The sequence below is a fragment of the Celerinatantimonas yamalensis genome (assembly GCF_046054155.1).
Classification (GTDB): domain Bacteria; phylum Pseudomonadota; class Gammaproteobacteria; order Enterobacterales; family Celerinatantimonadaceae; genus Celerinatantimonas; species Celerinatantimonas yamalensis.
Map to the genome: position 1 here is coordinate 346029 of NZ_JBEQCT010000002.1, position 57671 is coordinate 403699.

Annotated in this window: 51 protein-coding genes, 1 tRNA gene and 4 pseudogenes (2 of these 56 cut by a window edge); 32 read left to right on the forward strand and 24 right to left on the reverse strand. The window is 45.9% G+C overall.

Going from position 1 to position 57671, the window contains the following annotated elements; all coding sequences use genetic code 11:
• Together ABUE30_RS06110 and ABUE30_RS06115 are read left to right on the forward strand one after the other, a co-directional pair.
• Positions 1-13, forward strand: partial view of an efflux RND transporter permease subunit gene (locus ABUE30_RS06110; RefSeq protein WP_408622828.1) — the 3' portion only. The gene continues 3134 nt to the left of window position 1, outside the view; the window shows 13 of its 3147 coding nt (coding positions 3135-3147); its start codon lies beyond the left edge, outside the window; the stop codon is at positions 11-13.
• 4 nt (positions 14-17) lie between these two features.
• A complete protein-coding gene (locus ABUE30_RS06115; protein WP_408622829.1) occupies positions 18-1406 on the forward strand; it encodes an efflux transporter outer membrane subunit in 1389 nt (462 codons plus the stop codon).
• Positions 1407-1500: 94 nt separating this feature from the next.
• Here ABUE30_RS06115 and ABUE30_RS18540 read toward each other — a convergent pair.
• Positions 1501-1770: pseudogene (locus ABUE30_RS18540) on the reverse strand (transposase); the annotation flags it as partial.
• Between the two features lie 152 nt (positions 1771-1922).
• Here ABUE30_RS18540 and ABUE30_RS18545 point away from each other — a divergent pair.
• Positions 1923-2319: pseudogene (locus ABUE30_RS18545) on the forward strand (transposase); the annotation flags it as partial.
• A gap of 459 nt (positions 2320-2778) precedes the next feature.
• Here the strand turns inward: ABUE30_RS18545 and ABUE30_RS06125 are convergent.
• From ABUE30_RS06125 to ABUE30_RS06150, 6 genes are all read right to left on the reverse strand, one after another.
• On the reverse strand, positions 2779-4074 hold the full coding sequence (locus ABUE30_RS06125; protein ID WP_408622830.1) for a 6-phospho-beta-glucosidase: 1296 nt from the start codon (positions 4072-4074) through the stop codon (positions 2779-2781).
• A complete protein-coding gene (locus tag ABUE30_RS06130; RefSeq protein WP_408622831.1) occupies positions 4067-4402 on the reverse strand; it encodes a PTS lactose/cellobiose transporter subunit IIA in 336 nt (111 codons plus the stop codon). Before ABUE30_RS06130 ends, ABUE30_RS06125 begins: the two co-directional genes overlap by 8 nt.
• 35 nt (positions 4403-4437) lie before the next feature.
• Positions 4438-5727: a PTS sugar transporter subunit IIC gene (locus tag ABUE30_RS06135; protein ID WP_408622832.1), complete on the reverse strand. Its 1290-nt coding sequence runs from the start codon at positions 5725-5727 to the stop codon at positions 4438-4440.
• A gap of 14 nt (positions 5728-5741) precedes the next feature.
• Positions 5742-6041 (reverse strand): PTS sugar transporter subunit IIB, encoded by a 300-nt coding sequence (locus ABUE30_RS06140; protein WP_408623190.1) that lies wholly within the window; start codon positions 6039-6041, stop codon positions 5742-5744.
• A gap of 47 nt (positions 6042-6088) precedes the next feature.
• Positions 6089-6790 carry a GntR family transcriptional regulator gene (locus ABUE30_RS06145; protein WP_408622833.1) on the reverse strand — a complete coding sequence of 234 codons (702 nt, stop codon included), beginning with the start codon at positions 6788-6790 and terminating at the stop codon, positions 6089-6091.
• A 914-nt stretch (positions 6791-7704) separates the two neighbouring features.
• Positions 7705-8328: a TetR/AcrR family transcriptional regulator gene (locus ABUE30_RS06150; RefSeq protein WP_408622834.1), complete on the reverse strand. Its 624-nt coding sequence runs from the start codon at positions 8326-8328 to the stop codon at positions 7705-7707.
• A gap of 236 nt (positions 8329-8564) precedes the next feature.
• On the opposite strand from ABUE30_RS06150, the gene ABUE30_RS06155 reads away from it, so the two are divergent.
• The 4 genes from ABUE30_RS06155 to ABUE30_RS06170 all read left to right on the forward strand — a co-directional run bounded on the left by ABUE30_RS06155 (position 8565) and on the right by ABUE30_RS06170 (position 14751).
• Positions 8565-10265: an FUSC family protein gene (locus tag ABUE30_RS06155; RefSeq protein WP_408622835.1), complete on the forward strand. Its 1701-nt coding sequence runs from the start codon at positions 8565-8567 to the stop codon at positions 10263-10265.
• A complete protein-coding gene (locus tag ABUE30_RS06160) occupies positions 10262-11737 on the forward strand; it encodes an aldehyde dehydrogenase family protein (RefSeq protein ID WP_408622836.1) in 1476 nt (491 codons plus the stop codon). Before ABUE30_RS06155 ends, ABUE30_RS06160 begins: the two co-directional genes overlap by 4 nt.
• 47 nt (positions 11738-11784) lie before the next feature.
• Positions 11785-13275 (forward strand): carotenoid oxygenase family protein, encoded by a 1491-nt coding sequence (locus ABUE30_RS06165; RefSeq protein WP_408622837.1) that lies wholly within the window; start codon positions 11785-11787, stop codon positions 13273-13275.
• 459 nt (positions 13276-13734) lie between these two features.
• Positions 13735-14751: a GGDEF domain-containing protein gene (locus tag ABUE30_RS06170; protein ID WP_408622838.1), complete on the forward strand. Its 1017-nt coding sequence runs from the start codon at positions 13735-13737 to the stop codon at positions 14749-14751.
• A gap of 827 nt (positions 14752-15578) precedes the next feature.
• Here ABUE30_RS06170 and ABUE30_RS06175 read toward each other — a convergent pair.
• Positions 15579-16970 (reverse strand): aminotransferase-like domain-containing protein, encoded by a 1392-nt coding sequence (locus ABUE30_RS06175; RefSeq protein WP_408622840.1) that lies wholly within the window; start codon positions 16968-16970, stop codon positions 15579-15581.
• Positions 16971-17086: 116 nt separating this feature from the next.
• Between ABUE30_RS06175 and ABUE30_RS06180 the strand changes: the two genes are divergently transcribed.
• Positions 17087-18082, forward strand: coding sequence for a threonine ammonia-lyase (locus ABUE30_RS06180; protein ID WP_408622841.1), 996 nt, complete (start codon positions 17087-17089; stop codon positions 18080-18082).
• 176 nt (positions 18083-18258) lie between these two features.
• On the opposite strand, the gene ABUE30_RS06185 is transcribed toward ABUE30_RS06180, so the two are convergent.
• Positions 18259-18852 (reverse strand): malonic semialdehyde reductase, encoded by a 594-nt coding sequence (locus tag ABUE30_RS06185; RefSeq protein ID WP_408622843.1) that lies wholly within the window; start codon positions 18850-18852, stop codon positions 18259-18261.
• Between the two features lie 70 nt (positions 18853-18922).
• A complete protein-coding gene (locus ABUE30_RS06190; protein ID WP_408622844.1) occupies positions 18923-19393 on the reverse strand; it encodes a hypothetical protein in 471 nt (156 codons plus the stop codon).
• 857 nt (positions 19394-20250) lie between these two features.
• Between ABUE30_RS06190 and ABUE30_RS06195 the strand changes: the two genes are divergently transcribed.
• Entirely contained in the window at positions 20251-21603 is a 1353-nt protein-coding gene (locus ABUE30_RS06195; protein WP_408622845.1) for an MATE family efflux transporter, read from the forward strand.
• 619 nt (positions 21604-22222) lie between these two features.
• Here ABUE30_RS06195 and gcvP read toward each other — a convergent pair.
• The 6 genes from gcvP to folB form a co-directional block, all read right to left on the reverse strand.
• On the reverse strand, positions 22223-25096 hold the full coding sequence (gene gcvP, locus ABUE30_RS06200) for an aminomethyl-transferring glycine dehydrogenase (protein ID WP_408622846.1): 2874 nt from the start codon (positions 25094-25096) through the stop codon (positions 22223-22225).
• A gap of 81 nt (positions 25097-25177) precedes the next feature.
• Positions 25178-25567, reverse strand: coding sequence for a glycine cleavage system protein GcvH (gcvH, locus tag ABUE30_RS06205; protein ID WP_408622847.1), 390 nt, complete (start codon positions 25565-25567; stop codon positions 25178-25180).
• Between the two features lie 21 nt (positions 25568-25588).
• Positions 25589-26677 carry a glycine cleavage system aminomethyltransferase GcvT gene (gcvT, locus tag ABUE30_RS06210; RefSeq protein WP_408622848.1) on the reverse strand — a complete coding sequence of 363 codons (1089 nt, stop codon included), beginning with the start codon at positions 26675-26677 and terminating at the stop codon, positions 25589-25591.
• Positions 26678-27338: 661 nt separating this feature from the next.
• Positions 27339-28136, reverse strand: a complete 798-nt coding sequence (locus ABUE30_RS06215) for an undecaprenyl-diphosphate phosphatase (protein ID WP_408622849.1) — start codon at positions 28134-28136, stop codon at positions 27339-27341.
• Positions 28087-28644: a 2-amino-4-hydroxy-6-hydroxymethyldihydropteridine diphosphokinase gene (gene folK / locus ABUE30_RS06220; protein ID WP_408622850.1), complete on the reverse strand. Its 558-nt coding sequence runs from the start codon at positions 28642-28644 to the stop codon at positions 28087-28089. The genes ABUE30_RS06215 and folK overlap by 50 nt, the downstream gene beginning before the upstream one ends.
• Positions 28644-29003 carry a dihydroneopterin aldolase gene (gene folB, locus ABUE30_RS06225; protein ID WP_408622851.1) on the reverse strand — a complete coding sequence of 120 codons (360 nt, stop codon included), beginning with the start codon at positions 29001-29003 and terminating at the stop codon, positions 28644-28646. The genes folK and folB overlap by 1 nt, the downstream gene beginning before the upstream one ends.
• Positions 29004-29159: 156 nt before the next feature.
• Here folB and plsY point away from each other — a divergent pair, with 156 nt between their 5' ends.
• A complete protein-coding gene (gene plsY, locus ABUE30_RS06230) occupies positions 29160-29759 on the forward strand; it encodes a glycerol-3-phosphate 1-O-acyltransferase PlsY (RefSeq protein WP_408622852.1) in 600 nt (199 codons plus the stop codon).
• A 204-nt stretch (positions 29760-29963) separates the two neighbouring features.
• Here plsY and tsaD read toward each other — a convergent pair whose 3' ends face one another.
• On the reverse strand, positions 29964-30980 hold the full coding sequence (tsaD, locus tag ABUE30_RS06235) for a tRNA (adenosine(37)-N6)-threonylcarbamoyltransferase complex transferase subunit TsaD (protein ID WP_408622853.1): 1017 nt from the start codon (positions 30978-30980) through the stop codon (positions 29964-29966).
• Positions 30981-31162: 182 nt separating this feature from the next.
• Here tsaD and rpsU point away from each other — a divergent pair, with 182 nt between their 5' ends.
• From rpsU to ABUE30_RS06275, 8 genes are all read left to right on the forward strand, one after another.
• Positions 31163-31378, forward strand: a complete 216-nt coding sequence (rpsU, locus tag ABUE30_RS06240) for a 30S ribosomal protein S21 (protein WP_408622854.1) — start codon at positions 31163-31165, stop codon at positions 31376-31378.
• Positions 31379-31435: 57 nt separating this feature from the next.
• Complete coding sequence (locus ABUE30_RS06245) at positions 31436-31879, forward strand: GatB/YqeY domain-containing protein (RefSeq protein WP_408622855.1); 444 nt, start codon at positions 31436-31438, stop codon at positions 31877-31879.
• Between the two features lie 107 nt (positions 31880-31986).
• Positions 31987-33753, forward strand: coding sequence for a DNA primase (dnaG, locus tag ABUE30_RS06250; protein WP_408622856.1), 1767 nt, complete (start codon positions 31987-31989; stop codon positions 33751-33753).
• 153 nt (positions 33754-33906) lie between these two features.
• Positions 33907-35745 carry an RNA polymerase sigma factor RpoD gene (rpoD, locus tag ABUE30_RS06255; protein WP_408622857.1) on the forward strand — a complete coding sequence of 613 codons (1839 nt, stop codon included), beginning with the start codon at positions 33907-33909 and terminating at the stop codon, positions 35743-35745.
• 103 nt (positions 35746-35848) lie between these two features.
• Positions 35849-35925 (forward strand) — tRNA-Ile (locus ABUE30_RS06260).
• 608 nt (positions 35926-36533) lie between these two features.
• Positions 36534-37052, forward strand: a complete 519-nt coding sequence (locus tag ABUE30_RS06265) for an Hcp family type VI secretion system effector (RefSeq protein ID WP_408622858.1) — start codon at positions 36534-36536, stop codon at positions 37050-37052.
• A gap of 35 nt (positions 37053-37087) precedes the next feature.
• The gene (locus ABUE30_RS06270; RefSeq protein WP_408622859.1) at positions 37088-37384 is read left to right on the forward strand and encodes a hypothetical protein; all 297 of its coding nucleotides are present in this window, start codon (positions 37088-37090) and stop codon (positions 37382-37384) included.
• Entirely contained in the window at positions 37381-37767 is a 387-nt protein-coding gene (locus ABUE30_RS06275) for a hypothetical protein (RefSeq protein WP_408622860.1), read from the forward strand. The genes ABUE30_RS06270 and ABUE30_RS06275 overlap by 4 nt, the downstream gene beginning before the upstream one ends.
• A gap of 72 nt (positions 37768-37839) precedes the next feature.
• Here ABUE30_RS06275 and ABUE30_RS06280 read toward each other — a convergent pair.
• Positions 37840-38943, reverse strand: a pseudogene (locus tag ABUE30_RS06280) (ISAs1 family transposase).
• A 68-nt stretch (positions 38944-39011) separates the two neighbouring features.
• On the opposite strand from ABUE30_RS06280, the pseudogene ABUE30_RS06285 reads away from it, so the two are divergent.
• From ABUE30_RS06285 to ABUE30_RS06295, 3 genes and pseudogenes are all read left to right on the forward strand, one after another.
• Positions 39012-39506: pseudogene (locus ABUE30_RS06285) on the forward strand (IS3 family transposase); the annotation flags it as partial.
• A 510-nt stretch (positions 39507-40016) separates the two neighbouring features.
• The gene (locus ABUE30_RS06290) at positions 40017-41189 is read left to right on the forward strand and encodes an MFS transporter (RefSeq protein ID WP_408622861.1); all 1173 of its coding nucleotides are present in this window, start codon (positions 40017-40019) and stop codon (positions 41187-41189) included.
• 44 nt (positions 41190-41233) lie between these two features.
• On the forward strand, positions 41234-41638 hold the full coding sequence (locus ABUE30_RS06295) for a GFA family protein (protein ID WP_408622862.1): 405 nt from the start codon (positions 41234-41236) through the stop codon (positions 41636-41638).
• A 225-nt stretch (positions 41639-41863) separates the two neighbouring features.
• Here ABUE30_RS06295 and ABUE30_RS06300 read toward each other — a convergent pair whose 3' ends face one another.
• Positions 41864-42061, reverse strand: a complete 198-nt coding sequence (locus ABUE30_RS06300) for a hypothetical protein (RefSeq protein WP_408622863.1) — start codon at positions 42059-42061, stop codon at positions 41864-41866.
• Positions 42042-42326 carry a hypothetical protein gene (locus tag ABUE30_RS06305; protein ID WP_408622864.1) on the reverse strand — a complete coding sequence of 95 codons (285 nt, stop codon included), beginning with the start codon at positions 42324-42326 and terminating at the stop codon, positions 42042-42044. The genes ABUE30_RS06300 and ABUE30_RS06305 overlap by 20 nt, the downstream gene beginning before the upstream one ends.
• 722 nt (positions 42327-43048) lie before the next feature.
• On the opposite strand from ABUE30_RS06305, the gene ABUE30_RS06310 reads away from it, so the two are divergent.
• The 11 genes from ABUE30_RS06310 (at position 43049) to ABUE30_RS06360 (ending at position 54046) form a co-directional block, all read left to right on the forward strand.
• Positions 43049-44431 carry a glutamate decarboxylase gene (locus ABUE30_RS06310; RefSeq protein ID WP_408622865.1) on the forward strand — a complete coding sequence of 461 codons (1383 nt, stop codon included), beginning with the start codon at positions 43049-43051 and terminating at the stop codon, positions 44429-44431.
• Positions 44424-46322: an aspartate:alanine exchanger family transporter gene (locus ABUE30_RS06315; RefSeq protein ID WP_408622866.1), complete on the forward strand. Its 1899-nt coding sequence runs from the start codon at positions 44424-44426 to the stop codon at positions 46320-46322. The genes ABUE30_RS06310 and ABUE30_RS06315 overlap by 8 nt, the downstream gene beginning before the upstream one ends.
• 867 nt (positions 46323-47189) lie before the next feature.
• Positions 47190-48596, forward strand: a complete 1407-nt coding sequence (gene atpD / locus ABUE30_RS06320; RefSeq protein ID WP_408623191.1) for a F0F1 ATP synthase subunit beta — start codon at positions 47190-47192, stop codon at positions 48594-48596.
• Positions 48577-48981: a F0F1 ATP synthase subunit epsilon gene (locus tag ABUE30_RS06325; RefSeq protein ID WP_408622867.1), complete on the forward strand. Its 405-nt coding sequence runs from the start codon at positions 48577-48579 to the stop codon at positions 48979-48981. Before atpD ends, ABUE30_RS06325 begins: the two co-directional genes overlap by 20 nt.
• Complete coding sequence (locus ABUE30_RS06330) at positions 48978-49343, forward strand: AtpZ/AtpI family protein (RefSeq protein ID WP_408622868.1); 366 nt, start codon at positions 48978-48980, stop codon at positions 49341-49343. Before ABUE30_RS06325 ends, ABUE30_RS06330 begins: the two co-directional genes overlap by 4 nt.
• A complete protein-coding gene (locus ABUE30_RS06335) occupies positions 49330-49665 on the forward strand; it encodes an N-ATPase subunit AtpR (protein WP_408622869.1) in 336 nt (111 codons plus the stop codon). The genes ABUE30_RS06330 and ABUE30_RS06335 overlap by 14 nt, the downstream gene beginning before the upstream one ends.
• Complete coding sequence (locus ABUE30_RS06340; RefSeq protein ID WP_408622870.1) at positions 49656-50363, forward strand: F0F1 ATP synthase subunit A; 708 nt, start codon at positions 49656-49658, stop codon at positions 50361-50363. The genes ABUE30_RS06335 and ABUE30_RS06340 overlap by 10 nt, the downstream gene beginning before the upstream one ends.
• A gap of 50 nt (positions 50364-50413) precedes the next feature.
• The gene (locus ABUE30_RS06345) at positions 50414-50704 is read left to right on the forward strand and encodes a F0F1 ATP synthase subunit C (RefSeq protein WP_408622871.1); all 291 of its coding nucleotides are present in this window, start codon (positions 50414-50416) and stop codon (positions 50702-50704) included.
• A 3-nt stretch (positions 50705-50707) separates the two neighbouring features.
• Complete coding sequence (locus tag ABUE30_RS06350; RefSeq protein WP_408622872.1) at positions 50708-51490, forward strand: F0F1 ATP synthase subunit delta; 783 nt, start codon at positions 50708-50710, stop codon at positions 51488-51490.
• Positions 51487-53103, forward strand: a complete 1617-nt coding sequence (locus tag ABUE30_RS06355) for an alternate F1F0 ATPase, F1 subunit alpha (RefSeq protein ID WP_408622873.1) — start codon at positions 51487-51489, stop codon at positions 53101-53103. The genes ABUE30_RS06350 and ABUE30_RS06355 overlap by 4 nt, the downstream gene beginning before the upstream one ends.
• 40 nt (positions 53104-53143) lie before the next feature.
• Entirely contained in the window at positions 53144-54046 is a 903-nt protein-coding gene (locus ABUE30_RS06360; protein WP_408622874.1) for a F0F1 ATP synthase subunit gamma, read from the forward strand.
• Between the two features lie 250 nt (positions 54047-54296).
• Here ABUE30_RS06360 and ABUE30_RS06365 read toward each other — a convergent pair whose 3' ends face one another.
• The 4 genes from ABUE30_RS06365 to ABUE30_RS06380 all read right to left on the reverse strand — a co-directional run.
• Positions 54297-55016: a Crp/Fnr family transcriptional regulator gene (locus ABUE30_RS06365; protein WP_408622875.1), complete on the reverse strand. Its 720-nt coding sequence runs from the start codon at positions 55014-55016 to the stop codon at positions 54297-54299.
• A gap of 931 nt (positions 55017-55947) precedes the next feature.
• On the reverse strand, positions 55948-57216 hold the full coding sequence (locus tag ABUE30_RS06370) for a PTS ascorbate transporter subunit IIC (RefSeq protein WP_408622876.1): 1269 nt from the start codon (positions 57214-57216) through the stop codon (positions 55948-55950).
• Between the two features lie 12 nt (positions 57217-57228).
• Complete coding sequence (locus ABUE30_RS06375) at positions 57229-57507, reverse strand: PTS sugar transporter subunit IIB (protein WP_408622877.1); 279 nt, start codon at positions 57505-57507, stop codon at positions 57229-57231.
• 13 nt (positions 57508-57520) lie between these two features.
• A protein-coding gene (locus ABUE30_RS06380; RefSeq protein ID WP_408622878.1) for a PTS sugar transporter subunit IIA crosses the window boundary here: on the reverse strand, positions 57521-57671 show its end. 293 nt of this gene lie beyond the right edge of the window; the window shows 151 of its 444 coding nt (coding positions 294-444); its start codon lies off the right edge, out of view — the gene reads right to left on this strand; its stop codon occupies positions 57521-57523.

Here is a 57671-nt window from a genome sequence, read left to right on the forward strand (position 1 = left end):
AGATAAGGAGTAATCGGATGAAAATAACCCCCACGCTATTCGTGCTAATACTGACCATGCTGTTAGCTGGTTGCTCGTTTGAACCGGCTTTTCATAAGCCTGTGGCCCAGATGCCGAAGCAGTATCCTGCCGACAGCCCTTCGGCCGGGGCAACTGCTTCGCAAGGTACGCTGCTGGACTGGCAAGGCTTTTTTGTTGACCATGATCTGAAGACATTGATCACATTGGCACTGAAACATAATAAGGATCTGCAGACAGCGGCTCTGGATGTGGCAAAATATCAGGCGGAGTACCGGATCTCCAGAGCGAATCTAGCTCCGCAAATTGATCTGTCGGCCAGTTCAACTAATAAGCACAGTACAGGAGCCACCAGCCACAGCGATTCATTGACTGTTGGAACCTCATCATGGGAGCTCGATTTTTTCGGTCGTTTGCGTAGTCTTAAACATCAGGCTTTGCAGCAATACCTAGCCACTCAGGCATCTGAGCAGAGTACCCGTATTTCGCTGATTGCCAGTGTTGCCACCGATTATCTGCAGTTGCTGGCTGACCAGCAATCATTGCGCTTAGCGCAGCAGGCGGTTGATGATTACCGACAGGGCTATCATTTAGCCGAGCAAACGCTGACTGTTGGCAGTTATACATTAACTGATGTGAATACGGCGAAAGCAAACTTGGCCAGCGCTCAGGCGGATGTTGCGGCCTATCAACAGGCGGTCGCAGAAGATTGGCATAACCTTGCACAGGTGATGGGAACATCTATTCCGGATGGGATCCGTCAACGTGCACCTGTTGATCTGTTGACTAATCGTTTCACCACTCCGATTCAGGCGAAATTACCCTCATCGCTGCTGACCAACCGACCCGATATTATTGCAGCGGAACACAATCTGAAGGCAGCAAATGCGAATATTGGTGCTGCCAGAGCGGCATTTTTCCCGAGCATTTCGCTGACTTCATCAGCAGGGTTTGCTAGCTCATCACTGGGTAATCTGTTTCATTCGGGAAGCTGGACTTTTACACCATCAATTTCGTTGCCAATTTTCGATTTTGGTACTAACCAGGCTGACCTAGATGTCGCCAAAATTGAGAAGAATCTTGAAATTGTTAACTATCAGCAGACCATTCAGACTGCCTTTAAAGAGGTAGCCAATGCACTTAGTGACCGCAAAGGGTATGCACAGCAATTTAAATCGAACCAGAATTACTTGGATGCACTGTCCAGTCAGTATCAGCTTACTCAAACCACTTACCATGTGGGGACAGATAGTCTCTATGATCTGCTTAGTGCAGCGGAGTCTTACCACAGTGCACAGGTCCAACTGGTCAGTGTACGCTTAGAGCAATTATCTAATCAGATCACGCTCTACAAAGTATTAGGTGGTGGCTGGAAGCCTCGCTCCTGAGTCTCTCTTAAGCGGGCGTTCAGCCCGCTATTTTGTAGCAATATGCAAGATCGTATTGATATAATCAGTTGGCGATAATTCACCTTAGATCGGGTTAAACCAGCATAAGATTAGTGCTTTCTAACAACTCAAACTCGTGAGCTGTTAGATCTAAACTTGGCTTCGTATCTTTAAAGCAATAGCCTATCAGCTCACCCAACAGATCCAACATAAACCGTGCAGGCTTCGACGGCGTGAGTGCTCGATGTAAGAGATATTCTTGAGTTAATCATTCACTGTATCAATAATAAAATACTTTTTGTAGTAAAGCCCTAACCCATAATGCGATGAACTTTTCCTTCATATTTTTACGGATAGTTGTGATGAATTCACGCCTTTATCTAGCGATCCCCCAGTCAAATGTTGACTAATTTAACCGGAAATTTGGATAACACATTGAAGTAAAAGAGGAACTAATTACTCTCACCTTGATCCGATCATTTGACCAAGACTGATAAGACCAACTAAGCAACGAGCATGGATAAACTCATCGAAGCCTGCGGTGATGTCGATGACTTTTGCCAGCTATTCATCGAAAAGTGGCAACTCATCGAAAGTAGAACAGTTAAGCGACGTCGAGCGTATCGGCTTTCTCTTGCCGAGATCATGACAATTATCATCGACTTCCATCAGCCCCACTATCGCGATTTCAAAAACTATTATCCGCACTACGTTTGCCACAACTTGGAAGGTCACAAAGAGCGACTAAGCGTGACTATCCGAAAATGAAGAGGCAAAGTTCCGGCTAAATGCGCTGACCGAACTGCAACATCACGGGGTTAAAAACACCCCTGCTTGCACGGATAGCCTAAAAGGTTTCCCATATGCCATTAATACCGTTTTTCCTGAGGCAAAGGTACAGCATTGCATTGTGCAAAGATCTGCTACTCAGAGTGCATATCCCTTGGAAAGACTGAAATCAACCTCTCATCCACCGAAGAAAAAGCGTTACTGACGCTCGAACACTTCGAATGAAACATCTCCCTCAAATCAGCCACTCATAGCGTGCTCACTGGAACAATTTGAATCAACGACCCAAGTAACATCGGTAAAGCGATTTACATGACGAACACCATCGAGGCGGTGTACACCGTCAGAGCGAGAACAGCTTGCTTAAGCTGCAGTATGCTAGGATATAAATGCATCTAAGAAATAGACAATGCCAATCCAGAATTGGAATATGGCATTGTCTCAGGTGATTCACTTCGATGACGTCTTAGATATCTAGCCAAAATTAGCTGGCACAGAATTCTGAACGTACTCATTCGAATAACCGTTTAATGGATTACATGTAAACTGAGGTAGTTACACAAAGTTATTCACAGATTCAAATTTATTTAAATTGAGGAAGATATTCCTTATTTATCTCTATCATTTCATCTAGAATTGTTTTAGTAATACTTCCCTTCCTGACCAGTGGATTAATTGTTAATGCTTGGAGCGCGGCACCATAGTCTCCCTCTACCCCTGCTTTTACAGTTAATTCTTCAAAGGCTTTTTGTAACTGTAATGTCCCTCGAATCGCTGGATTCTCAATCGGAGCGACATTTAATGGATGTGCACCTGAGGATGTAATTAACGATGTGACCTCAACAGCACAATCAAATGGAAGTTCTGAGATAGTACCATTGTTACGTGTATTTACATGCATAAGTATGCCTTTGTTATTGTAAATACCGTTAATCAGTTCACATGCAGCATCAGAATAATAAGCACCACCGCGTTCTTCTAGCTGTTTTGGTTTGACATCAAGATTAATATCTTCATATAAATTGAATAATTCTTTCTCAATTTCTTGAACTTCTTCACCTCGAGTAACAAAGTTTTCGGAATCCATTTCTTTGTGCTCAGAATCATCCTGCAAATAATAGTACTGATGATAACCACAAGGTATTGCGCCAAGTTGTTTGAGTTGCTCTGGAACCCATACAACTTTACCAAGGTTTTTGGGTAGTTCGAAATCATCTCCTTCACACATTCGATTGATGACTTCTTTAATATGATCTTTTCCTTTGCTATCCCAAATATGGAATGCATGAATAAAATGGTTTATGCCAGCAAACTGCACTTGAACTTTTTCCCCAAGTAATTCCTCGATGCCGTATTGAGTGATAACAGGGACATTACACAAACCAATAACTTTAACGTTGGTATGCTTTAATACAGTTTCAGTAATAATACCCGATGGATTAGTAAAGTTAATAAGCCATGCGTCTGGACAAATTTTTTCAATATCGCGGCAAAGATCCAGTGTGACTGGAATAGTTCGCATTGCTTTTGCAAACCCACCGATACCATTTGTCTCCTGGCCAATCATCCCATATTTATGTCCAAGACGTTCGTCTTTAATTCGAGCAGGGATCATGCCTATTCTCATTTGAGAACACACAAATGATGCACCTTCTAATGCCTCAGTGCGGTTGAAGGTAACAGTCAGATTAATTGGCAAACCCGATTTTTGAATCATCCGTTTAGCAAACGCACCAACGGTTTCAACTTTATAGCGGCCGTCTTCAATATCAAATAGGAAGATATCTGTAATAGGCAATTCATGATATCGGTTAATAAATCCTTCAACAATTTCGGGCGTATAGCTGGAGCCGCCACCAATAATAGCAATTTTAAGCATCTTTATTCTCCTTACTTAAACGATATAATTCAACCAGTTCAGTTGCAATTTCCTTACATAACATGCCATTCATAATGTGATCTTGGATGTGTGTTAGAATCAGTGTCATAGGGACTTTCCCTTTACCTTCATCCATACCTATTAACTCTGTCTGGCATTTATGGACTTCTTTGAATATTTCATCTGAAATCTTTAACTGATTAATTGCTTCCGAAAAAGAACCTTCACGAGCTTTAAAAATAGCTTCCATAGCCGCGCTTTTAGCAGCACCTGCTTGGCAAAGCAAATTCATTAAATATTCTTCATCAAGGATAGAGCTAGTTTCCATAATTAAACCTATAGCTATAGTTTATATTAGATTGTTTAGTTCGAAAGTTGTTGTTCCGCCTCTTCTTTTAGCAATGACTCTTCATATATCTTAAAGAATGGGAAATATATAATGGTCGCAATAGTAAAGTTAATCGCAATAACTAGCAGAGCTTGAACTGACCAGTTTGTTGCCCACATGGCACCAATCGGTGATGGGGTAGTCCATGGCGGGTAAATAACAATTCGAGAGAGTAGTTCAAATTTAAATGCAAACCATGCTACTGTACCACAAACTAGAGGTGCCAAGACCCATGGAATAAAGAATATAGGGTTAAGAACGATAGGAGCACCAAATATAACCGGCTCATTTATATTAAAACAACCTGGAATTAATGATAATTTCCCAATTGATTTTAAATGCATTGAGCGTGACCGCAAGAATAGTAAAACTAACCCAAAGGTAGCGCCTGATCCCCCAATCTGAATAAAGAAATCAATTAATGGTTGAGCAAAAATTGTTGGTAGTTCTGTTCCTGGAGTACCTGCGGCAAGAGCTTGCTGGTTAACAGCTAAATTTGATAAAACAAACGGCGCTATCACCCCACTAACAATCGTTGCTCCATGGACACCTGCCCACCATAGAATTTGAGCAATGAGTGTAATCATCAAAACAGCTCCTAGAGTATCAGAAGCAGAAACAAGTGGTTTGAACACGTGCATTATTAATACAGGAATAATCATCCCAGTTTCATTGTAAACAGCCAAACTCAATGGATATACAACGATCATTACTAAAGCTATTGGAATCAGTAAGTCAAAAGATTGCCTAATTTTATCAGGAACTTGCTCCGGCAATTTTAACCCAATGTTATTTTTTATTAAGAAATGCATCATCTCAGGAATAAAAATCCCGATGATCATTGCGGTAAAAATTCCTGTCCCCCCCATATTGGCTACAGGTAGTGCTCCATTAGACATAGGGGCTGAAAGCATTAAAAATGTTACTAGTGACAAGAGACCCGCTAGAAATGGGTTAAGTTTTGGATAGTTTTTAGCTAAATTATAACCGAGCCCAGTTACTACCCATAATGCCATTATCCCCATAGTATAATTAAATGGAGCCATAATTTCATTATGGTGTTTCGCCGCAAAAACAGTCCAAAAATTCACTGTTTGTTTTGAAAACGGAGGGTACGCAATAATAAGTGCAAACGAGCCAACAATAATAAATGGGATAGCGCCAATAAAGGCATCCCTAACTGCCATGACGTGTCGTTGGCCCCCAATTTTACCTGCAAAAGGCGCAAGATGTTCTTCTAAAAAATAGAATATTTTGTTTTTCATAAGACACCCAATAATTAGATTGTTGACAAGGCTTGATTCAGAATTGATTCGCCATTAAGCATTCCATAAGCTTTCATTTCAATTTTGTAGCATTTTTTCCCTAATTCCTCGCATCGTTTGTTAAAGTCTTTAAATTTATAACTGACTTGCGGAGCGACCATACAAATATCATTGAGTGGTAACATATCTTCAAATTCAGAGATTGAATAGGCTTCAATAACAACATCAATGTTTTTTTCAGCTGCCACTTTTCTCATATTGTTAACAACCATCGATGTTGACATTCCTGCTGCACAACATAAAAAAATATTAATACTCATAATAAGTCCTCTTTAAGTATGGTTTATAAAATAATAGTTTTCTAACGTGCATAAAATTCATAACTGTACTGGTTTAATCGGAAATAGTTAATGCTGTACTCAAATATATCTTTCTGAGCATATTCTCCAATTGAAATAACTTTAAGAAGCGGATGATTAATTCTGACATTAAGAATTTTACTTAACCTCTTATCTGCTAATTCAGGTGATATAATCTGTTTATTACCATTTATATTTATCCCTTTAGAACGAATATAATTATATTTTGAACCTGACATGACGCTAACTGTCAAGTCAGGGAATAAATTTAATGGAAGATAAGTTCGTTCAAAAATTTCAGCTTCATCATTAATATATCTGACACGCTCAATATGATAAACTTGTTCCCTTGGTTGCAAACGAAGTCGCTCAGCAACCATTGCATCAGGATGAATTATTTCGAATAACTCTACATGTGTAGTCAGTTCTTTTCCTTGGGATTGAATCTCTTCCTGAAAGCCTTTTAATTCTGAAACACCATGAATGGCTGATTTGTTTTTCTTGATATATGTCCCAGAACCTTTGATACGCACAAGCAAATCCTGCTCTGTCAACAAAGCTAGCGCCTTACGTAAGGTCATTCTACTTACATCGTAAATTGCACCAAGCTCCACTTCGGTAGGAAGCATATCGCCTTCTGAATAGATTCCTTCGTTAATTTTTTGAATTAAATCATTCGCAATTCTTATATAAATAGGTTTCATATGCTTTTTATCAATCTCAATAACTATACATATAATATACATACCATCTTGAGTATGTATAGCATTAGTACACATTTACGTGTAAATTTTGCGACATTAATCGCATAATATAATATCGATTTATTCTATCTATATGATAATAAATGATTTTATATTTTAAGAGCATGATCGATTAGATCGTTATTGTGTTAAATGAAGATTCTTACGGTATAGCGAATCCGCTGCTCTTTGATGAGAAACTCTAGGATGGGTGACACGAACTGGTTGCATGGGGTCGTAGCCCAAATGCGAATGATGCTGGTGATGGAGAGAGAGGTAGCCCAGATAGCTCTGGATATGTTCGCAATCATCTGAAACAACAAGTATTCTCGGATCAGTAAAAGCTAGTGAGTCCACTGGAAAAAGCTCAATACATTCTTGGTTACTCGCCCGATATCCGCAAGGTCATTTCTACCACAAGCATCATCGAATCGTTAAATAGCGAGACATGCAAGACGATCAAAAACGTAAAATATTTACGTATGATCAATCAACTAAAGTAATTTATCTGGTGGTAGAGGATGCTTCGGAGAAATTGGCCTTCCGCTGATGATAAAGCTGCATTGAAACTCACCGGCCAACGCTATCGCGTTTGGTCTCGCTTCGCTCGACTTCGAACTTGAACGCAAGCCGTCACCCGCACGACACATACAACATACTGTTTTAGTGGGATAATGATAACCAGAGTCACTTGAAATTGGCGGATCATACCCGATAAAGATGAGCACTACGAAATTGTCATCATCCTCTGATAGTTAATAGCGTTTTTCTATCTGTGTAGTTATCGACGTCGATTGCGTGACAAACAGCAACTATATTTGATGATTGGCAGCGCATCTCGCATTCGACACACTGCCACGAGGCTGCCGGGTCGTTTATTTTGTCAGTGGCAGCGTTTCGTGTGCCGCAAAGGCACTAAGATAGACATGAGTCGCATCTTCAACCGCAGTCCTGCGAATTGCTACATCGGGAACTTGGTTGAGTCCCCACAGCTGGCGCTCGACGAGGCCTGCTTCGCAGAGTGCCTTGAAATATAAGCCTGCTTGCCGGATGTTAGTACAACGCAGCTCACCACGGTCCATCAACAGTTCGATCGATTCGCAGATAACGATCAGGGTTTTTCGGGGACCGTTCTCATAAAAGATGCGACTCAGTTGAGGATGTCGCCCAGCTTCTCCCATGATCAACCGGTTAACCTCAATCACGTCCGAACGCGTGACAAGGTTCAGATATGCCATACCAAGGCGATGAAGAATCTCTCTCACCGACCCATACTGCTTCGCCGCTTCGAGTTCTTCCAAGCCGCCCTTGCCAGCTTCATGCACAAACGTTTCGAACAGGGCTTCCTTGTTCGGGAAATAGCTATACAGCGTAGCTTTGGAGGCACCAGCCCGTAATGCGATAGCCTCCATCGTAACAGCACCGAATCCCTGCTCGACAAACAGCGCTCCGGCAGCTTTAACAAAACTCAATCGACGATCCTCTGTTTTCTTTCTCACCAATGATTACTCCTTAGAAACGCTCACCTGCACAACGGTGATTCTGCTTAAATCTTAATTGAACGATATCGTATAGAAAACTTGACTTTTATGAAAGAATAAATGATAACTAAACGATGTCGTATAGTAATGATTCACCTATGGCTCACACATTGATACAAATCCGGTCCAACGAGAGAGCTTTTCCATCTCACCAATTCCATCGTGAGATCGACTGTGCTCGGAAGGTGCCCCACATGAATGTCCCCCGTCCGGAATTGCCTCCGATTTTCGCACTGCGGACAACAACGGCTGCACTTTTCGCTTTCGCTACTGCCTGGAACTTCGGCATCCACCACCCTTGGTGGGCGGCCATGACGGTGTGGCTCGTCGCACAGCCGACACGGGGACTTCTGCTCGAGCGTAGCCTCGCACGCCTTATCGGGACGATCTGCGGCGCGCTGGTTGGGGCATTGATCCTTAACCTGTTGGCGGAAAATCGGCTAGATGCGTTGTTCGCTGTCGCCGCTTGGCTGGCGCTGTGTGCTGGGTTAGGTAGCATTTTTCGGCATTTTCGCAATTACGGTTTCGTATTGGCTGGCTACACAACGTCTATCATTGTCCTGTTCGGAATTGGCGCAGGAGTGTCCGATCCCAGTCTCACGCTCGACCGAGTCATCTGTACAATGATCGGCATCATCTGCTCAGCGGTTTTTTCATTCCGCGCATTGCCGGGCCGAAGCGAAGAACTGACGTATCGAAGAGCAGATATAGTAGATCACTGCCTCTCTCATGTGGAAGAGTGCCTCCGCAAGGGAGCGATTAACAGGCCCTGCGTTACTCTTTATTCCGAAATCACAGAGCTCGATCGCTGCGTCGATGAATATGCCGCTGGTTCGCTTCATCGCCAGCGCGAAGCCCGTCGCACACGATGCATCTCGGGATTGCTCCTGGAATTGATTGCCCTGAGCGCCACCTCGCACGAGGGCAACCTGCCGCCGGAGACCAATGTCCCCACCGAAAAACGTTTGGCGATGCTAATCGCGGCAGCCAACGATTCCGATCAGCCAGCCATAGCGGACACGCTCGCCGAATTGCAGCAGCTCTTAGCGAATGAGAGAACCTCGCCTGAGCCCTTCCGGTTTGATATCGATCTATCGTCCGTCTGGCGCGCGGCGTCACGTCCCGTTGTTGCCCTAACGATTGCCGCAATCATCTGGTGGGTGTCGGGCTGGGAGAATGGTGCCATGATGGTGATGACGGCAGCACTTTTCACGTCGTTGTTCTCTAGCCACGACCAAGGCAATCACATGGTAATCCAAGTGCTACTCGGCACTCTGGCCGGTGCTATCAGCGGGGTTCTGGCTCGACTCTTTCTGCTACCCCATGCTGATGGGCTTGCAACAACCTTGCTGTGTATCGCGCCTTTCCTGCTTGCTGGGGCTTGGTTAATGCAGCGTCCCGCAACCTCGAAGATGGCAATTGACCTTACCATGACCTTCCTACTGACGTCACAACCCTCATCGCAGCCAGCGGGGGTTGCTCTCGTACTCAACGAAGCAGCCGCGCTGATTGTTGGCGTGATGATCGCCGTGGCGACGTTCTGGACCATCCTTCCTGCCACACCATCTGTTCGCAGCAGTCTGCTAGCAAGGCGGATTGTCCGACTTACCCTGCAACTTTCGAAAAATCAGGGCACTGCGTCTGCCAAGGCTATGCGGCAAAATCTGCGCAGCGCTTTGGCCAGACTGCTCTATTTTACCCAGCCGCAGAGTACGATTTTTTTGGCAGCTCAAAAATGCCTCGCAGCCGCCAGCCAGATACTGGCAACGAAGAGTGATGATCACCCCCCATCAAACTCATCGCCGAATACACCAGCTTACGACTCTGCCGCAAGGCAAACTGCCGCCATACTGGCCAACACACTGACAAAAATCCAAAAGGGAGAGACCTTATGAGTGCTATCAATCAAGTCCAAAATAACTACACGGGCCAATATATCGCAGGCCAATGGCGGCCTGGTCGTGCCAGAACTACGCTTCAGGACCATAATCCCTATAATCAGAAGCTGCTGACCGAGATTGTCTGTGCCTCACACGACGATCTCGATGACGCTTACCGCTCCGCTGCCGCCGTCCAGCCCAACTGGGAACGGCTGATGCCAAGCGAGCGGGCCGCCGTTATGTACCGTGCCGTCGAGATCATTGACCGACGTCATAGCGAGATCGTCGACTGGCTGATCGCTGAGTCCGGAAGCACTCGACTGAAAGCAGAGATGGAATGGAATGGGGTTCGCGCCGGTACGCTGGCAGCTGCTACCATGCCGGCCCGTATCGCTGGCTGCATTCTGCCGATTGACGTTCCTCACAAGGAAAGCCGCGTTTATCGCCGTCCTCTCGGCGTCATTGGCGTCATCAGCCCCTGGAACTTCCCTATGCATCTGTCCAACCGCACGATCGCGCCTGCACTCGCTATCGGCAACAGCGTAGTGGTCAAGCCGGCGGATGACACACCGATCACCGGAGGCCTGCTGCTCGCGAGCATCTACGAAGAAGCGGGTCTGCCTCCCGGCCTGCTGAATGTGGTGGTTGGCGAAGTCAGCGAGATTGGTGATGCCTTTACACTCCACCCCATCCCGAAACTCATTTCCTTCACCGGGTCCACTCGCGTCGGCCGCCATATCGGTGAACTGGCAATGACGGGCCCGATGTTAAAGCGAGTTGCACTCGAACTCGGCGGCAATGCACCCTGCGTGGTACTGAATGATGCTGATCTCGACCGCGCGGTTAGTGGAGCGATAGTCGGTCGTTTCCTGCATCAGGGTCAGATCTGCATGAGCAGCAACCGAATCATCATTGAAAGTGGTCTTTACGACCGTTTTGTCGAAGCTTTCGTCGAGCGGGCGCGCAAACTCAAAGTCGGCGATCCCAACGAAGCTGATACAGTAATCGGGCCGTTGATCAATGAGAAACAGTTCAAGGCCGCACTGAACCATATTGAAAAGGCCCGTGCCAGCGGTACTCGTCAACTTCTCGGGGAAGAACCGTCGGGACTAGTACTACCGCCGCAGGTCTTCGCCGATGTTGCCAATGACTCGGACCTCGCACAGACCGAATTGTTCAGCCCTATCGCTCCGCTCATCCGAGCAAGGGACGAAGCCGATGCCCTGCGCATAGCTAACCAAACAGAATTTGGACTGTCGAGCTCGGTGTTCACTGAGGACACAGCGAAAGGCCTTCGTTTCGCCCAAGGCATCGAGGCGGGCATGACCCACATCAACGATATTTCTCCCAACGATGATCCCAACACAATGTTCGGTGGTGAGAAAAACAGCGGTCTCGGTCGCTTCAACAGCGACTGGATCATCCAAGAATTAACCACCGACCACTGGATTAGCGTGCAGCATGAACCACGCGCCTATCCCTTTTGAGCACCACCTAGTCAGTAATTCAACGCAAAAACTGAGGAGCATAGATCATGAGTTTGAAATTTCCTGAAACGCCGGAGTTCACCGGCCTATATAAACCAAGCCGTGTCGAAACGCAGGTCTTCGATCTGGAGATCGAAGGCGAGGTTCCGTCTCAGATTAAAGGCACTTTCTTTCAAGTCTCGCCGGATTCCTACTATCCGCCGATGCGGGGCAAGGACATTTTCTTCAACGGTGACGGGCTTGTATCAGCCTTCAAATTCGAGAACGGGCACGTCAGCCTGAACCGCCGTTACGTCCAGACTGACAGGTTGAAGGCACAATTGAAGGAGCGGCGCTCCCTCAACGGTGTCTACCGCAACATCTACACTAACGATCCGTTGGCAGCCAAAAACAACACGACGGCCAATACTACAGTGCTGTTCCATGCTGGCGTCTTGCTGGCAATGAAGGAGGACGCACTGCCTTACGCGCTCGATCCTAATACATTAGAAACGCTCGGCGTCTGGGACTTCAACGGACAGGTCAAATCGGCCTCTTTCACCGCGCATCCCAAAATCGATCCCGACAATGGCGACCTTTTGTGCTTTGCCTATGAAGCCAAGGGCGACGGTACATCGGACATTGCCTATTTCGAGATCGATGCCAGCGGCAAGCTGAAAAAAGAAATCTGGTTCAAGGGCCCCTATGCTGCGATGATCCATGATTTCGCTGTCACTGCTCATCATGTCATCTTCCCACTCATCCCGCTGACCGTCGATGTCGACCGGATGAAAGCGGGCGGTCAACATTTCGAATGGCAGCCAGACCTGTCACAACTCTTTGGTGTCCTACCGCGTGATGGCAACGGTGAGGATGTTATGTGGTTCCACGGACCGAAGAATGGCTTTCAGGGGCATACCCTCAACTCGTACGAGGAGGAGGGTTTGCTGCAGGTCGATATGCCGGTGACGAGCGGCAACGTCTTTTATTTCTTCCCGCAAGCTGACGGTTCTGTTCCCTTGCCAGAGACTCTAAGTTCACAGCTCATGCGATGGACGTTCAATCTCAATGGTCTGGAAAAATCAGAGGCTAGCAAACAGACTATCCAGCCACGCCCTCTCACTGCGTTCCCTTGCGAGTTTCCCCGCTGTGACGAACGCTTCACCGGCAAGCCATATGAACACGGCTTTGTCCTTGCCTTCGACCCGACCCTACCCTTCGACGAAACACTGGGCGAACGGCCATTCCAGTTCTTCAACCAACTTGCCCATGTCAACGTAAGGACAGGCAAGACAGATGCTTGGTATCCCGGTGATGCGCAGTGCTTTCAGGAACCGATTTTCGTTCCCCGTTCATCAGATGCACCCGAAGGCGACGGCTATGTAGTCGCGTTGCTGAATCATCTTCATGGCAACGATACCGAATTAGTGGTACTGGACTCGCTGAAGATGGCTGCTGGCCCTATCGCCCGCATCAAGGTTCCGTTCCGTCTACGCATGTCGCTGCATGGCAACTGGACTCCAGCGGAGATATTGGAAGGTACTCAATCCGGTCGGTAATTTGAAAATCAGACACAGTCAGAGGTGATATCACGTATAGCTGGCATCGACACAGACTCTCTTTGCAAGATTGTTGTGAGCGGTGCCAGCTTTGCGGGATTGCAATTCGGGCGCAGTCACCACCATCGTGGCGTTTTCATCATTCCGTAGATGTATTCAATGCTCACCTATAAGGCTCATTGGGTAGTCAGCAAACGACAATGCATTCCTATATTTTCTAACATAACATCAGCTCAAGTATTGTGAATTAGTATTAGCAGTTCATTAATGAGTTTCAACTCTAACTGAAAAGGAGCAAATTGGACTATGTGCTAATGGCAGTCGCCTTTGTCGAAAGAAAAAAAGATTACGGGTTAACATATGGGAGAGAAATATCACGTTAAATGCATTAATTCTGGTATACATACTTATAGAGCAATTATTAATAAAAATGGATCCGTTTTTCTCTGGAGTGAGAGCATGCAATCTGAACGTCAGCAACTTTTTCGTTCATTATGTGATGAATACATTGAAATGTATGCCTCACGGGATAATCGATTATTCTCTTATTTTAGTGACAATTTCAGTGGCTATGCGGGAAGTAGTGATGTTCTCATCACAGACAAAAATGAATGGATAAAAATAATAAAAAAGGACTTCGCACAAGTACCCGATAGGCTTCATTTAGACATGTTGGATCTGTCGTTACAAGATCTTGACGAAGATGTCTTCGTCGTTACCGCTTTTTTTCATATCCATCTTCCCTTTGCCGATGACATACTGTCAAAAGAGACGGCAAGATTGGTGTTAATATTTCGGCGAGAGAACAACCTTTGGAAAATTGTACATAGTGGGATCTCAATTCCGTATGACTTAGCCAATTCTAATGAAGTCTATCCCTTGAAGCGACTTGAAGAACGAAATATTAAACTGAAGCAACTCGTTGAAGATAGAACTCACGAACTGGCTGAAGCTAACAAACAATTGGAAATACTGAGCAACACCGACACGTTAACCAACTTAGGTAATCGACGCCTGTTTAATTGTATGCTCACGAATGAGTGGAACCGAAGTCATCGCAACAAAAATCCTTTATCTCTTATCCTGTTAGATATTGACTACTTCAAACAATTCAACGATCACTATGGTCACTTGGCCGGAGACGCCTGTCTTCACACATTAGCACATTGCCTATTGCAAGTAGGTCGTCGACAAGGCGAGCTTGTCGCGCGCTATGGAGGTGATGAGTTTGTGATTCTGTTACCTAACACAGATAAAACTACTGCCTTTGAAACGGCTCAAAAAATCCAACAAACCATTATTTCACTAGCTATACCCCACGAGAAAAGCCCTGTAGGTATTGTCACTACCAGTATTGGCATCGCGAGCCTTCTACAGACAGAAGATCACCCGCCTGAATACTTGCTACAACAGGCTGACGCAGCACTCTATCGCTCCAAGATAGCTGGACGAAATCAGATAGCAGAGGCCAATTGACACAATCGCTTGCCAGAAAAACATTCTGGCCCAACGCCTTGGATCGATTGCGATAACTGACTAGCTGTTAAAATAAACCAAACAGACAAACCCTGGGTATCGAATAGAGCGTTTTATCCAGGTGCGAACCAGAGACTGGCCTATTTAGGACCCTGTTAGCTGGCGAAACGATCACCATTGGCTAGCGAAGCCTATGTGTACAAGGGGCTAGATAAAAGACGAAAGGCTAAACGTCACAGTAGAACCTGTCAGCCACTCACCTAGACCAACGCAGTGCAAAAGAGCCTTGGTTACTCGTCACTAATACTCCTCTTTCGATTTTAAATCAGGTTCAAATAACCAAGATTTACGCGAAACGAATGCAGATCGATGAGTCATTCCGCGATTTGAAAAGCACCGCTTATGGCATTGCACTTCGACACAATCGAACCCGCTGTACAAAACGTCTAGACATAGAGCTATTAATTGCCTTATTGGCTGAGATCTTGATGGGGTGAACGGTTTAATTGCCATTCAGGCAAAGTGGCATTTTGACTTTCAAGCCAACCGAATCAAACACCGAAAAGTTCTCTCTATACCTCGACTAGGACGAGAAGTTAGACGCCATCGGCGATATCAAATCAATGAGTCCCAATATCAATAGGCAATAATTGAGTATCAACGGCTCACTCACAACGCAGAGCTTGGAAAATCATGAGGTGATCCGTCAGCGTTTTGTCATAGTATCACCTGTTAACTTATGAGGTGATGATATCGCCTCTAACTAAGTCACAAAATTAATAGCAAAACTACAAATACCAGTATTGCAAAGTGGTGAAGCAAATGACTTATAAGTCAAAATCACATGTTGTTTTTGATTCTAACAGCCCTTTTAAAATGCTGAGCCCTCGCATCATCTGTTCTCTATTACGAGGACACCCAATAGATATTCTGACCGCAGGAGTTACTTTGCCTGCTGGTAATGTAAAGTTTTCCGCTGACTTAACAATAACGCCTCTTTGCTTTGCTTCATTAATAAAATCACTTAGGCGCCAAGTATCGGGTAAAGCAAGCCATAAATGGAATCCACCTTCCTGGTATTTTGGTATAAATGGTCGTAATACATTTAACGCCATCTGTGACCTTTGGGTTATTTCACATCTTATTTTTCCTAAAATATGATCTAAACTTTTTGAACACATTAACTCGCATATAAGACCTGACAATAATGGGCTTAGCATCCAACTATGGTCTTTTAAAGCCATCTTTAAACGCGAATATAGTGCCTTAGGTGATTGTATATAACCAACTCTGAGTCCAGGTGCAAAACACTTCGAAAAAGAACCTAAATGTATGACACGTTCCGAATCTAAGTTCACTAAAGGTTGTGGTGAATGATCAGGTAATAAACCATTAACATCATCTTCAATAATAAGAACATTATGCTTTTCACATATGGAAATCACTTCTTTTCGACGAAGTTCTGACATAACAGATGTAGTTGGGTTTTGCAGAGTTGGCATTACATATAGAAAGCGAGGTTGATAGTGCTGACACGCTGCATCAAGTGATTCTGGAATAATACCGTCTTCATCAATTTCAACACCTCTTAGATTCAGTTTTTTATGTCTAGACAGACTAAATAGCCCAGGATAGGTCAATTTTTCGGTCAAAATAGTATCTCCTACATTTGTAAAAGCATCAAAAACCATTTGTATTCCGTGTTGCACCCCAGAGGTAAACAAGAGTCTATCTTTATCTATATTCCTGCCATGCTTCTGTAACCATTGAGCGAAAATTTTACGATGTGATTCAATGCCTTCAGGTTGTTGATATGCTAAAAATTCATTTAAAGATAATGAAGATTCCGACAAAACTTGCATTGCTTTTTTTATCTTGTCATTTTGTCCAACGGACGGCGGCATATTGTATCCAAAACTGCATAATTTAGGTTGCTCATCAATACTGTACTGAAATTCCCAATACTCTTTCTTTTTATCGACGATATACGTTCCAGCGCCAACTCTTGCTTCAACTAAACCACGATGTTCCGCCTCAGCGTAGGCTCGGGTGATTGTCCCGACAGTCACTTTTAACTGATCAGCTAAGGCTCTGTGTGTTGGTAATTTTTCATTTGGCTTTAATAATCCGTCATCAATCTGGGCAGATAACTGATCAGCAATCTGTTTATAAATTGCTCTTGAATCGTTCTTTGATATTTTCATTTCTAAAATTGTCATGGTGACAATAAACCTTTTGTGCAGATATCGATCTATTGATACCATACAAAACAGATTAATTAAACAAAAGTCGATGAATAGTTAATATTGTATCGGTACAATTTAGGAGTTTTACTATGGAAAGTTTAAAACACTACCCAATATCATTATTTGAAGTACTAAAATCAAAATCGACGATATCCCAATATCTTTCACCATCTCCGCTAATTCGATATGACAATCTCAGTCGGTATCTAAATTGTAATGTGTACATTAAGCATGAGAATTATAACCCTACGGGCAGTTTTAAAATTCGTGGGGGAATTAATATAATGTCCCATATAAAACATAGACAAATCAAAGGGGTTGTTACTTTTTCCACGGGAAGTCATGGGCTATCAGTTGGTACATCCGCAAAGCTATTCAATATTCCATCAATTATTGTCGTACCTAACAACACTAGCCCAGCCAAAATACAATTGATTAAAGATACGGGAGCCGATGTAATCGAAGCTGGAAACAATTTTGATGAAGCAGCTCAAGTCGTAGCAACGCTAAATAAAGAGAAAGGATATTATTACGTTCATCCAGCCAATGAACCATTGCTTATCAATGGGGTGGGAACCGAATTCCTTGAGATAATTGAAAAGCTCCCTGATATTGATGCAATAATTCTTCCCCTTGGTGGAGGTAGTGAAGTGGCTGCAGCCATCACGACATTGAAAGCCTTAAAACCAGAAATTGAAATCTATGCAGTCCAAGCCAGAGCGTCCAGTGCAGCTTATTTTTCATGGAAAACAAAAGAAATTTGTACACGTGAAAACAAAACCTTTGCAGGCGGATTTGCAACAGGTTCTGCTTACGAAACCACATTTAATATTTATAAAGACATCTTAACCGATTTCATTTTACTGGAGGAAGACGAAATACTTCGTGGAATTGCTTTGGCTGCGCATTATACACACAACATGGTCGAGGGTGCGGGGAGTTCGACTCTTATAGCCGCCTGGAAATTAAAAAAACGTTTAGCCGGAAAAAACGTGGTATTACAATTTAGTGGAGCTAACGCTTCTAGTGCTGAAATCAAAGAGGCATACCGTCTATCAGCTCTAGAAACAGGTGAATTTATGTAAGCGTCTAGATAAAAAGTGAGTCTATTGTTGCATGCCTGATTTCAAGCCAATAAAGATTCGATCATGTACGGCTGAATCGAAAATAGTCATTAGGAACATTATGGAGAATAAGCTTTGAAAATTGTAAAATGAACACGCCATCGCTCCATTTACCGATGGCGGTTTTCCGAGAAAAACTAAAGAATTTCGACTACGTCATCAAATGCTAGACGAGGTCCTCTTGGGTAGTTTTTGGATGCATCACCATAACCAATATTGATGATGAAGTTAGATTGATAACGACCATCAGCAAAGAATGTCTCATCAACTATTTTATTGTCAAAACCACTCATTGGGCCACAATCCAATCCAAGGCTTCGCGCTGCCATGATGAAATAAGCGCCTTGCAAGCTTGAGTTTCTAAATGCCGTCGTATCACGAAAACTCTCATTGCTTTCAAACATCTCTTTAGCCGTTGGATAAGCTGGAAATTGCTCAGGTAAATGATTATAAAATTGCGTATCAGAAGCAATGATGACCGTTGCTGCCGCAGTCATACTCTTTTGCTGATTCCCGGGTGCCAACGCTTTATTCAATTTTTCTTTCGCATCAACGCTTTTCACAACAACATAATAACCTGGCTGGCAGTTCATTGAGGTGGGCGCCCATTTCATTAACTCATAAAGTTCTTTAATTAATTCATCAGGGATATCTTTATCTAAAAACTCATTAAATGTGCGTGCTTCGGTGAACAACTGGTTTAGTGCGTTAGTGTCTAATTTGGTATTCATCTAATTCTCCACGTTTTGTTGTTTAATACTTTTATTATCAACCAATAGAGTTATAGCTATCATAATGATTTTAATTAATTTTTTTCGTTAAATGTTTGATATAAGCTAACCACAACTCAGGCTGGCCGTAATAGCTACTGTGATCGAGTTTAGTATATGCGCCATCAGAATGTTCAAATGCAAGCGTAGGAAATCCATTACCTCCAACTAATTCCAACATATGTCGTGCTTGAACAATATGTTGAGTCGTCTTATCACCATTAAAAATACTAAAGGCGTTTAAGAAATTGTTAGTATTAACACCAAACTCACTAGCGATATTTGTAAGATTTGAGATATCGGACTGAGACCGCCCTTCAATAAATTGTGCAATTTGCATCTTGTGCAACATAGCAACTGAGTGAATGCCCAGTGACTCAGCGGTAAGTATCGCTGTAATTGGCGTATCAGAATCAAGGATTCTCTGTTTATCGTCTAATAAAGTCGAATAGTAGATTTGACTCAACACTTGCCCAGTTAATGCCGTGATTCGTTTATCCATTATGATGATCTGCTGATGAAAGTCTACAGATAATAGGCGTTTGTGTGAGCCTGAAAATAATCCGCCCCCATAGGTTTTCACATCGATTGTGGGGATTTCAGTTAGCGCTTCGATAAGCGGATCCGCGGCGTAGCATCAGCCACACTGGGGTCCATAATAAGATGTAACCTCTTCATTTTATTTTCCTGTCAAAGCCGTATATTCAGTTCATGTACCCAGTCTAAATTACAAATGGGTTGCAATAAACCCCATAATTAGTAATTGATAATTGCACAATTCGAACATATAGAAAATAGAATGGACAGAATCACCGCTACGCAAATGTTTGCCAGAATTGTCGATGGTGAATTGTAATGGTACGATCATCTTGGAGACTAATTAAGCCTTATAATCATAATATAAATGAGGCAAAATTATGAAACGAAAAGAACGAGTAATCATCTCTGAGCAGCAGAAAACAAGGAGTACATATATGTAACGTGTGATTATAATTCTACGCTGAAAGAAGGTTCTGCATTGATCGCACTCGATCCAGCTTGGTCTATCAGCTACGAGGACGTTGGCGAAAGACACCGCCACTTCGGAGATCTGGGTGTTGAAACAGCTGGACGTTGTGGTCCGGCCTATGTAGGCCACCATTTGAATCATGCGGCAGTCTGTCATGGAAAAGCAGGTGACTCTCGTCATGCTATGACACTCTTTGCAGAACTACTTCAGTTAAGCCTCATTCTAAGTGGAACGAAGTTAGCCAAGCGATTGGTCATGAATTAGCTGATTGTTTCGACAGAGAACTAGAACGAATTCGGCCCACTCTTGATCGGTATTACCTCGATTATCTTGTATCTTAAGTAATTATTATGCACACAAAGTTTACGTTACGGAATTTTTCAAGTTACGCCACTCTATCCTTTACGATTGGTCTCGTGACAGTTGGTTTTGGCGCAATTGATTTGATCATGGTTAGTGCGCTTGGGGAAGTGCATGTTGCCGGAGTTGGTATTGGTGAGCTAATTGTCACCTGTATCCTTGCTAGTATGCTTGGATTTGTGGATGTTTTCGCAGCAAAGCTTGCTGCCTTGGAAGGCTCGGGTGCAGTTCGTTCAAAACAGCTAAGTCTGGCTTTGGGTTTCCTGTGGTCTGTTTTGGTTTGTGCTCTGTTAGCGCTCATTCTGACCGCCTTAATACAACCCGCCCTTATCCTGTTCGGGCAAGTAAAAACACTGATTAGGCCCATCACCGACTACACCGAATGGCGCCTGCTAGGAACCGCACCTTTCTTGATCTATATGGCTGCCAGTGAGGCGCTGAAAATATGTGGCCAACGAACGAGGGCGTTGCATATCCTTATTGCAGGGTTTATTGCAAACGCTGGGCTTAATGCATTATTTCTGTATACGCCAGTTGCATCTTTTTTCGCTTCACCGGAAGCGGCCGTTGCGGCTGGCACTGTGCTCGTACACCTATTTATGGGCGTGATTGCAGCCTGGATCTGGCTTTCACAAATAGGTATGCCGCCGAAAACCAAGCGATTCGAGATAGTAACTGGTGCATGGAAAAACTTTGCCATGCTTGTGACAAAAGCACCTGGGGTGATGGTGCGTATTTTCAATGATTATGTCGGCTCCGTTATCCCGATGCTATTTATCGGTACGATAAGTACCCAAACTGCTGCGGCAGCTGCAGTCGCAACTAAGATTTATACGCTGTTTTGCCGCGTTCCACAGGCAACACTCTCAGCCAGCTACGTCTATTATAGTTATGATTTGGCTGAGCACGAGACGCATCCTGCTTCGAAAAAGAGCGCTGACGTTGTCAGGCGACTTTTCCGCTATGTCGCTTTGCCAACCGCCATAGCACTGGTTTTAACGCTACTTGCTGCTCCGGCATTCATCTGGGTGTTTGGTGGTGGCTCCGTTGACTCTGCGTTAGTTCGCAGCCTTCTGCTGGCCTATCTTCTGTTCGTTCCTCTCTACGTTATCGAACAGTTCTATGCCGAATTGCTCACGGCTCACGGTTGCTCCGGGATGCTGTTTGGTGCATCGAGTATCGCAACCTATCTTCTGACTGTTCCATTGGCCTATATTTCTGTTTTCGTTTGGGATTCAGCCTTTCTAGCGATTGCGCTAAAAAGTGTTGCAGTCGGTCTGCTGGCATTATGCTACTTTTGGTATTATCGCTACCGCAGACGCATAGAAAGAAAGGTGTCATGAGTGAGTTCGTGTCAGCCTTCCACCATATGCCAGACAAATAGACTATTACGCCAGCGCACGCTACACTTTGGCGCAAGGAACCTGCTATAACGGGATACTATCGTTTTTTACCGTATCACAACCGCCGCTTTGATCGTGAATTGCTGTGCCTATTAGTGCCAGCCCAGCGATAATTCGAGTATTGGCGTTGTAATCGCGAGCGATGATGGATTCGTCCGGTTTCTTGGCGCGCATTGTATGACGTAGCTCTTTAAAGCGGGGGCAACTACTAATTCGTCATCATTGAACGTAAAGGTGATTTGGACGCCTTCAGACCTGAACCGTTCAGCTAGATGCTAGATTACGGGTAGATGGCTCTTGGCTTCTTTCAGCGCTTTTTTTACTGAGGTTCCAGAACCGCCTCGCGGCCCTGAATGTAGTTATCAAAGGAACGTTTAGAAATGTTGCAAGTATCAACTCTAAAACGTCTTAGGGCAAAAACGAGTGAACACAAAAAAGGCGAACCTTTCGGTTCGCCTTCTCATTTCTTCCTTCTGATGACTCAGCCAGTCACAATCTTAATTACGATCACTAACTTCATTAAAATAGTCACAAACTTTATCAATAGTCATCCATTCAGTTATTCGTCTTCATAGGCCGACATAGGCAAACAAGAGCAGAATAAATTGCGATCCCCATAGACATCATCGATGCGGTTAACGAATGGCCAGAATTTATTGCTGCGCACCGCAGGTGCTGGGTAAGCGGCAACGTGGCGATCATATGGGTGCGTCCAATCTGCATCGAGCATATCATCTAAGGTATGTGGCGCGTTAACTAACGGGTTATCCGCTAAGGGCCACTCCCCAGCTTCAACCTTGGCTATCTCTAGACGAATGGAAATCATCGCGTCAATAAAACGATCCAACTCAGCTTTTGATTCACTCTCTGTGGGTTCAACCATCAAGGTACCCGCTACCGGGAAGCTCATGGTCGGCGCATGAAAGCCGTAATCATTTAAACGTTTGGCGATATCTAACTCACTGATACCGCTCGACTCTTTCAGTGGGCGCAAGTCAATAATGCACTCATGCGCCACTCGGCCGTTATTACCGGTGTAGAGAACCGGATAATGCCCACTCAGACGCTGCTCGACATAGTTGGCATTTAAAATCGCAACTTCACTGGCGCGGCGCAGCCCTTTGCCCCCTAACATGGCGATATACATCCATGAGATCGGCAAAATGGAGGCACTGCCAAATGGCGCGGCAGATACAGCCCCTTGTGTCGATTTACCTTTGACCACGACATGACCGGGCACAAATGGCGCAAGATGTTGTTTCACGCCAATCGGTCCCATACCTGGGCCGCCGCCCCCGTGAGGGATGGCAAAGGTTTTATGCAAGTTAAGGTGCGAGACATCCGCGCCAATAAAGCCCGGAGAGGTCAGCCCTACTTGCGCATTCATATTGGCGCCATCAAGATACACCTGACCACCATATTGATGAATGATGTCACAGATCTCAGCGATGGGTTGCTCGTAAACGCCATGGGTCGAGGGATAAGTGACCATCAAGCAGGATAACTGCTCACTATGTTGCTGTGCTTTTGCTCTAAGCTCTTCAACATCAATATTCCCGGCTTTATCACAGCTCACCACGACCACTTCAAGACCTGCCATATGGGCAGATGCAGGGTTAGTACCGTGTGCTGAGCTTGGGATCAAACAGATATTACGCTGCGTTTCACCTTGGCTGGCTTGATAATGGCGAATCGCTAGAAGCCCGGCATATTCACCTTGCGCCCCTGAGTTCGGCTGCATGCAAACCGCATCGTAACCGGTAATGGTCACCAACCACTGCTCAAGTAGCTGAATCAGCTCATGATATCCCTGCGCTTGTGCTGCGGGGCAAAATGGATGCAGATTGGCAAATTCAGGCCAGCTAATGGGGATCATCTCAGCGGTTGCATTCAATTTCATGGTGCAGGAACCAAGGGCGATCATCGAATGATTCAGCGACAAATCACGCCCTTCTAAGCGGCGAATATAGCGCAACACTTCGGTTTCACTACGATACAGATGAAACACTGGATGCGTCAAAATCGCTGATTGACGGCGCAAAGCATCGTTCACGCCTGTATCTTCGGCTTGCACTTGCGTATCTAATTGGTGGATATCTAAACCATGCAGTTCACCAAAGAGTACCGTGAGTAATAGCGCTAAATCAGCCTCTGTGGTAGTTTCATCTAGGCTAATGGCGATGGCATTGTCTAAATCAGCACGCAAATTGATACGTGCCGCTTGCGCCCGAGCTAACACCGCATTTTTATCAAGGCCGGTTAATGTGAGCGTATCAAAAAACTGTGCATGGCGCAGCGTCACGCCTTTTTGCACTGCGGCTGCAGCCATGATAGCTGCCATCCGATGGATGCGCTCAGCAATGCAGGACAGCCCTTCTGGACCATGAAAGACCGCATAAAAAGAAGCCATATTGGCCAATAAAACCTGCGCGGTACAGATATTCGAGTTGGCTTTTTCACGGCGAATATGTTGTTCGCGCGTTTGCAGTGCCATACGTAGCGCAGCTTTGCCACGGCGGTCTTTGGACACACCAATAATGCGTCCTGGCATCGAGCGTTTAAATGCATCACGGGTGGCAAAAAATGCCGCATGCGGCCCGCCGTAGCCCATAGGCACACCAAAGCGCTGAGATGACCCTAAGACGATATCTGCGCCCATTTCACCGGGCGCTTTCAATGCGACCAACGCCATCAAATCAGAGGCAACGGCGACAATCCCTTTACAGGCATGCACCCTGTCAATAAACGGCGTTAAATCACGTACTTCACCCGTGGTACCCGGATATTGCAGCAATGCACCAAAAACATCTAACTCAGCCAGCTGCTCTGGTTTGCCAATAATCGTTTCAAAGCCAAAAAACTCAGCGCGCTGACAGATCACATCAATGGTTTGTGGGTGGGTATCATCGGCAATGAAAAAGAGATTCGATTTTTTATTTTTGGATACTCGCTTAGCCATCGCCATCGCTTCAGCGGCGGCGGTTGCTTCATCCAGCAGTGATGCATTCGCCAGATCTAACCCAGTGAGATCCATGGTCATCTGTTGAAAGTTAAGTAACGCTTCTAGACGCCCTTGGGCGATCTCAGGCTGATACGGCGTATAAGCGGTATACCAGCCGGGATTTTCTAGCACATTGCGCAAAATGACGTTCGGGGTATGAGTGCCGTAATAACCCATCCCAATATAAGAGCGATAAATATCATTTTTACTCGCAATGGCTTTAAGAGCGCTCAGTGCCTGGGCTTCGCTTTGGCTTTCGCCAATTGCCATTGGCGCTGGTAAACGAATACCTGCGGGGACTGTTTGTTCAATCAGTGCCTCAAGGCTTGGCAATGCCAAGGCGCTGAGCATCTCGCTCTGTTCTTGTGCTCCGGGGCCAACATGGCGACGGATAAAATCATCGGTTTGAGTCAGTTCGTGCAACGCCAACATGGGGGGTTCCTGCAGTTTGCTTGTGTTCATGGGGGGATATAAAAACGCCCTGACACATTGCATCAGGGCGTTTTCTGGTACTTATTCTTCTTCTAGGCTTTGCTCGTAAGCATCAGCATCAAGAAGAGCATCATACTCATCGCTGTCGTTTACTTGCACTTGAAACAACCAGCCATCACCATACGGATCAGAGTTGATCTGCTCAGGATTATCTTCTAACTCTTCATTAATCGCGACAACCGTGCCTGTCAGTGGTGAATAGATATCAGAGGCAGCTTTAACTGATTCTGCAACCGCACAATCTTCACCACCAGCGACTTCATCATCCACATCAGGGAGATCGACAAATACCATGTCACCAAGAAGTTCTTGGGCGTGATCGCTGATACCTACGGTATACAGGTTATCACCTTCACTACGAACCCACTCGTGAGTGGCGGCAAATTTTAGATCAGCTGGGATATTACTCATGACTTATTCCTTTAAAAAAAATCAGCAAACTTGTTGGCCATTACGCACAAACACTGGAGGAACCACTTTAACTGTAACGGCTTTTTTACGCATTTCCACCACTACTGTGTTACCAAAATTTGACGGTACACGCGCCAAAGCAACACTAACGCCTAATGTAGGGGAAAAACTGCCTGAAGTAATCACACCCGTTGCCTCACCACCGTCACTATCACGGACGATCTGCCCTTGGCGCATCACACCTTTTTGCGCCATCACCAGCCCAACTAATTTGTCAGTGCCATATTGTTTTTGCTCAGTGAGCGCAGCACGGCCGATAAAATCACGATCATCAGGTTGCCAAGCAATGGTCCAGCCCATATTCGCCGCAAGTGGTGACACACTCTCGTCCATATCTTGGCCATAGAGGTTCATCCCCGCTTCCAAACGCAAGGTATCGCGCGCGCCTAAGCCGCAAGGCGCAACGCCTGCGTCTAACAATTTTTGCCACAATACAGGTGCTTGTGATTCATCCAGCACAATTTCATAGCCTGCTTCACCGGTATAACCCGTAGTAGCGATAAATAAATCGCCCGCTTGCACACCAAAAAATGGTTTCATTTCGGCCACTTGTTGGCGCTGTTCGATGCTGAATACCTGCTGCGCTTTGGCAATTGCATTCGGGCCTTGCACGGCGATCATTGCCAGTTCTGGGCGCTCAGTGATAGTGACATTAAAGGCTTCAGCTTGCTTAGCTAACCAAGCTAAATCTTTATCATGCGTGGCAGAGTTAACGACCATCCGATAATGGGTATCAGATAAATAATAGGTAATCAGATCATCAATTACCCCTGCTTCGGGGGTCAGCATCGCGCTGTAGAGCGCTTTCCCGGGGGTTTTCAACCGCGCTACATCATTGGCCAATAAATTTTGTAAAAACGCTTTTGCATCATCGCCAGTGATATCGACAATTGTCATATGCGAGACGTCGAACATCCCAGCGTCAGTGCGCACACTATGGTGTTCTTCTAATTGAGAGCCGTAATGAATAGGCATCTCCCAACCATGAAAATCAACCATTTTGGCACCAGCACGTAGATGCTGATCATACAGCACTGTCTGTTTTACCATGTTATTTCCTTGCTTGATTGAAGTTCTACGAACCGATCTTTAAGGGGGGCCGCGAACGAATACCTCGATTATAACCATGAGGTTTTATCAGATAAAAGCGTTAAAACCCAAATTTAATTAATCGTTAAAATATTTAAGCGATTTATCACATGGGTGTACCTTACATAAAAAACGCTTTTTTTGGCAGTAAAAACCGAATGAAGTGACCAAATATTCAGTAAATTGAAATATTTAGCTATAAAAATATAAATCTGAAGAGTTTATCTTCAAATTATCGAAACCTGTTTTCCATTAGTTTTTCTAATCAATAAGAACTCTTGAATTAGAATAAATCATTCCTCGATACAGCGAGAATGTTGTCAATAGGTCCAAAATGAATCATCTTCTGCTCATTGATGTGTTACATAACCCATCATTGCCAAATTCGATGTCGATGTCGCCAACACAAATACGCATTGGTTGATCCGAAATGAAAGTTAGGTAGGTATTAAGCGTGGCGCTTTCACTGAGTATCGGTGAAAACGCAATTGCTAAGACGAAAAAAGCAAAATAACATGAAATAGAATGTGTCATCTGGGCATATTTGCCCGTCTACGCCAGCGCCCTCACTTTAACGATCATAATGAAAGTTTCTAGCGCGAAGAGAAAACTGACTAGCGTGTTAGATAGCCAGCCAAATCAATGCCACACCAAGGAACAACCGGTAAATCACAAACGGCAGCATGCCGACACGGGTCACCCATTTTAAAAACAGATGAATACACGCCAAGGCACTGGCAAAAGAGAGCGCCAAACCTAAGCCTAATTGGTGCCATGGCACATTGATAGGTGATCCGGCCACTTCAGCCCCAAGCAAGGTCGCCGCACCTAAGATCACGGGAATTGATAATAAAAATGAAAAGCGAGCCGCAGCGCCGCGACTATAACCCAACTGACGCGCAGCCGTCATGGTAATGCCTGAACGAGAAGTGCCGGGGATCATCGCTAGCGCCTGTGCAAAACCAATATAAAGCGCATGCTTCACCCCCATATGCGATTCATCATAGCGTTCCGGCGCTTGCAAATCGACCCAACCTAACAACAAACCAAAGACCAATGTGGTGAATGCAATAACCGAAACCGAACGGGCATAGGTTTCAATCAGTCCGCTAAATAAACCACCAAAGACTACCGCCGGAATCGTTGCCAAAATGATCAACCACGCCATGCGACTTTGTGCGCTATGTTCTTTAGCAACGATGGCGCGCCACCAAGCACAAAACAGCTGGCTAACATCTCGTCGAAAATAGAGTAACACAGCCAGCAGCGTGCCTACATGTACCGTCACATCAAACACAGGCCCTTGATCGGGCCAACCGAGTAGCTGCGAAGGCAAAATCAAATGCGCCGAACTGGAGATCGGTAAAAACTCAGTAAACCCCTGAATGAGGGAGAGGATAATTACGTGTAGGGTGGTCATAGGCATCACTCATTTGGGTCAAAAAGCTATCGTCAACACGGGTTAAAGGGCTGGAATTATTAGGCGCCAATTGCAGCCACATCTGCTGTAAGGATACCCCAGTAATAGGGTGTCGTTTATCCCCAGCAAGCTCGGCGAGAGGACGCAACACAAATGCATTCATACAGATTTCCGGGCGCGGCAAAACGCACGGCGTATCACAGATCACATCATCATAAAGTAGTAGATCAATATCTAACATACGTGATGAACATTTATGCGCTTGTTTAGGCCGACCACAGCGGTACTCGATAAAACGCAGTTGCTCGGCCAATACCGTCAGCGTCAGTGAGGTTTCAAATGCACCCACCAAATTATAAAAATCGGGTCCATTAAAACCGAGTGCTTTACTTTGATAGACCGGCGAACAGCGCACATGCGCGATAAGCTCTTCTATCAAGCCAATTCCTTTGGCGATGGAAAATTCACGATCGATGTTACTACCAATCCCAACATAAACTTGGGCCATTACACATCGCTCCGCGTCCGCTCAATGCTTACCCCAACGCTCAATGCATTGGCAACTGCGCCAGGTTTACGCACTTTCACAGTGAGATGAGTAATAGCAAATTCACGCAATAATAACTGGGCTACATGTTCCGCAACCGTCTCAATTAGCTCATAGGGCTGTGCTTGTATCAGGCTAGTGACCGCTTCGCTAACAGCGGCATAATTCAAAGCGTAACGAAGATCATCATCAGCCGCAGCAAGGCTATTGTCCCAATCCATGATTAAATCCAATACTAACTTCTGCTTTATTTGTTTTTCCCAGTCATAAACACCAATCGTGGTATAAACACACAGCTCTTCGATGAATACTTTATCCATTTAATCTTAAACCTGCTTTGATTCACCATAGCGCCACGCAAATAAACCACGTATCATAAATTCGCTAGGTGATACGAACATCACATTATTTAAATGGGCGATGATAGCTCAAATCTGCTAGGTTAGGAATCGGTGAATGAGGCAGGGTCGTTCAATATGGGAATAATCGGTTTTTTATTTATTGTTGGGAGCTATTTCATCGGCTCAATTTCAAGCGCTGTCTTGATTAGTCGATTGTTCCGCCTACCCGATCCTCGCAACAATGGCTCGAAAAATCCAGGAGCTACCAATGTTTACCGCCTCGGTGGACGTTTTCCCGCTGTATTAGTCCTGCTATTAGATATTATCAAAGGCGTCATTCCGGTTTGGAGTGGCTATTTTGTCGGGCTTCCCCCTGTGGTCTTAGGCGGCATTGCCATCGCGGTTTGTTTTGGCCATATGTTCCCTATCTTCTTTCATTTTGAAGGAGGAAAAGGCGTAGCAACAGCACTCGGTGCGGTTTTGCCCATCGGCCTTGATTTAGGTGGATTACTGATTGCTACTTGGCTGGTGGTGTTATTAATAACGGGCTACTCATCAGCCGCTGCGCTGATTACTGTATTGCTCGCCCCATTATTTACTTGGCTCATCAAGCCCGAGTACACATTGCCGGTGTCGATGTTAGCGTGCTTGATTATTCTGCGTCATCACACCAACATATCCAGACTTTGGAACCAAACCGAAGCTAAAATTTTGCGCCATCGGCAAAAAAAATAATCGGTTGTTCCACCCGTTAAACCGTGCCGTCTTCGAACGTCCATGACGGCCAACAGCAAGATATTTCCGTCACCCTCAGCGCGATATCACCTCACCTGAAATCAACAACAGACGCTCATAACCCAGAGTCAATGGTACAGAACACCGATACGGGGCTCCAAACGGGTAGTTTAAGCCCCTTCTGGGTGTGATTTGAGCCAGTGCCTAGTCGATAGCAGGCAATTGGTCTAGAGGCCAACGCGGCGTCGCACCAATCGAAAGGGGCTGACGCACGCCCGCTTTAAAACGCTGCATTCCAGCAAAGGCGATCATCGCACCATTATCGGTACAAAACTCGGTGCGCGGATAAAATACCTCACCACCACGACTTTTCATTAACTGGCCCAAATCACGGCGCAAGCGCTGGTTAGCACTCACTCCACCGGCGATCACTAACCGCTTAAAGCCCGTTTCATCAAGCGCCCTACGGCACTTAATAATCAAAGTGTCGACCACCGCTTGCTCAAATGCCAACGCGATATCCGCTTGGGTTTGAGCATCCGTGCCATGGGCGGCGATGGTATTTGCAGCAAAGGTTTTAAGCCCAGAGAAGCTCATATCCAGTCCGGGTCGATCCGTCATCGGTTTGGGGAAAATAAAGCGCCCCGCTATACCCTGCTCGGCTAATTTGGATAACCGTGGGCCACCGGGATAATCAAGCCCCATGAGTTTGGCCGTTTTATCAAAAGCTTCACCGGCGGCATCGTCAATCGACTCGCCCATAATTTGGTAACGGCCAATGCTTTCCACTCGCACGATCAGGGTATGACCACCAGAGACTAGTAGCGCCAAAAAAGGAAACTCAGGCGCATGCTCTTCCAGCATCGGCGCCAACAAATGCCCTTCCATGTGGTGCACCGCCACCGCAGGCTTATTCCACGCCATGGCTAATGCTCGCCCCGTGGTTGCCCCGACCAATAGTGCGCCGACCAAACCTGGCCCTGCGGTGTACACGACCGCATCAATATCATCAACACTGGAGTGCGATTCAGCCATCGCCTGCTTGATCAGTGGGATCACCTTTCGAATGTGATCCCGAGAGGCTAATTCGGGTACAACCCCGCCGTAATCAGCATGTAATTTGATTTGACTGTACAATTGGTGAGATAATAACCCACTCTGGTCATCGTAGATGGCGATGCCAGTTTCGTCACAAGAGGTCTCGATACCGAGAACGCGCATGAGTAAAGCTCCGAGTGCCTAAAAACTGACGCCATATTACCCGTCTTAATCCGCAGAAACCACAATGAGGTGAAAATGAGCTTTACAAGCACACCTCCTTTTGATTAAAATTCTGCACCATTTTTAAACAATCAGGCTGAATTTGTCTCAGCCGTTAACTAAACCCCTGAGGTGATCGGCATATGCCAGTAGTTAAAGTACGTGAAAACGAACCATTTGACGTTGCACTGCGTCGCTTTAAACGTTCATGCGAAAAAGCAGGTATTCTTTCTGAAGTTCGCCGTCGCGAATTCTATGAAAAACCAACCACTGCTCGTAAACGTGCAAAAGCTGCAGCCGTAAAACGCCATGCAAAAAAATTGGCTCGTGAAAACGCACGCCGTGTTCGTCTGTACTAATTGATTGATATCGATTAAGTTAGTTAGACACACAAGTTAAAGCGAGTTTAAATAAAAATGTCCCTGAAAGTTCAATTACAAGACGCTCAGAAGGACGCACTGCGGGCCAAAGCTAAAGCCCGCTTAAGTACGTTACGCATGGTCATGGCTGCGATTAAACAACGCGAAGTTGACGAACGCATCGAACTGAGCGATGAGCAGATCATTGCGATTATCACCAAGCAGGTGAAACAGCGCCAAGATGCTGCTCAGCAGTATCATGATGCAGGCCGAGAAGATTTAGCCGAGCATGAACTAGCAGAAATTCCAGTCCTTCAGGAATTTTTGCCTAAACCATTGACCGAAGACGAAGTTGCCGAGCTTATTGCATTAGCAATCGAACAAACGGGTGCCAGTGGCGTCGGGGACATGGGCAAGGTCATGGGCGTGTTAAAACCACAAGTCCAAGGCCGTGCCGACATGGGAGCAATTAGTGGGCTTGTCCGAAGCAAATTAAACTAATTGACTCTCCTATGATATGCGGACAAGCCGCACACTCACTTGAGTGCGCGGCTTGCTTGTTTCTGTCAGCAATGGCAACACATCCTTATTGAATATATTGAGGGCGTATGGCAGGGCGAATTTCGCAGCAATTCATTGATGACCTATTAGCACGGGTTGACATTGTAAGCTTGATTGATCAGCGGGTTCGTTTAAAAAAAGCTGGTAAAAACTATCAGGCTTGTTGCCCCTTTCATAACGAAAAAAGCCCATCATTCACAGTCAGTCCTGACAAACAATTTTACCACTGCTTTGGCTGTGGTGCGCATGGCAATGCCATCGGATTTTTGATGGAATACGAGCGTTTTGAGTTTGTTGAAGCGGTCGAAGACTTAGCCGCAATTGCCGGGGTGGAAGTTCAGCGCGAAGAAACGGGTCAAGGTGGACACCAATCAGCGCCGCCGATAGCACAAAGTCGCGACCTGTATGAGCTAATGACTCAGGTCAATCGCTTTTATCAATATCAATTACGCAAGAACACACGCTCTAATGTAGTCATCGATTATCTCAAAGGACGCGGATTAAGTGGTGAAGTCGTCAAAGATTTTGGCATTGGCTACGCACCCGATGAATGGGATGCTCTTAGTCGCCAATTTGGTCAGACAACTGAGCAAATTGAACAACTACTGCGCTGCGGTATGTTGATTGAAAACGACAACAAACGCCGTTATGACCGATTTCGCGACCGCTTGATGTTTCCCATCCGTGATCGTCGAGGTCGCTACATTGGCTTTGGTGGCCGCGTACTAGGCGATGGCACCCCCAAATACTTAAACTCACCAGAGACCGACCTATTTCATAAAGGCCGTGAGTTATATGGCTTGTACGAAGTGCGCCAAAAGCATAAGCGCATTGATCAGATCTTAGTCGTCGAAGGTTATATGGACGTCGTGTCGCTGGCGCAATTTGGTATCGATTACGCAGTGGCTAGTTTAGGAACATCCACTACTTCAGATCAATTGCAGTTGCTGTTTCGTGCCAGTAATCGGATTATTTGCTGCTATGATGGCGACCGTGCAGGTCGCGACGCAGCTTGGCGCGCACTGGAAAACGCACTGCCACAACTGCGCGATGGTGTTGAGCTACAATTTATGTTTCTGCCCGATGGTGAAGACCCTGACACCTTAGTGCGTAAAATTGGCAAAGCAGAATTTGAATCTCAGCTTCACCAAGCACAGCCACTGTCTGAGTTTATGTTTCAAAAACTGGGTAAAGAGATTGATACCCGCACCGACGCGGGAAAAAGCCATTTAGCAGACCAGGCACGTACACTGATTGGCCAAGTGCAAGCGGGATTTTATCAAGATATGCTCAAAAGCAGCCTTGCCCATTGGTTACGTTGGGATGAGCGGCGACTTGAGCGTTTTTTTACAACGCCCAAACAACCGCAGCGGTCCACGACAGCCAACAAAATGAAATTGACCCCGATGCGTCGCGCTGTCGCGATTGTATTGCAACATCCGCAAACCGCATTGGATGCACCCGATTTAAGTTTTTTACACGCGCTGCCGCTCAAAGGCAGCAACATGCTGATTGAACTAGTTCAGCAAATCCGGGACAAACCGGATATCACCACAGCACAATTACTAGAACGCTGGCGAGAACGTCCAGAGGTAGCCGCTTTAAGCAAAATGGCCAGTTTAAATCTGGAAGGCGACGAGCTCATCGACATTGACGGCTATACTCAAGAGCTAAACGACATTCTCGCTAGTTTTGTAGAACAGCTGCTTCAGCAGCGCTATGACGAGCTATTGCAAAAATCGTTAAATCAAATGCTTAGCCGTAAGGAGAAGCAAGAAATGTTAGAATTACAGCAAGAACTTCGGGCCAATTGATTAAATGGTCACTAAACGTTGCGGACAATTTTTCATCAACATAGCTTGATTTAAGAAAATTTGCCCATATTTATGCTATACTGTGACGTTTCACTGAGTAAGAGTGAAAAGGTCTTGAATGTAGCAAGCTTAACTAATTAGCGGATGATCTCTATGGAGCCAACCCCACAGTCACAACTCAAAATCCTTCTAGCGAAGGGTAAAGAGCAAGGCTATCTCACCTATGCACAGGTGAACGATCATTTACCTGCAGATATTGTCGACTCTGATCAGGTTGAAGACATTATTCAAATGATCAATGACATGGGCATCACGGTCTATGAAAATGCCCCTGACGCCGACGAACTAATGCTGGCAGAGAATTCTGCCGATGAAGATGCTGTCGAAGCGGCGGCACAAGCATTAGCATCAGTAGAGTCTGAAATCGGCCGTACAACGGATCCCGTACGGATGTACATGCGTGAAATGGGCACCGTTGAATTGCTCACACGCGAAGGCGAAATTGATATCGCCAAACGAATTGAAGATGGGATCAACCAAGTTCAGTGCTCTGTGGCTGAATACCCTGATACTATCGCAATGTTGCTCGATATGTACGATCAATACCAAGCTGAAGAGCTGCGTATTGGTGATATCGTCTCCGGATTTTTAGATGAAAGTGAAGTAGAAGACGCCGCTCCAACCGCCACCCACATTGGTTCAGAACTAGCGGAAACCGACCGCGATGATGACGATGATGATGATGATGACGACGATGACGACGATGACGAAGAAGATGTAGGGATTGATCCAGAACTGGCTAAAGAGCGCTTTGACGCATTGCGTGAAGTGTACGAGAAGTCATTAGCCACTATCAGCTCCGAAGGTCGTAACAGTAAAGCTGCACGCGAAAGCATTGAAGCATTAAGCGAAGTGTTCCACACCTTCCGTTTAATACCCAAAGTATTTGATAAAATCGTGGCACGAATGCGCAATATGATGGACCGCGTGCGCACTCACGAACGGTTAATCATGAAAATGAGCGTTGAACAAAGCAAAATGCCGAAAAAAGCTTTTGTGAACGCGTTTAGTGGCAATGAGTCATCTGATGCTTGGTTAGACCAACAGATTGTCAGCACGAAATCTTACGCCCCTGCTTTAAGAGAGGTTGAAGAAGAAGTGCGCCGAAGTATTGGCAAACTACGTCAAGTTGAAGAAGAAACTGGCTTAACCATTCAAGGCATCAAAGATATTAACCGCCGGATGAGCATTGGTGAAGCCAAAGCTCGTCGTGCTAAAAAAGAGATGGTGGAAGCTAACTTACGTTTGGTGATCTCGATTGCGAAGAAATACACCAACCGTGGTTTGCAGTTCCTTGACTTGATTCAAGAAGGGAACATTGGGTTGATGAAAGCGGTTGATAAATTTGAATATCGCCGTGGTTATAAATTCTCAACCTATGCAACTTGGTGGATCCGTCAGGCGATTACTCGCTCAATTGCCGACCAAGCGCGGACGATTCGTATTCCAGTGCATATGATAGAGACCATCAACAAACTCAATCGTATCAGCCGTCAAATGCTCCAAGAGATGGGCCGTGAACCCAACCCTGATGAGCTAGCAGAGCGGATGATGATGCCTGAAGATAAAATTCGTAAAGTGCTGAAAATTGCCAAAGAGCCCATTTCGATGGAAACTCCAATTGGTGATGATGAAGATTCACACTTAGGCGACTTTATCGAAGATACCACATTGTCACTGCCTGTCGATGCAGCCACCAACGACAACCTGAAGTTTGCAACCCAAGAGGTGTTAGCAGGCCTCACACCGCGTGAAGCGAAAGTATTACGGATGCGCTTTGGGATTGGCATGAACACTGACCACACCCTTGAGGAAGTGGGCAAACAGTTCGATGTGACCCGTGAACGTATTCGCCAGATTGAAGCAAAAGCGCTACGTAAACTGCGTCATCCAAGCCGCAGTGAGCAACTTCGCAGTTTCTTAGACGAATAGTTGTAAAACCGGCTAATTATTGTGCAAACAGTATGTTAGCTCATAGACATGACAGGCAGGATTACATATAATCCTGCCTGTTTTCTATAAAACATCTCACATTGGCCCTATAGCTCAGTTGGTTAGAGCAGTCGACTCATAATCGATTGGTCACTGGTTCAAGTCCAGTTGGGGCCACCAATCTTAACATGGCATCTAGCCGTAGTAATCACTAACTTTTTGACCTTCAAAAAATCCTGTGTAGCAAATATGTAGCAGCGTTTAGCAACGTTTTCGTCCATAGATGCTCTCTATTAGATATATTTCAAGCATTTTGGATAGAAACAAACTTCCGACAATTTGAGAATTTCTAGCATGCTTATTAAGCTTACTGTCCACTTCCCCGTCTCATAGACTCTATCAAAAGTATCATTAGAAATTTCGTGTATGGTCCTACACTCTCAGCTACCTCAGCCAAACACATGATGTGATCATATGTCATATTCTCCCACTACAGATTCAATAATATCGAGCGTAGAAAGAACGTAGATTGATATGTGGAAAATTGAGATTTTCTTAAAAATAAGAAGTTTTTGTTATAATCAGTATTTACTGCTTATACATTCAAAATAGTTTATAGCGAGCAAGAAATTGCCCGCTGAGCAACTTTTTGCTCGATTTAGGCAATTTCTTGCTCGAATATCCCACTAAATAAGTAACAACACAAAATATCCCTTAATAAACAAATAGTTATATAGTGGCATATATATTGCTATATTACTAATTTTATCAAATAAGGAATAGATATAATGCCAACCCCTTGTTACATTTCTATCGAAGGGAAAACCCAAGGTAACATCACTGCTGGAGCATTTACGGCTGATTCAGTCGGAAACATTTATGTCGAAGGGCATGAAGATGAAATGCTAGTCCAAGAGTTTCACCATAAAGTCACGGTTCCTACTGACATTCAATCAGGACAACCCACTGGCCAGCGTAGCCATCGGCCTTTTAGGTTTTCGGTTTCTCTAAATAAAGCCATTCCACTTTTATATAATGCCTTAGCTTCAGGTGAAATATTACCAACTGTTACCTTAAACTGGTATCGCACCTCAATCGAAGGTAAACAAGAACGCTTTTTTACAACAGAGCTAACTGATGCAGTCATCGTAGATATCGATGCATATATGCCTCATTGCCAAGAACCAAATGATCAGAGTTATACTCAAATTATAGAAGTTTCCATGAGCTATAGAAAAATTGATTGGAACCATAATATTGCAGGTACTTCTGGTTCTGATGATTGGCGCTCACCACTAACTGCATAATATATTCATTCCTATTAATTCGGGTAAAATTGATAATGTTACAAGCACTAAGACTACTATGGACCCTTGCAGGAACTATTTATGGACAAATTTCTGGGATGCTCGATGCAGAAAGGGCTTATGAAGGAATTGTTCCATTAACCAAAAAAGCTCTACAAGGAGGCACAAATTTTAATGATCCTGATATTCAAAGAGCTATACTAGAAATAGAAAAGTTGCCTCCGTTTGGTGCAAGACGAAACAACTTTCGTAAAGAATATCTTAAAAATAAGAGCGATTTTCTCTCTTTACCAGATGATCCTAGACATCTAGATAATGGAGTGTGGTGGTGATAAAACCTCGAAATATTAAAATTATTTTATGGATAGTAGTCATTCTCTTAGCGATTAGTATCTCCGTTTCCTTTGATGAAATAAAAGATACTTTTTCTTGGAAAGACATATACTCCGCTATATCGGATATACTCGTGTTACTTGTCCTTTATTCTTATGGATATGAAAAGCATTTATTTTCTCCCACTATTTTAGCCTTAATAGGAGTAAATTATATAATTGATTCTGTAATAGGATTATATTTAAATATAACAGAAAACATATTTACACATACAGAATTAGCTACATTTATAGGTACATATGTTATTTGTGTTCCTTTAATATGCATATTCATTAAAAAATATTGCGATTACTTGAAAAACCAAACTAAAACAGAGTGTTAATCATAAAGGGATATGTTCTATACTTGAACATATCCCTTTATTGATCCAGGGCGCGAGCATACTTTGTTCAATTTATAACCCAAAGAATACCCGTGCCCGATAGTCATCGCTCCAACCCGCTTTTTTGAGCTTACTCTTCTGGCTTGGTGCACCACAGTCGCTCTGCTTGAGCATATTCATCACGAACCGCCTAAACAAAGCGATATTTTCTACCGCGCCATCCAGCGTTATTCTTGAGCTATCTTCTTTAAAGACAACATCTAATACATAGTGCTGACTATTTTCTATCCGCCAATGTTGGCGGATAGAGTGACCAAGCAACTTATGGATAGGCGACATCGAACTGACGTAATACGAAGTATCGACACTGCCTTTTCCATTGATACTTCGATGGCGCTCTACGGCAATAATGCTTCGTATCGTCGGCCATTTTTGAGCAAGTCCTTCGGGTAGTCTTGCTTTTAACTGAAATACATATCGTTCTTCTTGGCGACCATGATATTTTTCTTTGATTTCAGTAACGATTTTTTCTTTTCCGGCGTCGAAAACGGCTTGAAATTTCTCCACAACCGCTTTTCTGAGTTTCGGTTGGTTGTGTTTCACTTGGACCACAACATGGGCCTTTTTCTCTGCAATTTTATCGAGGGTTTCTCGCTGACAATGCAGCGCATCAATAGTAATGATACTGCCCTTTACATGAATAACATCAAGCAGTTGGCGCACAACATTGATCTCACCATTTTTAGTCGCTGTCGGCTTCTGGCTTAAAACGAGACCACGCTCAGTGTCATAAGCGGTCACCAGCTGTAACGCTGTTTTGCTGTCATTTCGGTACGAGCCACGTAGGACTTTTCCATCAAATGCGATGACAGGCTTATTTTGGCTAGTTCTTTGTTCGTTAATCCAACAAGTAAGCGCTTCAAGTAACGACTCAGCAACGACTGAACACAGGATGCGTGCGATGGTATGTCAACGTGGAATACCATTTTCAAATGGACGATACTTTCTCAACCAGTCGAGTTTTTCTTCGCCATATAGTTCAATATCTTGCCAACCTTCACACCCCGATGCGATGGCGCTGATAACGAGGAACATGACGTCGATAAGGTCATGTTTTTGATTAATGCCTGAGCGAGTATCTTTGACTACGGATAGATGTTCTATTAGGTTTAAAATGGCTGAATGAATGAGGGCTTTCCGATATTAGATCATATTCGCTAACAAAGTGCGATCCCGCCCTGGACTCACATAACACGCATTGGGTCGGTGATATTACCTGTATTAGGAATAACCAAGGGTGGAGTTACTTGGCCTGTGTGTTAGATTTATCAACGAGGGAAGTTGTAGGGTATGCCTTATCAACAAGCCCAAATGCTGAATTGGCTATAGCAGCATTGAATAATGTTATTAAGCGTCAACAGCCGGTTCTTAATCAACTGATGTTTCATTCAGATCAAGGGTGTCAGTATTCTGCGGCCTCGTTTAGGGCTCGGTTATCACAGCTAACTATAACGCAAAGTATGAGTCGTCGAGGTAATTGTTGGGATAATGCAGTAATGGAGCGATTTTTTAGAAGTTTAAAAACAGAGCGGCTGAATCGCCTTTCATTTATAAATCATCATTCAGTTATAAGTGAGGTGGACAATTATATTCAGTTTTACAATTACAAACGTAGGCATTCTACGCTTAATTATATGACGCCACATCAGAAATATAATGAATTAAAAAATGCCGCTTAGAATCTCTACAGAATTAGTTGACCATTACAATAAGGTGAGATAAATCAATTTCGACAACCACATGATTTACAAAATAAATAAAATGAGATGCGATAACTTGAGATTTTATGGAATATCCCATTTTCAGGACTCATAATCGATTGGTCACTGGTTCAAGTCCAGTTGGGGCCACCAATCTTAACATAGCATATAGCCGTAGTAATCACTAACTTTTTTGACCTTCAAAAAATCCTGTGTAGCAGATTTTATCATGACTTTTATCATTAAAGGCCATTTTTAGGGCGTCCCTCGACTTCTCACCTCTCAGTATATCGGATCACTTAACTCTATCGATTTGACCTGTTTGGGCTATGGTAAAACTCTTTTTTTAGCCCTAAGGACTCGAGTGTAATCAAATATTGTGTTATTAGAACTATTCCGTAGTATTCAGCGATAGAACATCTGAAATAACCTTCACTATAGGATGACATGTTGAGAAGCGTCCCACCCATAATCGAGTTTTTCACCAAGATGGCTAGCGCTATCTTTACACTGCTCATCGGAAAGCTTCTCTACGATGAAACCAATAGTCTGTGGGCATTTGCGACCGCTTCTGGTGGAGAGTTCATTATTGTCACCATCATTCAGCTGGCTGCTGGAGCATTAGCTGACCGCCACGCTCCAACGAAGATCCTTATCGTCATTAATGCGTTGTGCATGGCAGTCTTTATTCTCCTTGCTTTTATCTATCATTGGGCCCCGACAGTGGGCCTCTTGCTAGCCGCTGGGATAGTCTATGTATTTCGACCTCTCTATAGAACATCACTATTCGTTTTGGTCAGAAAAATGGTCGCTACAAATGACTTGAGAGCAGTGAATGGTCAAATTGCTTCGGCATCACAATTAGGACAGATCATCGGTTTTGCCCTTACCGGGATAATCTTATCGTGGACGTCAGAGGTAGCCGTATTTTATCTAATGGCCCTCATTTATGGTTTTTGCCTGCTACTCAGCACGTTTATCTATTATCGTCAGGATGTAGTTCAATTAGCCGTAACATCATCTAAAAAAGAACTACTCAACTGGGCTGACTTTGTGCAGTTTTCTAAGGGCCACCACGCATTCATTGTGCGTCTAGCCAGCAGCCTATCAATCGCAATATCGCTGGGTGGATTTTATGTTTTGATAGCGCCTCTTGTGACAGCCAAATTCACTGATAACAGCCAATGGCTATCATGGTTGAGCGTGAGTTATGCCCTAGGTGCCACGATATCCGGCATTCTAGTTAAAAAATCAGAACAATTCTTAAAAGTACTATCATCTGATAAGTTGCTGATGATTAATCAAATTATTTCAGCCACTACGTTCCTATGTTGTGGTTTATTAAACCAATTAGTATGGCTTCCCATATTACTATTTTGCTTTGGCGTAACAACAACTTTAGCGGCAGTGAGCTTATCATCATATCTGCAAACGGTGGCTCTGAGTGGTGTTATGGGCAGAACATCCGCTATTCAAAATATCTTTATTGCCGCAGGTAACGCAGGTGTCGCTTTTTTCTGTGCCTGGATATTTAACTGGTCGTTTAATGCGGCTGCAATAGGCTTAGGACTCCTCATTTTATTCATCATGTGTCTCTTTTTATTAGTGTTCAGGCGATACCCTGAATCGACACATTCTGACTCACCCAGCATTAGTAACTGATGGCAGACCTAACTTAATGAGCGGTGATTTCCTATCAAAGGCTCATGCCAGTCTGGGCAGGTCACTCCACAAGTACTCCAACACTCGTGATTGTTTGTCACTGCACGGAATGTCAGAAATTATCTACCGGGCCATTTAGCACAACTGCTGTAGTTGCAGTGGATAAAATTGAATTCAGCGGTACACTCAAAGAATGGGAACGCATCGCTGAAAGTAGTCGTCGAAACTGGGCTGTATTCTATCCAGAAAGTGGTAATCGAATGTACCACTTTCATCCTGATCATCCATCGACTATTAAGCTAAAGCTCAAAACGATTTATTTAGACGATGCTAGTTTATTTGAGCCTCATGCTCATATCTGGATCAGCGAAAAAGTTAACTGGTACAAAATTCCGGAAGGTGTTCGAACATTTCCAAAACAATTTATCGCTGACAGCTCTAAGGCTTAACCCTCTCTCCATCTACTTATTCACAGAACGCCAAGGTGAGGAGATGCCTCACTAGTGAGGTTTTGAGGTCGTTGCTTTTTTTCAGGAATTTTTAGAGAATTTCAGGACGTTTTTCGGGAAAATTCCGAAACGAGAACCTGACGAGGTCAGTAAAATCAGCGGTTCGTCGGAAATTTTAGGAGTTAGGTTTTTTAGGTGTGGGAAAGCGGTCGGAAAGGTTCCGATTTAAGCCGAACGGCAGTCAATTTTCCATTCCCAAATGCGGGTAATGATTTCCCGGCCATCCGCGAGAATGCCTTTGAGTCGGGTCATAAAGCTATCCCGATATTGGTTAAGGTGACACTCCCCTGTTTCATCATCAAACACCAGTTGATAGAAGGGCTGAATCGGACGCCCAGCACGTTTACGCCATACCCCACCCATCTTGTTTGGTATAGATTTGCCAGTTGCCGTAATCGGCAGCATAGTGGATTTTCTGACAGGTTTTCGAAAGTGTGTCGGAATTTTTCAGGCGTCGCAGTTCACGCCAGGCGGTCACTGATGCCCCACCAATTTGTTGAAACTGGCGAATGCCCCAACAGGAGGCCCACGCATCTACGCGTGCAGCCGCTTCAATCGGGTCTTCCCCGTAAATTCCCGATTCTAATCCTTTACTGTAATGTTCTTTTGGCAATATAACTGGTAACACTGCCCATCTTGGGGTCAATGGTAACCACTTTCAGGCGGGAGTCTTTCGCGACAATTTGGTTAAAAATGTCGAATCGTCAAACCCTATAGACTCTCGTTTTTTTAAACGCATATGAGCTACGATTACGACACCTAAAGGCCCCGATAGAACAGTAAATCATAAAAACACGCTGTTGTTACAGTGATTCCTATCTTTAAAGCAAGTGCTAAGCGTCAGAGATTCAGCCATATCGTTCGACTTTGCAGTGTGTTTATTGGGTATCGTATTTCGCTGCAATAGACGATTTTTCTTATCAGACAAGAGCTCCAACCTATGGATGTGCCCATCTGCTGCTGACTTTTTAGGATGAGTGCGCTGTCGTACAGACAAAACTATAGTTGCCAAGCAAACTGCCTAAGTACTCGCGTTTAAGCGCCATCACAGCCATTCTCTCTTAACACTGAGATACCGGTACGAGCCAAGGAATCGGCATCAGGGGATTTTTGCAAACGTAGACTCACCCCCCGCTATGCTGACGGCCTCGACTCGCTGGACACAGCCACAGTGATCAATATGCTACGCAGCTATCTTGGTCAATAAAGACGGCACAAGACGCTCCGGCGTATGACTTAGCGAGACCTCTGGATCGAACATAAAAATCAGGCTCTGCAAGCGCCCATCAAACGACGTACTGAGTTTGCCATGACGCTAGCTGTCAATCAGCCCTTCATAGGAGCAATGAAATGCCTATTCATCACATCAACTTAAATGATAAGTCTAGTATGCGAGACATCTATGCCACCGATGCCTCACAAAAATCGCTCCCCAAGTATCAGCTCCCGGAAGGTCGCATGAAATCTCGCACCGCCTATGCACTAGTACGAGATGAACTGTTGCTGGATGGGAATGCACGCCAAAACCTCGCCACTTTTTGCACGACTTGGGTGGAGGATGAGGTCAAGCAACTGATGACCGACGCAGTCGACAAGAACATGATCGACAAGGATGAATATCCCCAAACAGCTGAAATCGAAAGTCGTTGTGTCCATATTCTGGCAGATCTCTGGCATGCGGAACGATCTCGGCAAACGGTAGGGTGTTCAACCACTGGTTCAAGCGAAGCCGCCATGCTAGGCGGTCTGGCATTCAAGTGGGCATGGCGCAAACGCCGTGAAGCAGCCGGCAAGGATACCAGCAAGCCCAACATCGTCACTGGCCCAGTGCAGATCTGCTGGAAAAAATTCGCTCGATATTTTGATGTTGAAATCCGCGAGGTCCCCCTAGAGGGCGACGCCCTAGGCCTAAAACCTGAAGATCTACGCCAGTATTGCGACGAAAACACCATTGGTGTGGTGGCAACGCTGGGGGTCACTTTCACCGGGATTTATGAACCTATTGAGGCTCTGGCAGATGAACTCGATGCGATGCAGCGTGACCTTGGGCTTGATATCCCTATCCACGTGGACGCCGCATCTGGCGGATTTATCGCACCTTTTATTCAGCGCGATCTAGTCTGGGATTTCCAGTTAGAGCGGGTCAAATCGATCAACACTTCTGGCCACAAATACGGGCTCGCTCCACTCGGTGTGGGTTGGGTAATTTGGGCATCGCAAGAGGACTTACCCGAAGAGCTGATCTTCTATGTCGATTACCTAGGGGGCAACATGCCCACATTCGCGTTGAATTTCTCGCGCCCCGGCGGTGAGATCATCGCGCAATACTACAACTTTTTGCGGCTTGGCTACGAGGGTTATACTGCAGTCCAGCAAGCCTGTTCTGACACTGCTCAATGGCTAGGTAAACAACTGGCAGAGCTCGGGTGTTTTGAGATGGTCTATGATGGCTATGGCGGCCTTCCTGCTGTTGCCTATAAGCTGACCGATAAAAATCACGGCTTTACGCTTTACGATCTCTCTGAGCGAGTACGCATGGGCGGATGGCAAATAGCTTCTTACCCATTACCAATGAATCGTCAGGGAACGATCGTTCAGCGCATTCTGATTCGCCATGGAGTCAGTCGAGATCTGGCGCAACTGCTTCTTGACGACATGAAGCGAGCCATTGATCATCTGACCCAAAACCCGATCCCACACTCGACTGCAAAGCCAGGGTTCCATCATGGTTAATTTTAATCGCTGCAACTGGGCGATCAAAAAATCAGTTATCCGTAGTCTGAGCCTGCTACTTCTTGTCGTAGCAAGGTCCGCCTCGGCCCAAACCGATGCGACCTCACCCGCAAGCGGTGTGGTCGGACAGGTGTTTGACTCGATCAAACCCATCACCGAGGCGGGGCTTCACGGGTTTTTCCAGCTATTGGGCAACCAACCCATTGCGTTCGTTCTACTTGCACTGGCTCTCGGTACGCTGATCGGAAAGGTAAGTTTCAAGACTATCTCGCTGGGGTCGACGGCGGGCACACTGCTAGTTGGGATCGCGGTCTCAATGATCGCTGAAGCCATGTATGGCATTACCTATGCGATACCAAGTATCTTGTCGTCCTTCATGTTGTTGCTCTTTATGTATGCCCTTGGGCTGAGAGTCGGGCCACAATTCTTCTCGGGTCTACGTAAGGGGGGATTAGCATTCGTCAGCATCGGACTGATTGTCTGGAGTCTAAACTGGGTTATCTGCTATTTTGGGGCAAAACTAGTCGGCCTCGCGCCGGGGTATGCAACTGGGCTGATCTCGGGCAGTTATACTATCACAGCGATTTTAGGTGTCGGTCAGGGAGCGCTAGCTAGTGGCGCGTATACACCGCCGCCAGGTATGACGGTCGCACAAGTCGGAGCCAATATGGCAGCTGCCTATGCGATCAGCTATGTTCTGTCGACCGTGGGGATCATCCTGCTGATCCGCTATCTGCCACGCATTTTCGGGCGAAACGCGGTTGCCGACGCGAAGCTGGCAGAAGAAGAGTACAGTGGCGGTGCAGTTCATCCCGTCCCGGGCGCCCCCCACGCTTTGGCGATGGGCTTTTCGCCGTTCGGTGTCCGTGCTTTTGCCGTCACGCACAAACGGTTTATCGGCCGCACCGTGTCGCAACTGGCCGACGACTTTCCCGAAGCGCCCATCCTTCGCGTGATACGCGATGGTCAGATCATTGACCTAAACAGCGACCCTACAGTGCAAAATAATGACATTGTGACCGTGCGTGCAGACGTGGATGACCTCATTTTAGAAGAAGGTGAGCTAATCGGCCCTGAATCCGATGACCCGTTGGCTCGAAACGTACCGATGGAAGTAGCCGACGTGCATATTGGGTCACACAAGTTATCCGGGCAAAGTTTGTCAGAGTTTGGACAGATCATGCCAGGTGGTGTTGCCATCAAAGCCTTGTTCCGTGACGGCACCGAGCTGCCACTCGGACCAAAAACCGATGTCCGATTCGGCGACGTGCTGCGTTTAACCGGTCCAGATGTAGCCTTACAGAGAACCGCAAAACAGCTAGGTGGGCATGCCATCTTGCCAACCATGAAGTCTGAAGTTCTCTATCTTGCAATTGCCATGCTAGTCGGTTATCTAGTGGGGATCGTCACGGTGACGATTTCGGGTATTCCTTTTGCGCTTGGAACATCCGCAGGGGTTATTATGGCCGGTGTGGGCGTGAGTTATTTTCGAAGCCGCAATCCCAACTTTGGTGGGCCAGTCCATGAAGGTGCACGCAGCTTCCTTCAGGATTTTGGGCTGAATGCTTTTGTTGCCGTTCTTGCCGCTAACGTCGGCCCCAAGGTCATTTCCGCTCTGGGTGGCGACACCATTTTGTGGCTTGCACTGATTGGCGTAGCCGGAGCGTTGATCCCGCCGTTCGTCGCTTTCTGGGTTGGAGTAAAGGTTTTTGGTCTCAATTCGATCATTGCCGATGGTTCTGCCACGGGGGCTCGTAACAGTACGCCAGGGCTGAACGCAATTATGGAAGAATCCGGTAGTTCTGTCGCCGCCGTTCCCTATCCGGTCAGTTATGCGTTAACCACGGTGCTAGCTTTGATTGGCGGCTATATCTCGATGATACTGTCTTGATAGGGTAACGCATGACGCTGGAATATTCGATATGGCGAAAAAACGTCGAATAATAGCTCGATGTGACCTCTATATCGAGACTAACACATTGGCGATTGACACTCCGTTAGTCACAGCTATGCTCGATAAGAGGCGCTTTATACATAAAGCGCCTCTTTAATGGGCAACCGATAAGCGCCCAGTGTCACGGACATAATTGCGCAAGGTACAGACATACAGGCAGCCTATTTAATCTGCGGATAACCCAAATAACAGCCTTTGCCACGATGCAAAAAAGGTCATCAATGGCTCATCCGCTATGACTGCGCGAAGAAACAAATGCTGTTTTGCCTATGGATAGATTCTCTGACTATTCATTTTTATAATTTATATATCGAAAAAATTTTCGATATATAAGTATTGAAAAAAAGTTTTGATAGCGATTCTTTTTAACCAGACTGAGTGGTGAATAAGCGCCGCGAAGAGGAGCGCTTTAAAATTTTCTAATCAAGCATGCATCCAATTGTTTTTCAAGCGCCAAATACGAATCATCACTTCCCTCCTCTTGTTGAAAATGCGCTAGGTAAAACATAAATAAAACCGGCCCGTTAAGCCAGCCGCGTATCGAATCAAATCACTGCCCCGATATACAAAGCCGCAAGATAGCCATATCCAAGACGCATTGTTCGCTAGCGCACAGTGTCCCGATAAAACAATCAGTATGATGATAATCGTCGTCAGACAAGCCAGATACTTAATCATCGCTCGTCCACGATCCAAGTACAGCAACTGACACGAGGTTCTAGGTTGACTAAACACCAAGTTTCAGGCAAAGCAAATACATCCCACGTTGGCACGATCATCGCGGTCCGTGGCAGTGTCGTTGACATGTGCTTTGAGCACGAATTGCCGCCGATACACAGTCTGCTGCGCGCAGGAAAGGACGACGACGTAGCGATTGAAGTGATGGCCCAGAGCGATGCGCATCATGTTCGGGGGATCGCTTTAACACCAACCCAAGGGTTGGCCCGTGGAATGCAGGTCAAAGACACCGAGGGGCCACTGCAACAACCGGTTGGCAAAGCCATTCTGTCACGAATGTTCGATGTATTCGGTAATACTATTGATCACGGCCCGCCGCTGGAAAATGTGCAATGGCGCTCAGTTCACAATGAGCCCCCCTCATTGTTACGCCGCTCGACCCATTCCGAAGTATTTGAAACAGGGATTAAGGCTATCGACGTGCTCACCCCGCTTGAACGTGGTGGCAAAGCAGGTCTATTCGGGGGGGCCGGCGTTGGCAAAACAGTACTGCTGACCGAAATGATCCACAATATGATTGGTCACCAGCAGGGCGTGAGCATTTTCTGCGGCATTGGCGAGCGTTCTCGCGAAGGCGAAGAGCTGTACCGCGAGATGAAAGCCGCTGGCGTGTTACCAAACATGGTGATGATCTTCGCACAGATGAACGAGCCGCCCGGCGCACGCTTTCGAGTGGGGCATGCAGCGCTGACCATGGCCGAGTATTTTCGTGACGACGAACACCGTGACATCTTATTGCTGATCGATAACATCTTCCGTTTTATTCAGGCTGGTTCAGAAGTTTCCGGGTTGATGGGACAAATGCCGTCTCGTCTTGGTTACCAGCCCACGATGAGTACAGAATTAGCTGCGTTAGAAGAGCGTATCGCCAATACCGAAAGCGGCGCCATCACCTCACTACAAGCCGTTTATGTGCCAGCAGATGATTTCACTGATCCGGCTGCCGTGCATACATTTTCACATCTGTCAGCGTCTATCGTATTGTCACGCAAGCGCGCCAGCGAAGGTCTATTCCCCGCCATCGACCCACTACAGTCCAGCTCAAAAATGGTCACACCGGGCATTGTCGGCGAACACCACTATAACCTTGCGCAAGCTATTCGCCGTACATTGGCGCAATACGCCGAGCTCAAGGATATTATCGCGATGCTCGGGCTAGAGCAGTTATCGCCCGAGGACCGTAAGATCGTCGCCCGTGCACGTCAGCTAGAACGTTTTCTTACCCAGCCGTTCTTCACCACGGAACAGTTCACCAATCTGAGCGGCAAACTGGTCAGTTTAGAAGATGCATTAGACGGCTGCGAGCGCATTTTAGCTGACGAGTTCAAGGATATGCCTGAAAGTGCGCTGTACATGATCGGCGCGATCAGTGAAGCCCAAGAGAAAGTAGACGCTAGTCATCACAAAAAGCCGCACAGCGATACAAAAGAACACCCCTCGGAGGAGACTGCTCATGACATCGATGACACTTGAGGTGCTACTACCCTTTGGTCTATTCGCTAGTGAAACCGGCGTATCACGTATCGTCGTCGAGACAGTGCAAGGTTCATTTGGCTTATTGCCACTTCGATTGGACTGCGTCGCAGCGCTGACACCGGGCATTCTATATTTTCAGGATGACACGCAACGTGAGGTCTTTATCGCATTGGATGAAGGCGTGCTAGTCAAGACTGGGCAAAAGGTGATGATCTCAGTGCGCCGAGCCATTCGTAGCACCGATCTTGCTCATCTACACGACGCCATCAAGCAGCAGTTTTTGCAACAGGACGCCGAAGAAGCCGCCCTAAGCTTGTCTATGGTCAAATTAGAGAGCGGCTTCATGAATCGTTTTGCATCCATGCAGGATGAAAAACTATGACTCAGGATCCCAAGCTCAACCCGCCGAATTTATCCTCTGCTGAAACGCAATTGGAACAGCGGTTAGGTAGAAAAGTGTGCCGTAAGCTCAAAGCACGCCGTAATGGCACGCTGAGCGTCTGGTTTGGCCTTGGCATGATGGGCCTCATTGGCTGGTCTATTGCCGTTCCCACACTCCTTGGCGCTTGGCTCGGATTATGGCTCGATAAACACTATCCAGGCGGCCATATTTGGACCCTCGCTCTTATCGTAGCTGGGCTAGCGATCGGTTGTTTGAACGCATGGCATTGGATGTTTCAAGAAGACCGCTCAATGCACCCAGAACAAGACGATAAACAGGACAACGACAATGAGCATTTATGATATTAACTGGCTACAGGCAGGACTGGCGCTGCTTGCTGGGGGCATTCTAGGCGCTATATTTTTCGGCGGCCTATGGTGGACCGTGCAGCATGGCGCCACATCGACGACCCCTGCTCGCTGGTTTATCAGTAGCTTTATTGTGCGTACTGGCATCACTTTGTTTGGTTTTTACGCAGTCGGTGCTGGGCAACTATTACAGCTTGGGTGCTGTCTGCTGGGATTTATGTTAGCGCGTGCAATTACCCTGCGCTGGCGTCTGCCACCTAAAACACAGCATACACCAGCCCGGCTCAACAAAAACGGAGAACCTCCATGCGCCTAACGCCTGATACATGGATCTTCTGGCAACACGGTATTTTCAAATTAAACGCCACCATCGTCTTCACATGGATGATCATGGCGGTATTGGTGTTAGGAGCAGCGCTAATCACGCGCCATCTTAGCACTGATCACAAACGCTCTGGCTGGCAGAATCTGTTAGAGATCGTCGTGATCGCAATCATAGGCCAAATCAGGGATGTTGGCCTACTCAACCCACGCCACCACATTAGCTTTCTTGGCACCTTATTTCTGTTCATCGCGGCGGCGGCTCTAGCCACAGTTATACCCGGCTATGAGTCGCCAACCGCTTCTCTCTCCACTACCGTAGCCCTCGCCCTCTGCGTATTCGTCGCGGTGCCGCTATTTGGCATCACAAGTCAGGGACTGATGGGTTACCTAAAATCTTATATGCAGCCAACCCCAATTATGCTGCCCTTTAACCTGATTAGCGAAGCGTCTCGCACAATGGCATTGGCCGTACGTTTATTCGGTAACATGATGAGTGGCGCAATGATTATCGCCATTCTCCTCTCGATTACACCCTTTGCGTTTCCCATTGTGATGACACTATTAGGTCTGCTGACGGGAATGGTACAGGCCTATATCTTTACCATTTTAGCGGGCGTTTATATTGCAGCTGCCACGGCCACACGCAGTAGCAAACCGGCCAAGGTAGCGCCACCAACATCCGAGGCATGAACGGTTTTATTTTAAAATCAATCACCCTACATTAAGCAGAGGTATACTTTATGGACGCACTTACTTGGATCGCAATCGCATCCATTACTATGGCTGGATTCACCACTGGGTTTGGCACGATGGGTCCGGCTCTGGCTGAAGGTCGAGCGGTCGCCGTAGCACTTACCTCATTAGCCCAGCAACCCGATGCATCCGCCACTATCACTCGCACACTATTTGTTGGTCTTGCGATGATCGAATCTACCGCCATTTATTGTTTCGTGGTATCCATGATTTTCATCTTTGCCAATCCGTTTTGGAATGCAGCGCTGGCTGCAGCCTCTCAAGCTATAGGTCAATAAGCCATGCTCATCGACTGGTTTACCGTCGGCGCACAGGCGCTGAACTTCATTATTCTAGTGTGGTTAATGAAGCGCTACTTTTACCACCCAGTACTGGATGCCATCGCCGCACGCGAAAAGAAAATTGCCACCGAACTCACAGATGCCGCTACCACAAAAGCCAAAGCGCACAAACTGCAAAGCGAATTCGAGAATAAGAATAAAGCGTTTGAGCTACAAAAAGCAGCCTTATTTGAGCAGGCTACAAAAGAAGCAAAAGCAGAGGGGGAGCGTTTGCGCACCGAGGCAATTCAGGATGCAGATGAGGCGGAGGCTTCGCGTGCTCAGGCAATTTTAACCGATACCCAGCACTTACACGCCGAGATTGTCCGGAAGACCCAATTGCAAGTATTTGACATTGCCCGCCATGTACTCGATGACTTGGCCGATATCAGTCTGGAACGACGAGCCTGCGCGGTGTTCATTCAACGCCTGATGCGCAGCGAGGACAAGGACCTTGTCCCTCTTAGCGCAGCGCTTAAGGCCTGTTCAAAAGATTCGCCAGCCCTGTTGCGTAGTGCTTTCGAGCTACCCGAGGCACAGCAAACAGCCATTCAATCGGCACTGGAAGATACCTTCGGACAAACGATCGCACTTTCGTTTCTGACCACCCCAGAACTAGTCGGTGGTATCGAACTGAGCGCACAAGGGCAGAAACTAGCCTGGAGTATTGCAGACTACTTAAAAGCTTTATCTTTAAGCCCATCAGCAGATAGCAATAAGCCGGATAAGAAGGCAGTCATATGAGCTCAGAAACCCCCCGTATCGTTAGCCTACAAAGCGTTTATGCGGGAGCTTTTGCTGATATCCACCAGCGGTTGCAAACGTTCAAACCGCAATTGATGCCACAAGAAATAGGCGCCATTGCCAGTGTCTCCACTGGCATCGCCCGAGTCCACGGACTGCAAGGCGTTAACTCAGAAGAACGGCTGATATTTCCCGGTGGCCTGTCTGGCATTGCGTTCAACCTTAACGAGGACAGTATCGACGTCGTCCTGCTCGGTAACTATGTACACTTACACGCAGGCGATGAGGTGCAACGCACAGGCCAAGTGATGAGCGTGGCCGTTGGCGACGCATTGCTCGGACGCATGATCGACCCGCTAGGGCGAGAACTGGATGGACTCGGACCCATAGCAACGCAGCAACGCCTTCCTATCGAGCGGCCAGTCACCGCCATTATGGACCGCGCCCCAGTGACCGAGCCACTGCAAACGGGTCTAAAGGTTATCGATGCACTCATCCCCATCGGGCTTGGTCAGCGTGAGTTGATCCTCGGCGATCGTCAGACTGGCAAGACAGCCATCGCCATTGACGCCATTTTCAATCAACGCGGCAAAGATGTGCTCTGTGTTTACTGCGCGATTGGTCAACGAGCATCAGCAGTGGCAAAAACGGTGGCGAACTTGCGCGAAAAGGACGCGATGGCTTACACCATTGTTGTGGTCGCTGAAGGCAACGATGCACCTGGTCTGGCCTATATTGCGCCCTACGCGGCGACCAGTATTGCCGAATACTTTATGGAAAAGGGCCGAAACGTACTCATTGTTTACGACGATCTTACCCATCATGCCCGCGCTTACCGCGAGTTGTCATTGCTACTGCGTCGCCCACCGGGTCGAGAAGCCTTTCCTGGTGATATATTCTACATCCATTCACGGATGCTAGAGCGCGCCACACACCTCAATGACGCGCGCGGTGGCGGATCGATGACCGCACTACCCATCATCGAAACCGAGGCACAAAATATCTCAGCCTACATCCCGACCAATCTCATCTCCATTACCGACGGGCAGATCGTGTTATCACCATCATTGTTCGAATTAGGTGTACTCCCAGCCATTGATGTTGGTCAATCTGTCTCCCGAGTTGGCGGCAAAGCGCAGCGGGCAGCTTACCGAGCAGTGGCGGGCGATCTGAAACTGGCTTATGCGCAATTTGAAGAGCTAGAAACCTTCGCCCGATTCGGTGCGCGACTGGATGAAGAAACCCGTCAATCCATCAACCATGGCAAACGTATTCGCGCCTGTCTGGGACAGGCAGAATTTTCGCCAGTACCGGTAGTCGCACAGATCGCTATTTTATTGGCACTCAATGCAAATCTGTTTGATCCCGTCGCCCTTCACCAAATGGCGGCGGCGCAGCACGCGGTGACCCAAGCCACCAGCAACCTACCCGATGATCTTGTCAAACGCATTTGTACCAATGACACGTTAGCCGATGCTGATCGCCAGCAGCTTAGTGACCTCGCTCAAAAAGCAATTACATCGTTCTTGTCTGAGGCAGAAACAACCTCGCAGGTAGATGATTCAGCCCAACCAGCAACCGAGACTGTCACTGAAACCAAGGAAAAATCATGACCATTCAGATTCACTTTCATCATCATGTCAGCAAGCCCTGATGGCCACCACCCTAACAGCACTGCGACGCCAGATAGATAGCGCCGGAGACCTTAAATCCGTGGTTCGTACCATGAAGGCCTCTGCAGCATCCGCTATTGGACAGTATGAACGCTCAGTAGCCGCTCTTGCCGACTATTCACATACCGTCGAACAGGGCCTTGGCGTGTGTCTAAGATCAGCCGAACGGATGAGTTCACCGACTACGCGCTTGTCATCTCGCCCCGATAATATACTTTTGCGCGCGGTGGTCTTTGGCTCGGATCAAGGGCTCGTGGGTCGCTTCAACGAAGTAGTAGTGGAACATTCCGTCACAGCACTGACGCAGACGACATCCAAGGTTTGGACGGTTGGTGAGCGAGCCCATGCCCGACTAATCGATGCCGGTATTCAACCTGAAGGCCGATTTGAGGTTCCCGGATCAGTCGAGCTTATCACCCGATTGGTCGGAGAAATTCTAACCAAAATTCAAACGCCTGACGCAAATGCCAAGAATGAAACTCAGCCCACCGCATTGATTCTTTTCTATAATCGGCCAACTGCAGTGGGTTACGCCCCCGTGAGCCAGCAACTACTGCCGCTTGATGCAAACTGGCAGCACGAGCTTGCTAGCCGGCCGTGGCCCGGTGCGCAGCGCCCCGAAGTATTGGACACCAGCGTGCAAACTTTGCGAGCCTTTATTCGTGAGCATCTGTTCGTCTCGCTATTTCGTGCCTGCGCTGAGTCGTTGGCCAGCGAAAATGCCAGCCGTCTAGCCGCGATGCAGCGCGCCGATCGTAACATCGGTGAATTATTAGCCGCGCTGCACGCTCACTTTCATCGGCTACGCCAAACAGGGATCGACGAAGAACTTTTTGATGTAGTCTCAGGTTTTGACGCATTATCGTCAAGTGACACCACCTGAGCTTTTGCTTTTCTCAGTTTCTTTCGCGACCCAAGCACCACCGACCGCCAACCACTGAGGCGAATCAGGAACAAGACCGTGACTTTGGTAAAAAACAAGCTCGAGAGGTATTCTCAAGGCGGGATCACTGGCAAACAGACCAAGAGTGCGACTCAATGATGGTGACTTAAGTTTTAAGCGATTGGCAACATCCGCTATAATTGTCGGCGCTCCCCACTTCGATGCACTCAAGCGCCATAGGTCGGCATAGCTAGATGTGTAACGGTTCGGTCAGTAGACGATCCGTTTCTTTTTTTACAACCGCGTAGCATTCACAGCAAAGTTTCTCAAGTGCTGGCCGATCAAGCACGGTGATATGTCCACGGCAATACTCAATCACACCTTTACGTTGCAATCTGCCTGCGGCCTCGGTAACGCCCTCGCGACGAACGCCAAGCATATTGGCGATCAATTCTTGAGTCATAATCAACTGATTACCGTTCAAGCGATCTAGCGATAATAGTAGCCAACGGCATAGTTGCTGATCAATCGAGTGGTGACGGTTACAAACCGCGGTTTGCGCCATTTGCGTGAGCAGTGCTTGAGTAAAGCGCAGCATCAACACCATCAACTCACCATGGCGATTAAATTCCTCTTTGAATAAACGCCCTTGGAAGCGATAAGCATATCCAGCACTTTGAACAATAGCTCGGCTCGGGGTGCTCTCTCCCCCCATGAATAGGGCTGTCCCCACCATTCCCTCATTACCGACTACCGATATCTCTGCAGAGGCACCACTTTCCATCACATACAGCATCGAAACAATTGAGTCGGTAGGGAAAAACACATAGTGCATAATATCGCCTGACTCATGAATTACCTTGCCCAGCGGCATAGGCACGAGTTCGAGCTGGGGAAAAATTCGTTCTTGGACTTCGTCAGATAGTCTAGCTAATAAGTGGTTCTGTTGCGGCGATGATAGTTCAAGCATGCATTGTTCCTTTTTCAGGATCACTTCATTCCAATTACCATAGCCTTTTGGAAGGTGTGAATAAGCCTAAATTATAAGAGCATAGTCACATTTCAATACTCTTGTGAAATCTGACATGATGTAAAGACCAGTTGCTGAACTTTGCCGATGCTGAAGTCGCAAGCATCGCGCCATTCGAACAGGAACCTGTCGTAGCCATGCAGCACAAAACCTAGATTGATAGCATCAAGTATTATACCCGCTTGATCGGCAAAATTGTCAATATTGTGCATTGTTCGATGAATATTAATATTAATATTGTAATGGATCCTATTTACTACGCCGCTTGATCACGCATGTTAAATTTTTAGCAGAACGATTTTTGACTCATACAATGCGGCCCGACAACACATATCCTTTGTTTGGGTATTGACAAAGTTATCTATCTAAAAGCGATAAATGGGGCATTTACAGTTCGAACCTGTATAGAATAGAAAACATCTAGCAACACATCTTATCCAATGAAGAGGTTATAGTTCATAGGATCGTTTATTGAAGGCGGCAAATGCGCCGCGTTCGCTATACTGATCACCGATTGACGAGGAGTGATGTCCCTCAAAAATCATTCGACCTTTGCTTGAGTCGCTCTAATCAGGTTTTGAGGGCCAATTTAATCTGTTCAATCTATCGTCATAATATGTATGAATGAGATATCGCTCAAAATTAAATGTAGCCAAATCTGAAAAAGTATTTTTGCCAAATAGCGGCATAATAAACGAGAGCTATAGACAAGCCGCTTGAACGTTTACATGCCTCATCGTCTAAACACATGGGCATTAACGGCAATATACGAAGACGCTCTTAATCTGCCAATTTGTCAGCGAATCGGACATAGTAAAAAACCAAGTCTATCGGTCTTGATAGACTTGGTCTGTGCTTATTTTGATTGAGTCTAGTGGAATAGCTGAACAATATGTCCCAATAGAATACCAACGACCCCAAAGTCAGAATCACTAAAGGTGGTATTAGAGTAGCCCAAGCTACCGAGTACGGGTAACAAGAACACTGGCAAGAAAGTAATTAATAGCCCTTCGCAAAAAGAGCCAATGACCGCGCCGCGTCGTCCTCCCATTGCATTACCAAATACCCCCGCTGTTGCACCAATAAAGAAGTGAGGGACAACTCCAGGGATAATCACGGTGATGTGGGTAAGATAACAGATGAACATGCCGACCAAACCGGCACTAAAACTACTAAGAAACCCGATCAAAACAGCATTCGGCGCATAAGGAAAAACAATCGGACAATCTAATGCAGGTTTTGAATTCGGCACCAGTTTATCTGAGATCCCTTTAAACGCAGGGACGATTTCAGAAATCAACATTCTTACGCCTTGGAGAATAATATAGACCCCAGCCGCAAACGTAATCGATTGAATCAGTGCAAACACAACCCAGTATTGCCCGTGGCTAACACCAGTGACAAAATCTTTTCCAGCAAAAGCGCTAGACACCAAAAAGATCACGGCCATAGTGCATGAAATAGCAACGGGAGTATCTCTTAAAAACATCAACGACTTGGGCACGACAATATCTTCTGTCGATTTAGATTTATTACCCACTCGTTTAGCAATAAATCCAGATAGAACATATGAAAAAGTCGAAAAATGACCCAAAGCAATATCATCTGACCCCGTTATCTCCCGCATGTATGGCTGAGCCAGAGCGGGCATCAGAACCATAATCATCCCCAGCACAAGCGATCCCAGGCCGATAAGCGCAATCCCACTCATCCCTGCAGCGGTTAAAATAGCCGCAATCATAACGGCCATGTACAAAATATGATGGCCTGTTAAGAAGATATATTTCCAGGGGGTTAATCGAGCGATTACAATATTGACAATCATCCCGAAAAACATAATCAGTGCCATTTCTTTGCCGAATGATTTTTGTGCAATCGCAACAATTGCTTCATTGGTCGGAACAACACCGTGGATCCCAAAGGCAAACTGGAAAATAGTTGAGAAATCCCCCAGCGAGGCAATGACAACACCAGCCCCGGCACCGATGATCAAAAATCCCATCGTAGTTTTAATTGAGCCTTTGATACATTCATCGATTGATTTCCTTTGCACCAACAAACCAATCAGTGCAATCAACCCCACTAAAACAGCTGGGACAGATAGGACATCATATATTATAAAGTGAAAAAAAGTACCCATGACTATCACCTCCTATGATTCGAGCTGTTTAATCGCCGCTAAAATTTTCTCTTTCATTGCGACTTGATCAACTACATTATTTAACGATACGACCATGCCAGATTTAACCGAAAACTGAGTAGTGATATCTCGCGTACCAATAAAAATATCAGAGTGTGTTCCTTGCACAGAGGATAAGTCGACATGATCAATTTCATATTCTATTTTTTCTGCATCTAATATTTTTTTGATCATGATTTCCATCATTAAGCTACTACCTAATCCATTACCACAAACGACTGTAATTTTCATAATTCTCTCTCTTTCAATATTTATCTAGAATTGAATAAACTTCAGTTATGTTTTTACTTTTTATTAACGATGCAATATCGTCTTCATTTATAAATAGTTCTGAAACATTTGCGATAATATCAACATGTGAGTTTTTATCAGTTGCAGCTAATGTGACGATAATT

Bases quoted from the DNA above. Each gene is read 5' to 3' on its own strand.
- ABUE30_RS06170 (WP_408622838.1), top strand. From the start codon at position 13,735: ATGCAATCTGAACGTCAGCAACTTTTTCGTTCATTATGTGATGAATAC.
- ABUE30_RS06145 (WP_408622833.1), bottom strand. From the start codon at position 6,790: ATGAAACCTATTTATATAAGAATTGCGAATGATTTAATTCAAAAAATT.
- ABUE30_RS06195 (WP_408622845.1), top strand. From the start codon at position 20,251: ATGCACACAAAGTTTACGTTACGGAATTTTTCAAGTTACGCCACTCTA.
- gcvP (WP_408622846.1), bottom strand. From the start codon at position 25,096: ATGTTGGCGTTGCACGAACTGACTCAAACCGATGATTTTATCCGTCGC.
- ABUE30_RS06160 (WP_408622836.1), top strand. From the start codon at position 10,262: ATGAGTGCTATCAATCAAGTCCAAAATAACTACACGGGCCAATATATC.
- dnaG (WP_408622856.1), top strand. From the start codon at position 31,987: ATGGCAGGGCGAATTTCGCAGCAATTCATTGATGACCTATTAGCACGG.
- gcvH (WP_408622847.1), bottom strand. From the start codon at position 25,567: ATGAGTAATATCCCAGCTGATCTAAAATTTGCCGCCACTCACGAGTGG.
- ABUE30_RS06185 (WP_408622843.1), bottom strand. From the start codon at position 18,852: ATGAATACCAAATTAGACACTAACGCACTAAACCAGTTGTTCACCGAA.
- ABUE30_RS06315 (WP_408622866.1), top strand. From the start codon at position 44,424: ATGGTTAATTTTAATCGCTGCAACTGGGCGATCAAAAAATCAGTTATC.
- ABUE30_RS06180 (WP_408622841.1), top strand. From the start codon at position 17,087: ATGGAAAGTTTAAAACACTACCCAATATCATTATTTGAAGTACTAAAA.
- ABUE30_RS06355 (WP_408622873.1), top strand. From the start codon at position 51,487: ATGAGCTCAGAAACCCCCCGTATCGTTAGCCTACAAAGCGTTTATGCG.
- ABUE30_RS06245 (WP_408622855.1), top strand. From the start codon at position 31,436: ATGTCCCTGAAAGTTCAATTACAAGACGCTCAGAAGGACGCACTGCGG.
- ABUE30_RS06265 (WP_408622858.1), top strand. From the start codon at position 36,534: ATGCCAACCCCTTGTTACATTTCTATCGAAGGGAAAACCCAAGGTAAC.
- ABUE30_RS06155 (WP_408622835.1), top strand. From the start codon at position 8,565: ATGAATGTCCCCCGTCCGGAATTGCCTCCGATTTTCGCACTGCGGACA.
- ABUE30_RS06370 (WP_408622876.1), bottom strand. From the start codon at position 57,216: ATGGGTACTTTTTTTCACTTTATAATATATGATGTCCTATCTGTCCCA.
- ABUE30_RS06135 (WP_408622832.1), bottom strand. From the start codon at position 5,727: ATGAAAAACAAAATATTCTATTTTTTAGAAGAACATCTTGCGCCTTTT.
- rpsU (WP_408622854.1), top strand. From the start codon at position 31,163: ATGCCAGTAGTTAAAGTACGTGAAAACGAACCATTTGACGTTGCACTG.
- ABUE30_RS06350 (WP_408622872.1), top strand. From the start codon at position 50,708: ATGCTCATCGACTGGTTTACCGTCGGCGCACAGGCGCTGAACTTCATT.
- rpoD (WP_408622857.1), top strand. From the start codon at position 33,907: ATGGAGCCAACCCCACAGTCACAACTCAAAATCCTTCTAGCGAAGGGT.
- ABUE30_RS06325 (WP_408622867.1), top strand. From the start codon at position 48,577: ATGACATCGATGACACTTGAGGTGCTACTACCCTTTGGTCTATTCGCT.
- ABUE30_RS06375 (WP_408622877.1), bottom strand. From the start codon at position 57,507: ATGAAAATTACAGTCGTTTGTGGTAATGGATTAGGTAGTAGCTTAATG.
- ABUE30_RS06270 (WP_408622859.1), top strand. From the start codon at position 37,088: ATGTTACAAGCACTAAGACTACTATGGACCCTTGCAGGAACTATTTAT.
- ABUE30_RS06310 (WP_408622865.1), top strand. From the start codon at position 43,049: ATGCCTATTCATCACATCAACTTAAATGATAAGTCTAGTATGCGAGAC.
- atpD (WP_408623191.1), top strand. From the start codon at position 47,190: ATGTGCTTTGAGCACGAATTGCCGCCGATACACAGTCTGCTGCGCGCA.
- ABUE30_RS06295 (WP_408622862.1), top strand. From the start codon at position 41,234: ATGCCAGTCTGGGCAGGTCACTCCACAAGTACTCCAACACTCGTGATT.
- ABUE30_RS06125 (WP_408622830.1), bottom strand. From the start codon at position 4,074: ATGCTTAAAATTGCTATTATTGGTGGCGGCTCCAGCTATACGCCCGAA.
- ABUE30_RS06190 (WP_408622844.1), bottom strand. From the start codon at position 19,393: ATGGATAAACGAATCACGGCATTAACTGGGCAAGTGTTGAGTCAAATC.
- ABUE30_RS06130 (WP_408622831.1), bottom strand. From the start codon at position 4,402: ATGGAAACTAGCTCTATCCTTGATGAAGAATATTTAATGAATTTGCTT.
- folB (WP_408622851.1), bottom strand. From the start codon at position 29,003: ATGGATAAAGTATTCATCGAAGAGCTGTGTGTTTATACCACGATTGGT.
- ABUE30_RS06165 (WP_408622837.1), top strand. From the start codon at position 11,785: ATGAGTTTGAAATTTCCTGAAACGCCGGAGTTCACCGGCCTATATAAA.
- ABUE30_RS06360 (WP_408622874.1), top strand. From the start codon at position 53,144: ATGGCCACCACCCTAACAGCACTGCGACGCCAGATAGATAGCGCCGGA.
- ABUE30_RS06365 (WP_408622875.1), bottom strand. From the start codon at position 55,016: ATGCTTGAACTATCATCGCCGCAACAGAACCACTTATTAGCTAGACTA.
- ABUE30_RS06345 (WP_408622871.1), top strand. From the start codon at position 50,414: ATGGACGCACTTACTTGGATCGCAATCGCATCCATTACTATGGCTGGA.
- ABUE30_RS06330 (WP_408622868.1), top strand. From the start codon at position 48,978: ATGACTCAGGATCCCAAGCTCAACCCGCCGAATTTATCCTCTGCTGAA.
- ABUE30_RS06335 (WP_408622869.1), top strand. From the start codon at position 49,330: ATGAGCATTTATGATATTAACTGGCTACAGGCAGGACTGGCGCTGCTT.
- folK (WP_408622850.1), bottom strand. From the start codon at position 28,644: ATGGCCCAAGTTTATGTTGGGATTGGTAGTAACATCGATCGTGAATTT.
- tsaD (WP_408622853.1), bottom strand. From the start codon at position 30,980: ATGCGCGTTCTCGGTATCGAGACCTCTTGTGACGAAACTGGCATCGCC.
- ABUE30_RS06175 (WP_408622840.1), bottom strand. From the start codon at position 16,970: ATGACAATTTTAGAAATGAAAATATCAAAGAACGATTCAAGAGCAATT.
- ABUE30_RS06290 (WP_408622861.1), top strand. From the start codon at position 40,017: ATGGCTAGCGCTATCTTTACACTGCTCATCGGAAAGCTTCTCTACGAT.
- gcvT (WP_408622848.1), bottom strand. From the start codon at position 26,677: ATGGTAAAACAGACAGTGCTGTATGATCAGCATCTACGTGCTGGTGCC.
- plsY (WP_408622852.1), top strand. From the start codon at position 29,160: ATGGGAATAATCGGTTTTTTATTTATTGTTGGGAGCTATTTCATCGGC.
- ABUE30_RS06115 (WP_408622829.1), top strand. From the start codon at position 18: ATGAAAATAACCCCCACGCTATTCGTGCTAATACTGACCATGCTGTTA.
- ABUE30_RS06340 (WP_408622870.1), top strand. From the start codon at position 49,656: ATGCGCCTAACGCCTGATACATGGATCTTCTGGCAACACGGTATTTTC.
- ABUE30_RS06215 (WP_408622849.1), bottom strand. From the start codon at position 28,136: ATGACCACCCTACACGTAATTATCCTCTCCCTCATTCAGGGGTTTACT.
- ABUE30_RS06300 (WP_408622863.1), bottom strand. From the start codon at position 42,061: ATGGGTGGGGTATGGCGTAAACGTGCTGGGCGTCCGATTCAGCCCTTC.